At 57.3% G+C, this 56996-nt stretch carries 53 protein-coding genes, 1 tRNA gene, 1 pseudogene and 1 riboswitch (1 of these 56 running past the window's edge); of the genes and pseudogenes, 24 read left to right on the top strand and 31 right to left on the bottom strand.

The genetic code is table 11. The features are described 5' to 3' along the window. The 4 genes from ACR0JW_RS21490 to ACR0JW_RS21475 form a co-directional block, all read left to right on the top strand. Positions 1-16: the end of an alpha/beta fold hydrolase gene (locus ACR0JW_RS21490; RefSeq protein ID WP_170682615.1), read on the top strand. Its footprint begins 323 nt before the window's first position; the window shows 16 of its 339 coding nt (coding positions 324-339); its start codon lies off the left edge, out of view; its stop codon occupies positions 14-16. A gap of 388 nt (positions 17-404) precedes the next feature. Continuing rightward, a complete protein-coding gene (locus ACR0JW_RS21485) occupies positions 405-1358 on the top strand; it encodes an HlyD family secretion protein (protein ID WP_480714415.1) in 954 nt (317 codons plus the stop codon). Next, complete coding sequence (locus ACR0JW_RS21480) at positions 1355-2281, top strand: ABC transporter ATP-binding protein (protein ID WP_170682616.1); 927 nt, start codon at positions 1355-1357, stop codon at positions 2279-2281. The genes ACR0JW_RS21485 and ACR0JW_RS21480 overlap by 4 nt, the downstream gene beginning before the upstream one ends. A 62-nt stretch (positions 2282-2343) precedes the next feature. Then, complete coding sequence (locus ACR0JW_RS21475) at positions 2344-3423, top strand: ABC transporter permease (RefSeq protein ID WP_480714414.1); 1080 nt, start codon at positions 2344-2346, stop codon at positions 3421-3423. 111 nt (positions 3424-3534) lie between these two features. Here ACR0JW_RS21475 and ACR0JW_RS21470 read toward each other — a convergent pair whose 3' ends face one another. Beyond that, positions 3535-4413 carry a LysR substrate-binding domain-containing protein gene (locus ACR0JW_RS21470; protein WP_170682618.1) on the bottom strand — a complete coding sequence of 293 codons (879 nt, stop codon included), beginning with the start codon at positions 4411-4413 and terminating at the stop codon, positions 3535-3537. Between the two features lie 109 nt (positions 4414-4522). Between ACR0JW_RS21470 and ACR0JW_RS21465 the strand changes: the two genes are divergently transcribed. Both ACR0JW_RS21465 and ACR0JW_RS21460 read left to right on the top strand, forming a co-directional pair. Then, positions 4523-5272, top strand: coding sequence for an SDR family oxidoreductase (locus ACR0JW_RS21465; protein WP_170682619.1), 750 nt, complete (start codon positions 4523-4525; stop codon positions 5270-5272). A gap of 18 nt (positions 5273-5290) precedes the next feature. Beyond that, on the top strand, positions 5291-5680 hold the full coding sequence (locus ACR0JW_RS21460) for an ectoine synthase (RefSeq protein WP_170825282.1): 390 nt from the start codon (positions 5291-5293) through the stop codon (positions 5678-5680). A gap of 216 nt (positions 5681-5896) precedes the next feature. On the opposite strand, the gene ACR0JW_RS21455 is transcribed toward ACR0JW_RS21460, so the two are convergent. From ACR0JW_RS21455 to ACR0JW_RS21380, 16 genes are all read right to left on the bottom strand, one after another. After that, complete coding sequence (locus ACR0JW_RS21455; RefSeq protein WP_170682621.1) at positions 5897-6865, bottom strand: sugar-binding transcriptional regulator; 969 nt, start codon at positions 6863-6865, stop codon at positions 5897-5899. Next, on the bottom strand, positions 6862-7884 hold the full coding sequence (locus ACR0JW_RS21450) for an ABC transporter permease (RefSeq protein WP_170682622.1): 1023 nt from the start codon (positions 7882-7884) through the stop codon (positions 6862-6864). Before ACR0JW_RS21450 ends, ACR0JW_RS21455 begins: the two co-directional genes overlap by 4 nt. Beyond that, entirely contained in the window at positions 7884-8912 is a 1029-nt protein-coding gene (locus ACR0JW_RS21445; RefSeq protein ID WP_170682623.1) for an ABC transporter permease, read from the bottom strand. The genes ACR0JW_RS21450 and ACR0JW_RS21445 overlap by 1 nt, the downstream gene beginning before the upstream one ends. Beyond that, positions 8909-10417: a sugar ABC transporter ATP-binding protein gene (locus tag ACR0JW_RS21440; RefSeq protein WP_480714413.1), complete on the bottom strand. Its 1509-nt coding sequence runs from the start codon at positions 10415-10417 to the stop codon at positions 8909-8911. The genes ACR0JW_RS21445 and ACR0JW_RS21440 overlap by 4 nt, the downstream gene beginning before the upstream one ends. 215 nt (positions 10418-10632) lie before the next feature. Beyond that, positions 10633-11649 (bottom strand): substrate-binding domain-containing protein, encoded by a 1017-nt coding sequence (locus ACR0JW_RS21435; protein ID WP_170682625.1) that lies wholly within the window; start codon positions 11647-11649, stop codon positions 10633-10635. A 357-nt stretch (positions 11650-12006) separates the two neighbouring features. Continuing rightward, a complete protein-coding gene (locus tag ACR0JW_RS21430) occupies positions 12007-12291 on the bottom strand; it encodes a putative quinol monooxygenase (protein ID WP_170682626.1) in 285 nt (94 codons plus the stop codon). Positions 12292-12294: 3 nt separating this feature from the next. Beyond that, on the bottom strand, positions 12295-13908 hold the full coding sequence (locus tag ACR0JW_RS21425) for a GMC family oxidoreductase N-terminal domain-containing protein (RefSeq protein ID WP_170825283.1): 1614 nt from the start codon (positions 13906-13908) through the stop codon (positions 12295-12297). Between the two features lie 19 nt (positions 13909-13927). Next, a complete protein-coding gene (locus tag ACR0JW_RS21420; protein ID WP_480714412.1) occupies positions 13928-14938 on the bottom strand; it encodes a zinc-binding alcohol dehydrogenase family protein in 1011 nt (336 codons plus the stop codon). 4 nt (positions 14939-14942) lie between these two features. Further along, entirely contained in the window at positions 14943-16454 is a 1512-nt protein-coding gene (locus tag ACR0JW_RS21415) for an FGGY-family carbohydrate kinase (protein WP_170682629.1), read from the bottom strand. Further along, complete coding sequence (locus tag ACR0JW_RS21410) at positions 16447-17289, bottom strand: Cgl0159 family (beta/alpha)8-fold protein (RefSeq protein ID WP_170682630.1); 843 nt, start codon at positions 17287-17289, stop codon at positions 16447-16449. Before ACR0JW_RS21410 ends, ACR0JW_RS21415 begins: the two co-directional genes overlap by 8 nt. Beyond that, complete coding sequence (locus tag ACR0JW_RS21405; RefSeq protein ID WP_170682655.1) at positions 17280-19001, bottom strand: glycerol-3-phosphate dehydrogenase/oxidase; 1722 nt, start codon at positions 18999-19001, stop codon at positions 17280-17282. The genes ACR0JW_RS21410 and ACR0JW_RS21405 overlap by 10 nt, the downstream gene beginning before the upstream one ends. 33 nt (positions 19002-19034) lie before the next feature. Continuing rightward, positions 19035-20030 carry an aldo/keto reductase gene (locus ACR0JW_RS21400; protein WP_170682631.1) on the bottom strand — a complete coding sequence of 332 codons (996 nt, stop codon included), beginning with the start codon at positions 20028-20030 and terminating at the stop codon, positions 19035-19037. Next, a complete protein-coding gene (locus ACR0JW_RS21395; protein WP_170612494.1) occupies positions 20020-21000 on the bottom strand; it encodes a sugar-binding transcriptional regulator in 981 nt (326 codons plus the stop codon). The genes ACR0JW_RS21400 and ACR0JW_RS21395 overlap by 11 nt, the downstream gene beginning before the upstream one ends. Beyond that, entirely contained in the window at positions 21000-21995 is a 996-nt protein-coding gene (locus ACR0JW_RS21390; RefSeq protein ID WP_170612492.1) for an ABC transporter permease, read from the bottom strand. The genes ACR0JW_RS21395 and ACR0JW_RS21390 overlap by 1 nt, the downstream gene beginning before the upstream one ends. A 14-nt stretch (positions 21996-22009) precedes the next feature. After that, on the bottom strand, positions 22010-23524 hold the full coding sequence (locus ACR0JW_RS21385; protein ID WP_170619046.1) for a sugar ABC transporter ATP-binding protein: 1515 nt from the start codon (positions 23522-23524) through the stop codon (positions 22010-22012). A gap of 98 nt (positions 23525-23622) precedes the next feature. Further along, on the bottom strand, positions 23623-24639 hold the full coding sequence (locus tag ACR0JW_RS21380; protein WP_170612488.1) for a substrate-binding domain-containing protein: 1017 nt from the start codon (positions 24637-24639) through the stop codon (positions 23623-23625). 450 nt (positions 24640-25089) lie between these two features. Here ACR0JW_RS21380 and ACR0JW_RS21375 point away from each other — a divergent pair, with 450 nt between their 5' ends. The 5 genes from ACR0JW_RS21375 to ACR0JW_RS21355 all read left to right on the top strand — a co-directional run bounded on the left by ACR0JW_RS21375 (position 25090) and on the right by ACR0JW_RS21355 (position 32605). Then, a complete protein-coding gene (locus ACR0JW_RS21375; RefSeq protein ID WP_170682633.1) occupies positions 25090-25923 on the top strand; it encodes an arsenate reductase/protein-tyrosine-phosphatase family protein in 834 nt (277 codons plus the stop codon). Next, a complete protein-coding gene (locus ACR0JW_RS21370; protein ID WP_170612527.1) occupies positions 25920-26918 on the top strand; it encodes an ArsJ-associated glyceraldehyde-3-phosphate dehydrogenase in 999 nt (332 codons plus the stop codon). Before ACR0JW_RS21375 ends, ACR0JW_RS21370 begins: the two co-directional genes overlap by 4 nt. Then, the gene (gene arsJ, locus ACR0JW_RS21365) at positions 26915-28180 is read left to right on the top strand and encodes an organoarsenical effux MFS transporter ArsJ (protein ID WP_170682634.1); all 1266 of its coding nucleotides are present in this window, start codon (positions 26915-26917) and stop codon (positions 28178-28180) included. Before ACR0JW_RS21370 ends, arsJ begins: the two co-directional genes overlap by 4 nt. Then, the gene (gene arsB, locus ACR0JW_RS21360; RefSeq protein ID WP_170807192.1) at positions 28177-29199 is read left to right on the top strand and encodes an ACR3 family arsenite efflux transporter; all 1023 of its coding nucleotides are present in this window, start codon (positions 28177-28179) and stop codon (positions 29197-29199) included. Before arsJ ends, arsB begins: the two co-directional genes overlap by 4 nt. 307 nt (positions 29200-29506) lie before the next feature. Further along, positions 29507-32605: a matrixin family metalloprotease gene (locus ACR0JW_RS21355; protein WP_480714411.1), complete on the top strand. Its 3099-nt coding sequence runs from the start codon at positions 29507-29509 to the stop codon at positions 32603-32605. A gap of 114 nt (positions 32606-32719) precedes the next feature. Here ACR0JW_RS21355 and dxs read toward each other — a convergent pair whose 3' ends face one another. From dxs to ACR0JW_RS21325, 6 genes are all read right to left on the bottom strand, one after another. Then, positions 32720-34648, bottom strand: a complete 1929-nt coding sequence (dxs, locus tag ACR0JW_RS21350) for a 1-deoxy-D-xylulose-5-phosphate synthase (protein WP_480714410.1) — start codon at positions 34646-34648, stop codon at positions 32720-32722. A 16-nt stretch (positions 34649-34664) separates the two neighbouring features. Next, positions 34665-35531 carry a polyprenyl synthetase family protein gene (locus tag ACR0JW_RS21345; RefSeq protein ID WP_170682638.1) on the bottom strand — a complete coding sequence of 289 codons (867 nt, stop codon included), beginning with the start codon at positions 35529-35531 and terminating at the stop codon, positions 34665-34667. Further along, entirely contained in the window at positions 35532-35774 is a 243-nt protein-coding gene (locus ACR0JW_RS21340; RefSeq protein ID WP_170682639.1) for an exodeoxyribonuclease VII small subunit, read from the bottom strand. Then, on the bottom strand, positions 35771-36697 hold the full coding sequence (locus ACR0JW_RS21335; RefSeq protein ID WP_170825290.1) for a histone deacetylase family protein: 927 nt from the start codon (positions 36695-36697) through the stop codon (positions 35771-35773). Before ACR0JW_RS21335 ends, ACR0JW_RS21340 begins: the two co-directional genes overlap by 4 nt. Before the next feature lie 70 nt (positions 36698-36767). After that, on the bottom strand, positions 36768-37469 hold the full coding sequence (locus tag ACR0JW_RS21330) for a response regulator (RefSeq protein ID WP_170612542.1): 702 nt from the start codon (positions 37467-37469) through the stop codon (positions 36768-36770). After that, complete coding sequence (locus ACR0JW_RS21325; RefSeq protein ID WP_170682641.1) at positions 37466-37978, bottom strand: MarR family winged helix-turn-helix transcriptional regulator; 513 nt, start codon at positions 37976-37978, stop codon at positions 37466-37468. The genes ACR0JW_RS21330 and ACR0JW_RS21325 overlap by 4 nt, the downstream gene beginning before the upstream one ends. A gap of 157 nt (positions 37979-38135) precedes the next feature. Here ACR0JW_RS21325 and ACR0JW_RS21320 point away from each other — a divergent pair, with 157 nt between their 5' ends. From ACR0JW_RS21320 to ACR0JW_RS21305, 4 genes and pseudogenes are all read left to right on the top strand, one after another. Then, complete coding sequence (locus ACR0JW_RS21320) at positions 38136-39002, top strand: branched-chain amino acid aminotransferase (RefSeq protein WP_170682642.1); 867 nt, start codon at positions 38136-38138, stop codon at positions 39000-39002. Positions 39003-39127: 125 nt separating this feature from the next. Then, a pseudogene (locus ACR0JW_RS21315) lies at positions 39128-39663 on the top strand (cupin domain-containing protein); the annotation flags it as partial. Between the two features lie 186 nt (positions 39664-39849). Next, complete coding sequence (locus ACR0JW_RS21310) at positions 39850-40077, top strand: helix-turn-helix domain-containing protein (RefSeq protein WP_480714417.1); 228 nt, start codon at positions 39850-39852, stop codon at positions 40075-40077. A 108-nt stretch (positions 40078-40185) separates the two neighbouring features. Next, positions 40186-40551 (top strand): SPW repeat domain-containing protein, encoded by a 366-nt coding sequence (locus ACR0JW_RS21305; protein ID WP_170682644.1) that lies wholly within the window; start codon positions 40186-40188, stop codon positions 40549-40551. Positions 40552-40946: 395 nt separating this feature from the next. Here the strand turns inward: ACR0JW_RS21305 and cobO are convergent, their stop codons facing one another. The 5 genes from cobO to ACR0JW_RS21280 form a co-directional block, all read right to left on the bottom strand. Continuing rightward, entirely contained in the window at positions 40947-41546 is a 600-nt protein-coding gene (gene cobO / locus ACR0JW_RS21300; RefSeq protein ID WP_170682645.1) for a cob(I)yrinic acid a,c-diamide adenosyltransferase, read from the bottom strand. A 56-nt stretch (positions 41547-41602) separates the two neighbouring features. Continuing rightward, on the bottom strand, positions 41603-42538 hold the full coding sequence (locus tag ACR0JW_RS21295) for a DMT family transporter (RefSeq protein ID WP_170682646.1): 936 nt from the start codon (positions 42536-42538) through the stop codon (positions 41603-41605). 45 nt (positions 42539-42583) lie between these two features. Continuing rightward, the gene (locus ACR0JW_RS21290; RefSeq protein WP_170612555.1) at positions 42584-43246 is read right to left on the bottom strand and encodes an HD domain-containing protein; all 663 of its coding nucleotides are present in this window, start codon (positions 43244-43246) and stop codon (positions 42584-42586) included. Beyond that, positions 43230-44330 carry a chorismate synthase gene (gene aroC, locus ACR0JW_RS21285; RefSeq protein WP_170619049.1) on the bottom strand — a complete coding sequence of 367 codons (1101 nt, stop codon included), beginning with the start codon at positions 44328-44330 and terminating at the stop codon, positions 43230-43232. Before aroC ends, ACR0JW_RS21290 begins: the two co-directional genes overlap by 17 nt. A 126-nt stretch (positions 44331-44456) precedes the next feature. Then, positions 44457-44897, bottom strand: coding sequence for a 6,7-dimethyl-8-ribityllumazine synthase (locus ACR0JW_RS21280; protein WP_170682647.1), 441 nt, complete (start codon positions 44895-44897; stop codon positions 44457-44459). A gap of 128 nt (positions 44898-45025) precedes the next feature. Next, a riboswitch (FMN riboswitch) is annotated at positions 45026-45173 on the bottom strand. A gap of 53 nt (positions 45174-45226) precedes the next feature. Here ACR0JW_RS21280 and ACR0JW_RS21275 point away from each other — a divergent pair. Continuing rightward, positions 45227-45841, top strand: a complete 615-nt coding sequence (locus ACR0JW_RS21275; RefSeq protein WP_170682648.1) for an FMN-binding negative transcriptional regulator — start codon at positions 45227-45229, stop codon at positions 45839-45841. Positions 45842-45854: 13 nt separating this feature from the next. On the opposite strand, the gene ACR0JW_RS21270 is transcribed toward ACR0JW_RS21275, so the two are convergent. Further along, the gene (locus ACR0JW_RS21270; RefSeq protein ID WP_321250017.1) at positions 45855-46274 is read right to left on the bottom strand and encodes a cytochrome C; all 420 of its coding nucleotides are present in this window, start codon (positions 46272-46274) and stop codon (positions 45855-45857) included. Between the two features lie 511 nt (positions 46275-46785). On the opposite strand from ACR0JW_RS21270, the gene petA reads away from it, so the two are divergent. From petA to ACR0JW_RS21255, 3 genes are read left to right on the top strand one after another with little or no spacing between them, the layout of a single operon-like run. Further along, positions 46786-47370 (top strand): ubiquinol-cytochrome c reductase iron-sulfur subunit, encoded by a 585-nt coding sequence (gene petA, locus ACR0JW_RS21265; RefSeq protein WP_170612564.1) that lies wholly within the window; start codon positions 46786-46788, stop codon positions 47368-47370. Between the two features lie 11 nt (positions 47371-47381). Continuing rightward, positions 47382-48713 carry a cytochrome b gene (gene petB / locus ACR0JW_RS21260; protein WP_170682649.1) on the top strand — a complete coding sequence of 444 codons (1332 nt, stop codon included), beginning with the start codon at positions 47382-47384 and terminating at the stop codon, positions 48711-48713. 17 nt (positions 48714-48730) lie between these two features. Beyond that, the gene (locus ACR0JW_RS21255) at positions 48731-49516 is read left to right on the top strand and encodes a cytochrome c1 (protein ID WP_170682650.1); all 786 of its coding nucleotides are present in this window, start codon (positions 48731-48733) and stop codon (positions 49514-49516) included. Between the two features lie 142 nt (positions 49517-49658). Here ACR0JW_RS21255 and mtaB read toward each other — a convergent pair whose 3' ends face one another. Further along, positions 49659-50915: a tRNA (N(6)-L-threonylcarbamoyladenosine(37)-C(2))-methylthiotransferase MtaB gene (gene mtaB / locus ACR0JW_RS21250; protein WP_170682651.1), complete on the bottom strand. Its 1257-nt coding sequence runs from the start codon at positions 50913-50915 to the stop codon at positions 49659-49661. Beyond that, positions 50912-51754, bottom strand: coding sequence for a diaminopimelate epimerase (dapF, locus tag ACR0JW_RS21245; protein WP_170682652.1), 843 nt, complete (start codon positions 51752-51754; stop codon positions 50912-50914). Before dapF ends, mtaB begins: the two co-directional genes overlap by 4 nt. 209 nt (positions 51755-51963) lie before the next feature. Between dapF and ACR0JW_RS21240 the strand changes: the two genes are divergently transcribed. The 5 genes from ACR0JW_RS21240 (at position 51964) to ACR0JW_RS21220 (ending at position 56031) form a co-directional block, all read left to right on the top strand. Next, positions 51964-52039, top strand: a tRNA-Lys gene (locus ACR0JW_RS21240). 342 nt (positions 52040-52381) lie between these two features. Further along, positions 52382-52744 (top strand): DUF3768 domain-containing protein, encoded by a 363-nt coding sequence (locus ACR0JW_RS21235; RefSeq protein ID WP_480714409.1) that lies wholly within the window; start codon positions 52382-52384, stop codon positions 52742-52744. 359 nt (positions 52745-53103) lie between these two features. Next, the gene (locus ACR0JW_RS21230) at positions 53104-53421 is read left to right on the top strand and encodes a helix-turn-helix domain-containing protein (RefSeq protein ID WP_170682753.1); all 318 of its coding nucleotides are present in this window, start codon (positions 53104-53106) and stop codon (positions 53419-53421) included. Between the two features lie 579 nt (positions 53422-54000). Continuing rightward, on the top strand, positions 54001-54813 hold the full coding sequence (locus ACR0JW_RS21225) for a hypothetical protein (RefSeq protein WP_170682754.1): 813 nt from the start codon (positions 54001-54003) through the stop codon (positions 54811-54813). Between the two features lie 183 nt (positions 54814-54996). Continuing rightward, complete coding sequence (locus tag ACR0JW_RS21220; RefSeq protein WP_480714408.1) at positions 54997-56031, top strand: hypothetical protein; 1035 nt, start codon at positions 54997-54999, stop codon at positions 56029-56031. Positions 56032-56996 lie beyond the last annotated feature (965 nt).

Below are 56996 nucleotides of genomic sequence, written 5' to 3'. Positions count from 1 at the left end.
CGCGGGTCTTTCCTAGCGAAATCCCCATCGGCGGCACACAGGCGGATCTTCATGGCTTCGTCGATGTCTACAGCCACTGGCTGGTAGAAACCCCGGACCCCAATACCAACGTTCCACGCCACATCGGGAGGCACCATCGGGCCTGCCGAGGTCGCCTTTTGTCAGACCATCCGGAACCTGGAGGCGGTGGATTTTGGTGCAGGCATTCAATCCCTAAAGGAAGATAATCCGCACTTGATTGGGCAAAAGCTGGAGGAGTGGCTGTGGCACCTGCCTTCATGACCATGTTCGGCCGCGCGAGTCATTTGGGCCAAATATATACAAATTGGATTTGCTGACTGTATGATTCAACAACCACCGCAACGCGATAAGTGGACAATTACCGGAGGGAAGCCTTGCTGAATATGACGATCCCCATACCATTGATGCTGGCCGCCATATTGCCCGCCTTTCTGGACCGGTGCGCTGGTTCGGATACCAGCGTGGCGTTGGGTGTACTGGCCCGAGATCGGGTTGCCTTGACTGCGACGGCCAGTGAAATCGTAGTGGAACTGCCGGTTGCCGAAGGCACCGTCGTCAAGGCTGGGGATACGCTGGTTCAGCTTGATCCCACATTGCAAGCCGCAAAACTGAGCCTGGCGCAGGCGGAACTTGAGAAAGCGCAGGCAACGCTTCTGAAGCTGCAGGTTGGACCGCGCAAGGAAGAAATCGCGATTGCCGAGGCTAAGGTTGCCGGAGCTGTCGCGCGTCTTGCCGATGCCGAGGCAATCTACGAAAGAAATGCAAAACTGGTCGAAAACTCGGTCGTGACAGAAGCGCAGGTGGCAAACAATCTGGCCATAAGGGATTCCGCGCGGGCTGAATTGGCAAGCGCGAGGGAGTCCCTAAAGGAACTGCAAAACGGCACCCGCCCTGAAGACCTGGCGGTCGCCGAGGCCAATGTGCGTGCAGCGGAAGCGTCAGTCGAAGCCGAGCAGACCGTGTTGGATGACCTGACAGTCGTTGCCACACGCGATGGCGTGCTGGATTCCTTACCCTGGAACCTTGGCGAGCGAGTGACTTCTGGCAGCCCGGTTGCGGTGATGGTCACGGGACAGACGCCCTATGCGCGCGTCTATGTGCCAGAGCCTCATCGCGTCAATCTGAAACCCGGTGACACACTCGAAGTACGCATCGACGGGCTCGACGCTCCGCTGGACGGCGTCATCCGATGGATCAGCGACGATGCATCCTTCACGCCCTACTACGGGCTGAACAAGGATGACCGAGCCCGTCTGGTCTATCTGTCCGAGATTGATCTGCCCACGGCATCCCCGGACTTGCCTGCCGGAGTACCAGTGCAGGTCCCCATGCCATGAATGATGTCATCGTCTCGACGCAAGGTCTGACCAGGCGCTTCGGGGAGAACATTGCAGTCAATAATTTGGACCTCGAGATCAGAGCGAGGCAGATTTACGGGTTTCTTGGCCCAAACGGCTGCGGCAAGACCACGACAATGCGCATGCTGACCGGGTTGCTGACCCCGAGCAGTGGAGAGATTTCGGTTTTGGGTCGGTCGATGCCCGAGGCGGCAGAACCGCTGAAAAACGAGATCGGGTATATGACGCAGATTTTTTCCTATTATCGCGACCTGACCGTACTGGAGAACCTCAGATTCGCGGCGGACATCTACGGCATACCCTCGAAAACGGCCACGGATCGGATCGACGAGTTGCTGCACACTTACGATCTGACGGCAAATGTCCATCAGCTCAGCGGCAGTATGAGCGGCGGACAGCGGCAAAAGCTGGCCCTCGCGGCCACCGTCATGCATCGCCCGAAACTGCTGTTTCTGGACGAACCGACATCCGCCGTTGATCCGGAAACGCGTCGTACGTTTTGGGAGCAGCTGTTCGATCTGGTCGACCAAGGCGCAACGATGATCGTGTCCACCCATTTCATGGATGAGGCCGAACGGTGCCACCGGCTGGCGATCCTTCAGCACGGGGTTAAAAAGGCCGATGGGTCGCCGCGTCAACTTATGGACGATCTGCAGGCCGATGTTGTGGAGGTGGAAGGACCGGATCTGCGAAAGGTCAAACACGAGTTGGACGGCAAACCAAAGATATTGTCGACAGCACAAGTCGGCTCGCGGCTACGTGTTTTGGTGGACAAGTCCGAACCTGAACCCGTTGATATGCTGCGTAACCAGCTTAACGCATTTCCTGACCTGTCCCTGAAACCTCAACGGCCAAATCTGGAAGACGTTTTTGTCAGCGCTACGCTGGGGCCTGAACCGTGATCTCTCCTCGCCGCATTGCTGCCGTCCTGAAGAAAGAACTGCTCCAACTTCGGCGGGACCGGATGACTTTTGGGATGGTCATCATGATCCCATTGATCCAGCTGCTTCTGTTTGGTTACGCGATCAACACCAACCTGCGTCACCTGCCCGTCGCGCTTGTCGATCAGTCCCAAACCGAGCTGTCCCGAACGCTGGCGCAAGTTGTTCAGGCCACGCAGGTCGTCACAATAACCGAACAGCTTCCCACCCCGCAGGACGCCGAGCGTGCAATTACGGAAGCCCGCGTACGCGCCGCGCTGATCATACCGCCGGACGTAAGCCAGCGGCTTGCACGCAGTCCTTCGGTTGGGCTGGGCTTGTCCAATGCAACAGATCAGACGAGCAGCCGGCCGGTTGCCCATTGGATCGTCGACGGATCGGACACCATGGTTGCCAGCGCAATCAAGTCCCTGCGAACGATGCCTTTGTCCGAGTTGCTGAAACAGCCGGCAAACAGGCAGGTGCCCACGTTTGAGGTGACGCTCTACTTCAACCCCGAACAACGATCTGCGGTCAACATCGTACCGGGTCTGGTGGGTGTCATCCTCACCATGACGATGATCCTTTTCACTTCGGCGGCCATCGTTCGAGAGCGCGAGCGGGGCAACATGGAAATGCTGATCAACACTCCGATCAAATCGATCGAACTGATGGTCGGAAAGATCATTCCCTACATCTTCCTTGGCCTCATACAGGTTGCGATCATTCTGGGCCTTGGGCACGTGTTGTTTGATGTCCCGATCAATGGCGGATTGGGCACTTTGCTTGTGGTGACTTTGCTGTTCATCATCGCCAGCCTTTCCCTCGGGCTGGTCATCTCAACGCTCGCCCAGAACCAGCTTCAATCGATGCAGATGACCATCTTTGTTCTGCTGCCCTCGATCCTGATGTCCGGGTTTATGTTTCCCTTTGACGGCATGCCGCGACCGGTCCAGATCATCGCCCAGGTGTTGCCGGCGACGCACTTCATGGACATGATCCGCGGTGTCGTTTTGCGCGACGCGTCTCTCTATGAGTTGCGCTGGGAAGTTCTTTGGATGATTGGTTTTGCGATATTTGGGCTGGCCGCCGCTGCGCTGCGGTTCAAGAAACGGTTGGGATAGAGTCGACCCGGATGCCCGCAGTCATCGGGAGAAACCGAAATGCCGAGTGCTTTTGGTTCTGAAATATCGAAGGCCCAGCAGAATACTTGGCCAACGCAGTGCTTTTTGTAGTTACGGCGAGCCGATCTCAGTGAGCCAGGAGCGTAGCGTACTGACGGGAGGAGACCGTTGGTCTCCGTCCCGGCAAACGAAGCACAGGGCGTTCTCGTCTTCAACGCTGACACTATTGAGGTAGACCAGCCGACCTGCCGCGAGGTCATCAGCGACCAGAATCTGGCGCACAAGGATGGCACCCTGCCCATTGATGGCAGCTGCAATCAAAACGGCAGAATTTGGGAAAGCCGAACTTTTCGCTTGAACATCCGGGTGGCGTATTCCGGCTTGTGTCGCCCATGTGTCCCAGTGTGGATGAAACTGATCATGCAAAAGTGGAAGCTGAATTATGGTGTCAGGATCAACCGGACGTTCCGCCACCAAGGAAGGCGCGGCAACAACGACGAGGCGTTCCTTCCAAAGGCGATCGCAATAAAGCCCACTCGACGGATTGCCGCCATACCGCAGGGCCACATCGACTTCGCTGTCAAAGAAATCGATGATTTGATCATCGGTATCCAGACGAATGGAGATGCCCGGGTGGCGCTTGCGGAACTCCGGAAGCCTCGGCACAAGCCATTTGATCGCCAGGGAAGACGAAAGCGATACCGTGACCGAACGCCGTGTTTTCGAACGCTTAATCGCCCCAATCCCTTGTTGCAACGTTGCGAATGAGTCCTGTGTCGCCAGATGCAGACGTGACCCTGCATCCGTGAGTTCGACCCCGCCCGGCAGTCTTCGCAGCAACCGAACATCCAGGTATTGCTCAAGTTGCTTGATCTGGCGGCTTACCGCGCCATGCGTCACGCCAAGGTCATCGGCTGCTCTACTGATGTTCAAGCGTGATGCGGCCGCGTCGAAGGCTTGCAACGCCCGAAGATGTCTGATGATTGTCATGACTGTGATTTTATCTCACATCTATGTGTCGTAAAGTCGTTTTATTGTAGGCTAGATCCCGCATATCTTAGTCAGGTCAAGGCAGAATAATCATAGCGGAGAAAGTGAAATGACTGGTGTCAGAGTGGCCCTGATGACCGGAACTGGCCAGGGCATTGGAAAAGGGTGCGCCGTCGAGATGGCGAAAGCGGGCTACAAGGTCTCGCTGATGTCCCCATCGACCCGATCCAAAGACCTGGCAGAGGAATTGGGCGGGATTGGACGCCAGGGTTCGGTCCTCGACACCGATGATCTGCAAGCAATGGTGGACGCCACACTCGACAAGTACGGAAGGATCGATGCCGTCGTCAGTAACATGGGCCATGGTGGCGGCGTACCAGAGGCAATCAAGACGGTTGGCTTTGATCCGGACTTCGACGGGCCGTTGCTGGAATTGCCGGATGAGTTGTGGCACGAATGTCTCGACATGTATGTTCTGAACGTGGTCAAACTGGCGCGCATCGTGACTCCGATCATGATTGAGCAAGGCGGCGGTTCGTTCGTGAACATCTCGTCCATGAACACGGTTGAGCCGCGCGCGCCCTACCCGATGAGCATGCTGCGCGGTGCGCTGCATAGTTTCGCCAAGCTGTTCGGAGATCGGTATGCCCGCCACAACATCAACATGAACAACCTGATGCCTGGTTTTTGCGAGAACGTGAATCTGTCCGATCTGGCAAGACGGTCCATCCCCGCGCAACGCCCGGCAACATTCCCCGAGATCGGCCAAGCCTGTGTCTTCCTTGCCTCGGAAGGAGCGCGTTATATTAACGGGCAGAACATTCTGTCGGATGGTGGGATGAACCGCGCGGTTCGATGACATTGGGAAGGTAGAGGCATGATCGTAAGATCGCTCGAAGGTATTGTTGGTACAAATAGGGATGTTACCGGCCCGGGATGGAACAGCAGACGGCTTTTGCTCGCGTCCGATGGCATGGGATTTTCGATGACTGATACAATCATCGAAAAGGATGCGGTCCTCGAGCTTGAATACACCCATCACCTGGAAGCCTGCTACTGTATCGAAGGCAGAGGTCAGATCAGGCGATTTGACGAAGCGACATGGTACCCGCTGGAACCTTTCACGCTATACGCTTTGGATCAAAACGACAGACACCTGGTACAAGCTCTGGACGGTGACCTCCGGCTCGTCTGCGTCTTCAACCCGCCCCTCACCGGGAGGGAGGTTCATCGCGAAGACGGAAGCTATGCGCCAATTGAATCCTGATGCATTGTGACTTGTTTCCAAGAGTCAAAGTTCGGGGAAAGGGAACATTGCCGAATTTCCGCATTTGGCTCGGAGCACTCATTGTCTGAAGCGTACCCCACCGGGCCCGTGCGCAATGTAGACGATTCGAACAACAACTTGGCGCGAACTCAATCCGGCGGCCCAAATTTCGAAGCTGCCGATCCGGTCTATAGAAACGCGACAGCAGCGGAATTTCTATTTCTTCGCTGAACTATCCAAAACTGACTGAGCGGTTATGTCATCAACCACCAAGGTATTGACGTGTTCGCCATTCAATGCCGCCAGGATTGGCTCAACCTTTTCTTTTCCACTTGCCACGCCAATACGGATGGGAACCAACTTGGCATCTGAAAGCGGCAGGCTGACCAGTCTGGAATTTAGTTCACTGCTGCATAGCTCGCCTGCGGAATTGACCAGATGCCCCAGCAGCTCGGCCCTGACGCCGCTGTCATACAGCTGAATCCTGTCCTCTTCTGACAGGGGGTGAGCTTGGTAGTAGGTTGCATCCTCTCCGGTCACAGCACCCAATCCCAAAAGCGAGACATTTGCGTTTCGCGCCTGATTCAGCACATCCCGCACCGCTCGGACCGACATAAGCATGTCACGCTCTTCTTTGGTATCGGCGTGCAGGGGGATGTGTATGAGGGTAGCCAAACCGCCAAGCCCGTCCGCAATGCGCGTCGCAATATGGTTTACATCCGTATAGTGTTGCCCCTGAACGCCGCCGGTCATTGGAATGACCCTGTTTGATGTGGACCTCTTGGGCCGCAGGTGGTTGGCAACGACGCTCAGCGCCTTGCCGCCCGAGATTGCGATGACGTCGTCTTCTTGCACGATTTCCTGAAAGTATTGGGCCGCAGCCTTGCCGACCAGATCCAGTGTGGTGCCCGCATTCTCGGTGACCGTATCGACGACCAGAAATTCGACACCGGACCATCGCTGCTTAAGTTGGTTTTCCAGATCAAACAACCGTTGGAATGGGCTGTGGATCCGAAACTCGACCATACCCATCTCGCGGCCTTGCTTGATGAGTCGGTTCACCTTGGCGGTCGATAGCCTAAGGTTCTTCGCAATCTCGGCTTGCAGCTGACCTTCCTGAAAATGCAAGGTCAGGACGCGGGCAATCAGGCGCAGGGTATCGGGATCGGGTCCGCTGGCGTTCACCTCTCGTTGTCCTTTCTGCTCACCAAATGGTTCGACGCGGCCGCCAGCAACAACACGGTGCCCACGACCAGAGTTTGGAAATAGGCGGGCACAAGTGTCAACATGCCAACTGTCAGGGACATGATGATCAACGCGCCGATGAAGGATTTCAAAACGCGCCCCTCACCGCCGCTGAAGGCTGTACCACCCAACAGAACCACAAGTATAGCGGTTAATTCCATGCCGTCGCCTGACAGCGGATCACCCAGCGACATAAAGCTGGACCGGGCAATCCCGGCCAGTGCGGCGCAGATGCCGACCAGAACGTAAAGGATGATCACCGTGCGGGCCGTGTTGATGCCCGAGAGTTTCGCCGCCGTTGGGTTGCCTCCGGTTGCCGCCGCGTATTTACCCAGCTTCATCCGATCCTGCGCAATGATCATTGCAATCGTCACCAGAACGGCCACCCAGAAGGCCCAGGGCAGGCCAAACAGAACACCATCGCGCCCGTAGTCGTTGAACCAACTCGGCATTTTCAGCCCGCCGCCGGATTTGATGGCCGAGACGCCATCTTCGACCAGCAGCAGCGCAATGCCCTTATAGAGGCTCAGTGTGATCAGCGTTGCAATGACCGGTGTGATCTTCAGCCGGATTACCAGAAACCCGTTGATCGCGCCCAACAGAACCCCCACCAGAACCGTCGCAAGAAAGGCGGGCAGGAAGGGCACCCCGTTGATGGCCAGCAGGGCGTAGACGACCGCGCTCAGGCTCATGGCGCTGCCCACGGACAGGTCGATATAACCCGAGATCATCAGCAGCGTGAAAGCTCCTGCCAGTGTCAGGATCGGGGCCGAGATGCGCAGGATGTTGATGATATTTCGCTCGCTCAGGAAGTTGCCGCGCTCGAACAGCGGGAACTTGTCCAGGTTGGCGGTGCTCAGCAGCACGACGACGAGGATGAGGACCAGATAGATGTAGTAGTCTTTCAGGAACCGTTTCACACGGTCTCCGGCCTTGGGGTGTTGGGTAAGGTCGGTCATCACGCGTGCCTCCGCGCCAAAGCCCATGTCTGGGCCATGATTGCGATAAACACCGCGATGGCCTTGAGGGTGAACTGCCAGTCCGGTGACAGCACCAAACCCGTCGCAGCCGAGGTCACGGTGGCCAGAACGATCGCCCCAAAGAACATGCCGATAATCGACCCGAACCCGCCGGCAATCGCAACCCCGCCCAGAAGAGAGATGACAAGCGCGTCGAATTCCATCAGTGTGCCGCGGTTGGAAAAGCCCGATTTGAACTCGGATGCCAGCAGAATCCCCACGGCCCCGGCAACAAAGGCGCTGAACAGGTAGAGCTTCACCACATGCCGCGCGTTGTCGACGCCAGACAAACGTGAGGCCACCGGGTTCGCGCCGATCAGATAGGTCAGCCGTCCGAACACCGTCTTACGTTCAACAAAAACGGCCAGGAGGATCAGAATCACCATCAGCACCACCGGCAGTTTGATCGAGGTGCCGAACATGGTCATGTTCCCCAACGTTCCGAAATCCGAGGGCAGGTTGGTGTTGCGTTGCGAGCCTTGGGTGATCACCTGTGCAATTCCGCGCGCCAGCATCATGGTGCCCAACGTGACGATGATCGACGGCACGCGCAGCGCAACCACGAAGACCGCGTTGATGGCCCCGATCAGCATGGCCCCGATCAGCGCGCAGACCATCGCCAGCGATGTCGGCATCCCCCAGCCTGAAGAAAGTGCATTCGCCCCATCCGTAGACTGCGCGAACCACACCGCTAATACGCCCGAAAGCGCCACGATACCGCCCACCGACAGGTCGAAGTTTCCCGAAACCAGCAAGAACGTGACCCCAACGCCCAGCGAAATCACTGCCCAGTTATTGGTCACCAGATTCACGACGTTCTGAAACTGGAAGAAGTTGGGCACCAAAACGGAGGCGAGCGCGAAAAGTGCCATGGCGGCCCCCGCTACCAGAGAGGTGATGAACATCTCGTCACTCAAACTGTTGTCCCGCTCAGTCAGCCTTCGGCCCTGAATTGCCTGATCGGTCATGAGTTTTCACCGCCCCCACCGGTAACGACATTCAGGATACGCGGAATGTCGACCTCTGCCCCGTTTTTGATCTCGGCCTCGATGCGGCCGTCATACATCAGAAAGACCCGGTCGCAGATGCCCAGCACCTCTTCCAGTTCTGACGAAAAGATGCAGATCGCGCGGCCGTTGTTCGCCAGGTCGCGGATCAGATCGTAGATTTCGGATTTTGCGCCAACGTCGACGCCGCGCGTAGGTTCATCCAGCAACAACAGATCCGCATCAGCGAACAGGCATTTGGACAAAACAACCTTTTGCTGGTTTCCGCCCGATAATTTCTCGGCGTATTTCTCGATGGAATTCGTCGCGATCCCCAACTTGCCGACATACTCGCGAGCGACTTCTTTTTCGCGCTCATCCTGAAAGATGCCGAACCGGGCCAGCTTGCGGATGTTCATGATCGGAATATTGCGACGGATCGTAAGTTCGGTGAACAGGCCCTGCGTGCGCCGTTCCTCGGGAACCAGGGCGATCCCTGCCGCGATGGCTTCCTTGGGCGAGGCCGCGCGTCTGCGGTTCTTGAAATCTATCTGCCCTTCGGCCTTGTCAGCCCCATATATCGCCCGGGCGACCTCGGTCTTGCCTGCACCGACCAGACCGTAGAAGCCAACGATCTCTCCCTCATTTACATGAAAAGACACGTCTTTCAGCAGGTGATTGCTCAGACCTTTGACTGTCAGCAGCGGACTATCCGCAATTTCGCCGCGCGGCTCATAATCATGAGTGATCGCGCGTCCCACCATCATCTCAATCAGTTCAGGGCGGCCGTTTACCTCGGTCAGTGGTTTGGTGGCGATGTGTTTGCCATCGCGCATGACGGTGACATTGTCACCCAGTTCAAAAATCTCATCCAGCTTGTGCGAGATATAGATGACCGTCACGTCCGCGTCCCGCAGCCGCCTGATCACGCCGAACAGGCGCTCCACTTCACGCTCGGACAGCGCTGCAGTCGGTTCGTCCATGATGATGATGCTCGCACCCGAGGACGCGGCACGGGCGATCTCGACGATTTGTTTCTGCGCGACGCTCAGCGAGGACACACGCGCTTTGGGATCAATTGTCGGCTCAATCGCCGCTAGAGTTTTGATCACGCGGTCTTCAAGGTCTGACTTGACCAGAAAACCAAAGCGACTGGCTTCCATCCCCAGTGTCAGGTTTTCCTCGACGGTCAGTTGATCAACCACATGCAATTCCTGAAACAGCGTCCCTACACCGCTTTCACGGGCATCCTGGGTGCTGTTTGGCTCATAGGCCTGGCCCTGGATGGCCATCGACCCGCTGGTCGGGGCCAGTGCCCCGGTCAACATCTTCACGATCGTCGATTTTCCGGCACCGTTCTCTCCGACCAGGCAATGCACCGTGTTGCGATCAATGTCGAATGACACGGTGTCCACGGCCCTCACGCCGGGGTAGTCCTTGGTCAAATCCCTGACGGACAGCGCTTTTTCGGCAAAAGCAATCTGCACGATCATCCCCTTTTAATCCGCAAGCCACCGACCGGCGCAAAGGGCCGCGTCCTAGGATCAAGCTTATCCGAGTTTGGATGCGTTGCCACCAGCGCCGGAACCCCGTGCGGGTTTGAGGTGTTGGAGCAGGCAGCATTGCAAGAACCGGCTGGGCAGATCAGGCCCGTTGTCGACCAACGGACCTGTTTGCCAAAGCCTGGTTCAGTCAACGTCCATCAGCCACCGAACTGGTCCTTCAGCCACTGCTCGGCCTCTTCCTTCGGCATGGACCAGTAGGAAACAGTGTAGGCCTTGTAGAAAAACTCTTCCGCCGTGTCCGAGGTCCGTTCGATCTTACCGTCCAGCACATCCATGATCAGGTCAATCCGGCCCTGCGCGGTTTCCACAGGCGGCAGACCCATCGAAACTTTTAGGCTGGAAGCAGGATCATAAACCTGTTCGAACTCGACCGAGTCAAAGTCGACACTGGCCACAATCTCGGTCAACGGCTTGCCATTGTCGAACTTGCCGCGCCCCAACTGCGCCAGCCCGGCCATCGTTCCCACGGTCAGGTTCGATGCTTCGGAATAGATCAGGTTCACTTCGGGGCGCTGTGTCAGCAGGTCGACGATGATCTGCTTGGCCGCTTCCTGGCCCTTGCTGGAATCGAGCGCGCCCAGATTTTCGGCGTCGGGATCAACCGACAGGACACCTTCGGCAAATGGCGCGGTCCGGCCCGAGTTGACTTCGGTATGGTTTGGCCAACCCAGTTGCACCATGACGATAGGTTTATCGGGATGTGCCTCTTTCCAGGCCTTGGCCATTTGCGCGCCCATCTCGAACGACACGGCGGCTTCATCGCTGCGCGCGGTCGGAATGCCGGTATCCGTGATCGGGCTGAAGAACGAGGTCATGACGATATCATCTGCCAGCGCATCCTCGACACCGGGTGTGGCGGCCTCGGCATCCCAGATGTGCAGTGTGGCAGCATCGAATCCACCTGCTGCAATTTGGTCAACGTTCTGTGTCATGACGGCTGAATCCGCCCGGCCATCAAACACCACCACCTCAGCGCCGTACTTTTCTTTTGCGTAGCGCTCGGCCTCGGCGGCCTGAGACTGGTGAAACACGTTCGACAAGTCAGATACAAAGAACGCAATCCGCTTGCTATCATCGGCAAAAGCTCCGGCGCCTCCAACAAGCGTTAGTGTTGTTGCCAGCAGGCCGGCCTTGAGTACATTCCTCCGCTGCATTTTCTTCTCTTCCCTTTTGTTTTCTCCAGAGTGCGGTCGATCCGGGACAGAGCGCTCCGGAGCCGCGATCTCAGCCAATACCCCTCCTCAGGAATTGAAACTGAAATATATTGCAGTGATTGTTATTATTATCATTTTGAGGTGCGCAGTCAACGTTTTTGGCGGTTTTGCGGCTAAGATGCTCCATGAGATCGGCTAGTACATGTTTCACGTATCTTTTTGTTTTTATTGCATATTTTTGCCATCAATGTCTTGCATGCTCCCCATGCGAATTGCCCCTCTGTCACCAGAACTATGACAGAGAAAATAATATTGCGGAAACTCAGCAAAAAATCAGAAAAACGAATCCCTTGGCCCTTAGGTTTTGGCCAGTTTTTGAACCGAAATCTGGGCCTTTCCCTTTACGATTTCTTTGAACCTGGCCATGTGCGACGTGCGCCCGTGATTGGCAATCGCCTCGGCATCTGACCAGATTTCATGGATCAGAAACTCAGCCTGTTGATTGGCTGAAACAAACACGTCATAGCTTTTGTTTCCCGCCTCTTCGCGGCTGGCAACGGCCAGATCATCAATGGCAGCACGCAGCGTTTCCTTGTGGCCGTCTTCCGGCACGATCCGCGCGATGATCACGACTTCCGACACTTGTCAGACTCCCTTGCGGATCATATCCGCCGCCTTTTCCGCGATCATCACAACAGGTGACGCGGTGTTTCCCGAAACGATTTTCGGCATGATCGACGCGTCGACTACCCGCAATCCCTTCAGCCCATGCACCCTGAGATCCGCGCCCACCACGGCTGAGGCGTCCGACCCCATCTTGCAGGTACCGACGGGGTGGAAAATTGTGGTGGCGATATCCCCGACACCTTTTACCAAGTCATCTTCGGACTCCATCACCGGACCGGGCAGGATTTCCTGCGGCTGATAGGGTTTCAGAGCGTTCGCCGTCATGATCATCCGCGCCTGCCGCACGGATTTCACGGCGACCTGTTTGTCATTATCGGTCGACAGGTAGTTCAGGCGAATGTCAGGCTGCGCCTTGGTATCCGCCGCCTGAATATGGCAGGTGCCCGTGCTTTCAGGGCGCAGGTTGCAGACCGATACGGTGATCGCCGGGAACGGGTGCAACGGGTCGCCCAACTTGTCCGTGGACAGGGGCTGCACGTGGTATTCCAGATCTGGCGTGGCCAGATCCTGGTTGGATTTGGTGAACATGCCGAACTGGCTGGGAGCCATCGACATCGGCCCGGATTGCGTCAGACCATATTGCAGAACGATCTTCGCCTTTCCAACCAGGGAATTCGCCATCGTGTTCAGAGTTTTTGCGTTCTGGACTTTGAACACCGTCCGTATCTGCAAATGGTCCTGCAGGTTCTCGCCCACACCTTGGCTTTCGTGGTGCAGAGCGATGCCATGTTCAGCCAGCACATCACCCCGCCCGACACCCGACAGTTCCAGAATCTTGGGCGAGTTGACCGCTCCGGCCGCCAGCAACACCTCGGCCTGGGCAAAAGCTTCGCATCGCTCGCCTTTGTGCTGATAGCGCACGCCCGTTACCTGTTTGCCGTCGAACAACAGCGTCTCGGTCTCGGCGTGGGTTAAAACACGCAGGTTGGGGCGTTTCATCGCCGGGCGCAGAAAGCCTTTGGTCGTGTTCCAACGCACACCTTTTCGCTGATTGACCTCGAAAAAACCCGTACCTTCGTTATTGCCATCGTTGAAATCGGCGCGCGGCAGAATGCCGAACTCCTTGGCACCTTCCTGCACGGCCCTAAGGATGTCCCATTCCAAACGCTGTTTCGAGACCTTCCATTCACCGCCATGCCCATGCATGTCGGTCCGCCCGGCATGGTGATCCTCGGATTTCAGGAAATAGGGCAGCACGTCATCCCAACCCCAGCCAGTATTTCCCAGCTGCCGCCAGTGATCGTAGTCCGCGGCCTGGCCCCGCATGTAGATCATGCCGTTGACCGACGTGCATCCCCCCAGCACCTTACCGCGCGGATAGGCCAGAGAACGCCCGTTCAGCCCCGGTTCGGGCGCGGTTTTCATCATCCAGTCGGTACGTGGATTGCCGATGCAATAGAGATAGCCAACCGGAATATGCACCCAGTGGTAGTTGTCTGAACCGCCTGCCTCGAGCAGCAGAACTCGTGTTTTGGGGTCTTCGGTCAATCGGCTCGCCAGAACACATCCGGCCGTGCCTGCGCCGACGATGATATAGTCGTAGTCCCCATCAAGTTGCCCGGCGTCTGTCATGAATTTCTGGTCTTTCTGATTAATACGCAACAACAAGTTTGCCGATCATGCGGCCGGTTTCAATGATCCCATGAGCTTCTTTCAGCGTGCCCGCCGACAAGCCCCGCAGCGTTTTGGTTTCAGTTGTCCAAATGATCCCGTCATCAACAAGTCTGGCAACCCGCGCCAATATCTGCCCCTGACGCGCCATGTCTGCGGTGCCAAACAGAGATCGCGTGAACATCAGCTCCCACATCAACGCGGCGGATTTGCCTTGCAGGGCTGAGATGTCCAGCTTTTCATCCGTCTCGACGATGGTCCCGATCCGTCCCTGTGGCGCGATCAGTTCGCACATCGCGTCCCAATGCTGCGCGGTATCGGCGTATTGGGTGATGTAGTCGACAGTGTCATGCCCGACGGCCCGGAAATCGGCGACAAGTTCGCGGTGGTTCACCACCTGATGCGCACCCATTTCCTTGCACCACTCGGTGGTTTCCGGGCGCGAGGCGGTTGCGATCAGGTGCAGACCAGTCAGCTTGCGCGCCAGTTGCAAAGTGATCGATCCGACCCCTCCGGCCCCGCCTATGACCAGCAGACTGGCTGGCGTCTCATTGGCAGGCACTTGCAGACGGTCGAACAGCATTTCCCACGCGGTCAGCGACACCAGGGGAAGCGAAGCTGCTGCTTCGGGGCGGACCGAGGACGGTGCCACGGACGCAATCCGATGATCAACCGCCTGCAACTCGGCATATGAACCCGGACGATTGGCATCACCCGCGTACCAGACCCGGTCGCCTTTGGAAAAACCCGTGACCTCTGCGCCCATTTTGCGGACAATCCCAACCGCGTCATATCCAAGAATGAACGGCTCCGCATGATCCTGCTCGGCGGCTGTCCGGATGCGGCGTTTCGCATCTGCGGGGTTTACCGAGACCGCCTCGATTTCCACCAGAAGATCGTTTGGCAGCACGACCGGTTCCGGCAGGTCGACATCCAACAGGCTGTCCTGTGCTTCAATCGGCAGTGACTTCAGAAACCCTACAGCTTTCATTTTTCTACCTTTCAACTGTCGTTTGAGCGTCGTCCCAGAACCCGCGCATCGCTTCGATCAACGCGAGATACTTGGCGTACCGGGTGTCGTAATGGCGCTGCATCGCCGCATTCGGCTGGAACTCAGAGTCACGGCGGGTCATCTGACCAATCGCGTCTTCATATGTTTCATAAGTTCCGGTCGCCACCGCTACTCCGATGGCCGCGCCCAAAGCGCCCGTTTCCTGCGCCTCGGCCACATAGATCGGCACGCCAAGGCAATCCGCGAACATCTGCGGCCAGACCGGGCTGCGTGAGCCGCCGCCAGACAGAACCGCCTGGTCGAATCCGACGCCTGCGGTTTTCAGAACCTCGATATGGCGGCGATGCTCAAACAAGACGCCCTCGAACAGGGCCCGCAGCATGTGACCTTCGCCATGCCAGCCCGCGACACCATAAAACCCACCCCGGAAAGACGCCCCCTGTCCCGAGCCGTAGAGAAAGGGGTGAAAAAACGGATCGTCTGGCGCGGGATCAACCTCGGCCACTTTGGCATTGCAGTGTCCGAACGGGTCGTCATGATGACCCCCGCGTTCTACGAACTCGCGCACATACCATTCCAGATTGGCCGCCGACGTGGCACTGGCCTCGATATTCACGAACCGGTTCGGACCAAAACCCGACACCATGAACAAATCGTGATTGACCGCTGGCGCATCCGAGAAAACCTGATTGATGCTCCAGGTGCCCGCGATGATCGAAGCCTCTCCGGCGCGCACGACCCCCGAACCCATCGCGCTGGAGACCACATCGAAATAGCCGCCGATCACCGGTGTGCCTTCGGCCAGACCCGTTGCGACGGCGGCCTTTTGACTGACGGTTCCGGCAATATCCGCCGGATCGATCAGGCGCGGAAGCATCTGGCGCGCATCGCTCAGGCCATAAAATGCCAGCAGGCCGTCGTCATAGGTGCAATCCGGCATGCGGGTCAGGCCGCAACCTGACATGTCCGAAATCTCGCTGACCCGCTCACCGGTCAGCTTGTAGGTTATGAAATCCTTGCACAGCATAACCGTGCCGGTTCGCGCATAAAGCTCGGGTCGGTGCCGTTTGATCCAGGCCAGAAGAACCGGGGTCTGTGACGGCCACGGTTTTTGCAGGCACAACGCGTGCAAGGCGTCGCCGGCCGCCTCGGAAAGCTCCTGAGCCAGAGATGCGGCGCGCGTGTCCAGCGATTGGATGCCGATCAACGGCGCCCCCGCCTTGTCCAGCAGGTAAAGCCCGTTGCCATGCCCGGCACAGCCAACGCCGATGATCTGGTCAGGGGTTATCCCGGCCTTGTCGATACATCCGCCGATCACCTGCCGGGCATTTGCCCACAACTCGTTCAGGTCACGCTCGACATGCCCTGGCTGCGGCGTCGAGGACTGCCCGTCCAGCGCCTGCATCGCCACAGGGCGCCCCTGCAGGTCAAAAAGCACAGCCTTGATAACTGTATTTCCTGCATCCAGCCCTAGAATATACCCGTTCTTAGCCACTGTTATAGATATCCCACGCTTCTTCACCGCCTGCGCCATTGTGGATCATCGCCATCAGAGCGGCCACAACTGCCTTGGGGTTGTCATGCTGATAGATATTGCGGCCATAGACCATGCCCTGCGCGCCCTGTGCCATCAGCGCCGCCGACTTCATCAGAACGGTCTTAAGGTCTTCCTTGCCACCACCACGCACCAGAACCGGCACGCGGGCGGCCTCGATCACGCGGTGGAAATCCTCGGGGTTCCCGGTTGGGTCGGCCTTGATGATATCGGCCCCCATTTCCGAGGCCAGACGCACCAGTGTCACGATCTTCTCGGCATTGCCATCCACCTGGTAGCCTCCGCGCACATCGTTAGGCAGCATGACCAGTGGCTCGATCATCAGCGGCATCCCGTATTTGTGGCAGGCTGCGCGCACCTTGCTGATGTTCTCGACGCATTGGCGGAACAGTTCAGGCTCATCCGGCAGCATGAACAGGTTCACAACGACGGCTGCGGCGTCCATTTCCAGCGCGCCGATGATCGGCTCGTCTGCGTTTTGCAGCATCGACCACATCACCCGGTGGCGCTGATCGTTGTAAGGGTTGCCCATGTCGATCCGCATCACCAGCGCGGGCTTGTCCTTTTCGGGACGCGATTGCAGCAGATCGGCCTGCCCGTAGGCACATTGGATCGCGTCCGGCCTAGCCCCGATCAGCGTGTCCATCACACCCGCCATATCCTCCAGCCCGACCATAAAGCTGGGCTCGTTGCAAACGCCGTGGTCGATCGCCACATCCAGACATCCCCCGTTCGTGAACATCCGGTTCATCCGGGCCTTGGTGCTTACACGCATTCTGTTCTCCGTTCCTTGTTTCGTGCGGTCAGAGCCTCGGCGGACACGCCGTGAAACTCGGACAATTCGTGGATCAGGGCTTGGATCTGATTGGTAATCTCTTGTTGGCTGAGACCACGTTCATCGACAAAGATGCCGCCTAGCCGGTCCAACAGCATTTCGGAAATCTGACCTGTTATGGCCAGCGCGGTCCGGCGCAGGACAATGTCGGACAGGGTTTCGACAAATTCGGTGCGCATCAGCCAGATGATCTCGGCCCTGGTGTAAGAGCAGCCCGCCGCCAGAGGCGCGTCGTCAACCAACTGGCAGAACAGCGCAACATCATCCGCTTGACTGCCGTAGTGCCCGATCAGGTGTTGTGCGCGATCGGGTGTAACGTGGAATTCTTCTTCCAGCCGGCTTTCCAAGGTACGCGGATCGTCGGGGAACAGCGCGCCGCCGCCAATGGCGAGCCCCAGAGTCGAAGTTTGCCGGGGCTTGCCCAACTCGGCCAGAACCTCATCCCCGGTCTGTTCTCCAAAAGCGCGGAACGTGGTCCATTTGCCGCCGACCATGCAGAACTGGGGAACATCTCCGTCCAAACGTCGCGTGAAATGGCCCCGCGATATTCGACCGGTGAAATCGTGATCGCTGCGCGGCAACGGACGGATGCCGCTAAAGCTGAACACCACCTGGTCGGGCGTGACCTTGATCTTGGGAAAAACCAACCGAAGTGAGCCGAGGATGTAGTCGAGTTCCTCCGGCTCGCAGCGCACGCGCGCAGCTTTCTCGACGCGGATGTCAGTCGATCCGGCCAACACTTTGCCCTGATAGGGGAACACGATGCACACCCGCCCGTCCGTGTTCTCGAAATAGACCATATGACCACCAAGCGCCTGAAACAGAGCCGGGTTTTCGACGATCAGGTGCGAGCCCTTGGTGCCCGAGACCATATGCTCATCCAAGGTGCCACCCAGGACTTGCACGGTATCGTCCAGCCAAGCGCCGGTCGCGTTTACGATTACCCTTGGATCAAGTTGCAGGGTGTCGCCGCTGCGCCTGTCGATCACAGAATAGCCATCGCCATCTGTTGCCATCTCCGCGTAGTTGAGGGCAACGCATTCCGGGGCCGCCACCTGAACGTCGCGGATCATTTCAACGCATAGACGTTCGGGATGGGTGATCTGCGCGTCGTAGTACACCGCTGAACGTGTGGCTTTCGGTGTGAGCGCGGGCCAGTCCTTGCGTGTGCGACCAACGCTGTTGAAATGATGCCTGGGCAGAATTCGCCGCTTGCGCGTCACCCAGTCATAAAGCGACAGGCCAAGCTTGATCGGCACCGCCCCACGGCTGGAGGGTTTGCCATGCCGGCCGAAAAAGCTCGCCGCTGCATTGAACATTCCGGAAAAGACCGAGGTAATCGGGATCACCGTCGGCAAAGGCCGCACCATGTGTGGAGCATTCACCAAAAGCGCATCGCGTTCCTGAAGCGACTCCCGCACCAAATCGAACTCACCGTTTTCCAGATATCGCAGACCACCATGGATCATCCGGGATGGCGCGGCACTACAGCCCGAGGCAAAGTCGTTGCGTTCGACCAGCAGCACCCGAAGCCCCTGCAGGGCAAGATCGCGGTAGACACCGATCCCGTTCACGCCCCCGCCAATCACCACCACGTCAAACGCGGCGTTCTCACGCAGTTTTGTCAGGTGTTGTTGTCGTTGTTCTGACATCATGGTCCTGTTTTTCGCGAAGGCTTCGATGGTTCAGCTGTCCAGATCGCTCAGATGCGCGCGGGCTTGGGTGTCGATCTCGGCGATCTCGGCTTCGGTCAGGCGCAGCCGCCCTGCCTTCGCATTCTCGACTGCCTGTGCTGCATCCCGCGCACCGCAAAGTGAGAAGGTGATCCCCGGCTGCTGTACCGTCCATGCGATGACAGTCTGTGCCAGCGTCGCGTCATGTCCTTCGGCAATCGGTGCGATGGTCGCCATCAGGTCCGCCACTTTCTGTCGGTTCGCCATGGAAAAGCGCGGGTTGTCCTTGCGCTGATCATCGCCGGTAAACTCACGATCCGGACCGATCTTGCCGCTGAGCAACCCAAGTGCCAGCGAGGAATAGCTGAGCACGGATACGCCATTCTCACGGCACACCGGCAGCAAAGTGCCTTCGATGTCGCGCTTGACCATCGAGTATTCTTCCTGGATGGCGTCCAACTGCCCCGCGGCCACATAGACCCGTACCTCGTCGACCGAGGTATTGCTGGCCCCGATCGAGCGGATCTTGCCTTGCTGTTTCAGGGTTTCCAGCGCCTCCATCGTCTCGGCAATGGGTGTGGTCGGGTCCTGCCAGTGGGTGATGTAGTGGTCGATGTAGTCGGTGCCCAGGCGGGTCAGGCTCTGCTCGACCTCATGGATGATCGCGTCCTTGCCCAGATAGCGATGCACCGGCTTGCCGTCATAGTCGAAGAAGTGGTTGCCCTTTTGTGTATGCCAGACCAGCCCGCATTTCGTGGCCAGCACGACCTTGTCGCGCCGACCCTTAAGCGCCTTGCCAACAATGTCCTCAGCGACGCCCTGACCATAAGCGGGGGCCGTGTCGATCAGCGTCACCCCCGCATCGACCGAAGCCTGAATTGCCGCAATGGACTTCGCCTCGTCCGTGCCGCCCCACATCCAGCCACCGATGGCCCATGTGCCCAGCCCGATGACCGATGCTTCGATCCCAGACGTTCCGATTTCCCGTGTCAGCATCTCATGCGACATCCCGTGTTCCTTCCATTTCTTGTATGACTGCGGTCGCTGTATCTTCGTCCAGGATCAGCGAGTTGAGAAACTTTCCGTTCAGCACCGCCTTGATTGGCTGCACTTTCTGCGCCCCTGCACTGACCCCGATCACGCGCGAGCATTGCGCCAGATCGGATGGTGAAACCGACACCAATCGCGAGTTCAGTGCATAGTTCGACACAGACCCGTCGATATGGATGAGATGGGCCAGGAGCTCTCCGATCACGCCCATGCCCACCAGCATCTTGCGATCCGCCTCGGGCACAGGGTGCAGGTCGTAATAGCTGGAGCCTTCCGGCTCGATCGATCCGACCCCGACCAGAGCGACATCTGCCCGGCGGGCCAGGTCCAGTACCTCGCGGATCGAGGAGACCTGTTCCAGCATGTCGCGCTGTTCACGGCTTTCGGCGAACAGCGGTGCGTGCAACAGCATGGTTTTGCCGCCCAACCGGTCTGCCATCTGCGTCGCCAGATGGTTAACGTCCGTGTAGTACTTGCCCTGAATACCCCCCGTCAGCGGTACAACGGTCACGTCAAAATCACGCTCGGGTTCCAGCGCCTCGACTGTTGCACTGACGGCCTTGCCGCCGGTGATTGCGATGACATCCCCATCCCGCAGGGTTTCAACCAGATGATTGGCGGCAGCGCGGCCGACCTGCTGCAGGGTCGTCTCGGCGCTGCCGGCGACCGACGGGGTGACGATGGCGTCGCTCAGACCGGTCGACCGGGCCAGATCACGTTCGATATCCATCAACGTCTCGAACGGGCTTTCGATGTCAATCTTTACCATGCCCATATTGCGGCCCTGTGTGATCAGGCGATTGACCTTCGAGTTCGACAGGTTCAGCGTCCGGGCAATATCGGCCTGCTTCTGACCTTCCAGGTAATGCAGAACCAGAACGGTGTGGATCTGCCGGATCAGTTCGAAGTCTTTCTTCTTGCCCACCATCACCCGCGCCTCTTGTTCAAGTAGTGGTCGATGGTGACCGCCGCCAGCAGGATCGACCCACGGATGATGTCCTGCCAGTAGACCGACACGTCCAGCAGCGCCAGCGAACTGGACACCAGCGACAACAGGATGACGCCGAGGATTGCGCCAAGGATCGACCCCGAGCCGCCATTCAGACTGGCCCCGCCGATCACGGCAGCGGCGATGATGGTCAGTTCCAGCCCCAACCCGAACGTCGGCTGCGCCGAGCCGAACCGGGCCATGTAGATGATACCCGCCACGCCACAGAGCGTTGAACACAACGTGGTGGTCAGAAAGATCACCTTCTTCGTGCGGATGCCCGAATAGGCCGCGGCCTTTTCGTTGGAACCGGTATAGAACACCTTCCGGAACATGGTCGTGCGCCGCAGCATGAAATCAAAGGCGATCACGAAGACAAGGAAAATGATGATCACTATCGGGATCGGCCCGACCGATCCCTGTCCGATGAATTTGAATTCGGGCGGCAGAGTATACAGCCCCAGCGGCCGTCCACCCGTGAACAACAGGCAAGCCCCCCGCGCAATTACCATGATCGCCAACGATACGATGAAATGATGCAGCCCAACTCGGGTTACGAAGAACCCCATAAAGGCCCCGATGGCCGTACACAGCGCGATCGCCATGGCCGAGGCTACCCACGGGTTCACCCCGCTCAGGAAAAGCCACCCCGCGATCACCATGGCCAGCGCCGTGACCGAACCGACCGACAAGTCGATCCCCCCCGAGATCAGCAGGATTGTCATGCCGATCACCAGCAGTCCGTCCACCGCAAAGGCCATCGACATCGCCCGCATATTTGCCCAAGTCAGGAAATAGGGGGAGGCGAAGGACATGATCAAAAACAACGCCAGAATGATGACAATCAACCCCGTTTCGCGCATATGAAACAGGCGTTTCAGCGGCGGTATGCTTTCGGCGGTTCCCGCTTGGGTCAGGTTCACCGTGTTGTCCATATTCGTCCCTCCGCTCATGCGACCGAAGCCTGCACTTCCGCAATGGAAGCCAGATGCATGATGTTTTTTTCCGTCATTTTGTCGCCTGTGACCTGCCCGCTGATGCGCCCTTCACGCACAACCAGCACACGGTCGCAGACACCAATCAGTTCGGGCAGTTCCGAAGAAATCACGACGATCCCCACGCCCTCATTCGCGAGGTCACGCAGAATGCGGTGGATTTCAGACTTTGCGCCAACGTCGACACCGCGGGTCGGTTCATCCAGAAAAATCAGACGCGGGTTGACCGAAAGCATCTTGGCAAGCGCCACTTTTTGCTGATTTCCGCCCGAAAGCGAGGACACCGGGTCGCTCAACGATCCGCATTTCAGGTTCAGCGTGCGCCCGAGCGCTTCGGCCTGGGCCGTTTCCGCTGCGGGTTGGATCAGGCCAAGTCCGTTGGCCACCTGTTCAAGCTTCAGGGCCGAGACGTTGGCGGCGATTGGCAATTCAAGGAAAACCCCATCGCCTTTGCGGTCCTCGGACAGGTACACCATCCCCTTGGCGATACTGTCCTGATAGTTGCGCAACCTGAGTTCTTCGCCATTCAGCCAAACCTGTCCGGACGCATCCCCTTCCAGCTTGCAGATTGCCTTTGCGATCTCGCTGCGGCCTGCACCGATAAGTCCTGCAATGCCCAGGATTTCACCCTTGTTCAGGGTGAACGATATATCGCGGAACCGCGTCGCCTCGGTAAGGTTGCGCACGTCCAGGATCACCTCGTCTGACGGGGTGCCTTGTTTCTTGGGGTACAGGTCATCGATCACCCGTCCGACCATTGCATTCACCACGTCACCGGGTTGTATGTCGGCCACATTCCGCGTGACGATGTGCTGGCCATCCCGGAACACCGAAACCCGGTCGCAGTTGTCAAAGATCTCAACCATTCGATGCGAGATATAGATGATGGAAATCCCCTGATCCGCCAGATTGCGCATGATCCCGAACAGTGTCCGAGCCTCGGATTCCGTGAGTGCGGCTGTAGGCTCGTCAAGGATCAGAATGCGGCAATCCAGCGTCAGGGCCTTTGCAATCTCAACCAGTTGCTGGTTGGAGATCGAAAGGTTCTTAACCAGAACCGAAGGATCGATGTCGCTGAGTTGGCGGAACACATCGACCGCATCACGCTCCAGTTTCTTGTAATCCATCAGCCATGACCGGCTGATATTGGTTTTGGCCATGAAGATGTTCTCTGCCACCGACACATCCGGGCACAGAGCGATCTCCTGATGGACAAAGCCGATACCCAGTTGCTGCGCCATCGTGGGTGACGAGATTTTGACCGGCATGCCGTCGAGAACGATCTGGCCGCTGTCCGGTTGCAAAATCCCGTCAATGACGTTCATCAGTGTCGATTTTCCTGCACCGTTTTCCCCTGCAATCGCGTGGATTTCTCCTTTGCGGAGTTCAAAGTCGATCCCGCGCAGCGCTTTGACCGGGCCAAAGGACTTGCTGAGGTTCGATATCCGAAGGATCACATCGTCTTGCATTGCACCACCTGTTCGGGTGTCTCTTTTTTGATTGATGTCCTGAACCGCCCGCGAACTGATTTGGAACTGCGCGGGCGGCTCGTCGGGGAGCTCTCGGATCAGGCCGGATCACGACCTTCCATGTAGACGTTCAGGTCAAAGCTGTCCGCGTTGTCCTTAGTGATGACTGCAAAGCCATTGTCCACGAACGGTATCTGTACCGGGTTGAAACCGCTGGTCCGCCAATCGTTGAACGGATCGAAAATGTCCGACCGGTTTGCCAGATGCACCGCCATAAAGCCCATGAAGCCCTGTACACCCTGGTTTGGGTTCAGCGACATGTGGATGTTGCCCGCTCGGATGTGTTCCAACGTGGTGGGCGTCACATCCGCGTGCATGATCAGAAGGTCCGAGCCAGCTTCCAGCTTCGCCGCAACAGCACCTTCGGCAGAACCTGCTTCGGGAATCCAGATCGCCGCCACATTCGGATTGGCCTGAATGATCGAGGCTGTCGCGCGGTAGGCCGCATTGCTGTCCTGGTTCGTGGCCTGACGTCCGACCAGTTTCATGTTCGGATAATTGTCTTCCATGTATGCAATCAGCGACGTGACGCGCAGATCGTGGTTTGACTGTCCCGGATTCTCGAGAACCGCGTATTCGGCGCTGTCACCTACTTGTTTGACGATCTCTTCAGCCGCGAACTTCGCCTCGGCATGGTTGTCCGAGGTGATATAGCCGGTGCGCTTTGAGCTTGGGCTGTCGGCGGCAAAGGTGACGATCTCGGTGCCATTGTCGACAGCGCGATTGATCGGCTCGATAAATGGATCGGACTGCATCGGGTGCAACAGAACACCTGCAGGCTGCTTCACCAGATCCTGCTCGAACGAGGCGATCTGCTTGGTGATGTCGTAATCCGGCGTGCCTGAGAACACGGTTTTGCAACCAAACGCCTCGGCAGCCTGTTTGAAGCCCTGGTATACCGGCACCCAATAGGGATGACCCGAGACCATCACGTTCATGATGTATGTCTCATCGGGTTCGCACATGATGCTTTCGGCCTGCGCTGGCGCGGCAGAAGCCCCGGCAACCGCCAACGCGGCGGACGCAATAATACTGTTTGCCTTCTTGATGTTCATTGGTTTCCTCCCTGCAGAATGCTCCTGCGACTGCGGCGCATTGTTCGTTCAGCACCAACTGTGCAAGAAATTTCTGTATGTGATGTTTATTGCACACTCCCTGTCTAAGGGTGATGCATTGGTGGCGTCAATAATTTTTGACAAAAATTTTCTGTGGTGAAATTTATTTCGCCTGAGTGTCCTGGATAGCTAATATCGAATGGGCACGCGCGGATCGGTCGCTCTCGGCAGTCTTATACCCACTGCCATAGCTTTACTCCTGCGGAGCTGACGTGCTCGACTAAATTGAGAGTAAAACCAGACGAGCGAAGTCTTCCGGAAAACTGTCTGGAAGATCGGATCAGATCTGCTTCGCATACGCGGAACTGTAGTTTTCCTGTCCCTGAAGAATATCCAAAAACAGCCGCCGCCCGATTGACGCGCCACCTGTAATTCAATATTTCATGAAATATGATAGAAAGAATCACAGAACAGTTGTCAATCCTGGGACACCCGCAGCGGATAACCGTTTTCCGCATGTTGATGCGGCGGTTTCCCGATACTGTGCCCGCAGGAGAGCTGGCAACCGAACTGGGCATCAAGCCCAGCACGATGTCCAACTACCTCAACGCTCTGCAGCGGTCGGGCCTGGTGTCACAAACGCGGTCCGGAACCTCTTTGCTCTATTCGGTTGAAATGACGAACGTGCAGCGCATGCTTGACTTTCTGATCGTCGATTGCTGCCGTGGCCGGCCGGATATCTGCATGCCCTTCACAAAAGGAGATGGTGCCAAGACCGAGCGCAAGTACAACGTATTGTTTCTGTGTGTCGGCAATTCCGCCCGCTCGATATTTGCGGAGTCGTTGCTGCGGTCCCTTGGACCGGATCGTTTCAATGTCTATTCCGCAGGAACCCAGCCCACCTCTGAACTGAATCCGTTCGCCGTTCAGGTTCTGAAGGATAAGGGACATGACGTTTCGTTCCTGCGTTCCAAACATATGTCCGAGTTTTTCGAGGCCGACGCCCCGGAAATGGATTTTGTCTTTACCGTCTGCAATCAGGCAGCCAACGAGGAATGCCCGGCCTGGGAGGGCCAGCCGATCAGCGGCCATTGGGGCATGGTCGACCCTGTCAAGGCGCAGGGTACCGACGCGGAAAAAGCGCTGGCCTTTCAGAACGCTTACGGCGCGCTCAAACGGCGCATCGAAACCTTTATATCGTTGCCGGTCGAAAGCCTCGACCGGATCGCATTGCAATCTGCTGTCGATGACATCGGCAGGAATATCGCCGGGGACATGAAATGACGACATATGCTGTGAACGGCCTGGGCCGGATGGGAAAACTGGCGCTGAAGCCTTTGCTGGACAAGGGCGCCAGGATCGCCTGGATCAATGACGCAGTTGGCGACCCGGCGATGCATGCGCATCTGCTGGAGTTCGACACTGTGCACGGGCGCTGGGACGCAACATTTGCGCATGATGCGGACAGCGTCACGGTCAACGGGACGCGCCTGCCCTTCATCGGAACCAAAGACCTGAACGCCTTGCCACTGGACGGTGTCGATGTGGTGATCGACTGCACCGGCGTATTCAAAACCGAAGCCAAGCTGGCTCCGTATTTTGAGGCGGGCGTGAAGAAGGTCGTTGTTTCGGCCCCGGTCAAGGACGGCCCCACCGCCAATATCGTCATGGGCGTGAACGAAGACACCTATGACCCCGCCACGCATCACATCGTGACGGCGGCCTCCTGCACCACCAATTGTCTGGCGCCAGTTGTGAAGGTCATTCACGAAAACCTCGGCATCCGCCACGGTTCAATGACGACAATCCATGACGTGACCAACACACAGACCATTGTAGACCGCCCCGCCAAAGACCTGCGCCGCGCCCGGTCCGCGCTGAACTCGCTGATTCCGACCACCACCGGATCGGCCACGGCGATCACGCTGATCTATCCGGAACTGAAAGGGCGGTTGAATGGCCATGCAGTGCGGGTGCCGCTGCTGAACGCCTCGCTGACCGATTGCGTATTCGAAGTGGAACGTGAAACCACCGCCGAGGAGGTCAACGCATTCTTCAAATCTGCAGCCGAAGGTGAGCTGAAAGGTATTCTGGGTTATGAAACCCGGCCGCTGGTTTCGACCGACTACACCAATGACGAACGGTCTTCGATCATCGATGCGCCGTCGACCATGGTGGTGAACGGGACGCAGGTGAAGGTCTACGCGTGGTACGACAATGAAATGGGTTACGCACACCGTCTGGTGGACGTCGCAATGATGGTTGGAAACGCGCTGTGACCCAGCGGCCCGAAGGACTGTCGGCCTATATCGCGGTCACGGCGGCCTATTGGGCCTTTATGCTGACCGATGGAGCCTTGCGTATGCTGGTGTTGCTGCACTTTCATACCATGGGGTTCTCGCCGGTGCAGCTGGCATATCTGTTTGTCCTGTATGAAGTCGCCGGGATGGGCACGAACCTGGCGGCCGGCTGGATCGCGGCGCGGTTCGGGTTGGCATCAACGCTTTACGCGGGGCTTTGCTTGCAGGTCGCGGCGCTGCTTGCCCTGGCGCAGTTAGACCCTAACTGGGATATTTCGGCCAAAGTAGCCTTTGTGATGATCGTTCAGGGGGCGAGCGGGATCGCCAAGGATCTGGCCAAAATGTCTTCAAAATCCGCAGTGAAGCTGCTGGCGCCGGCCGAAGGCGACGGGCTGTTTCGTTGGGTCGCCATCCTCACCGGATCGAAGAATGCGGTGAAGGGGTTGGGTTTTCTGCTGGGGGCCGGGTTGCTGGCGACGCTGGGCTTTATGTGGGCCACGCTGGCCATGGCCATTGTGCTTGCATTCATTCTGATCGCAGTCTTCGTTCTGATGCCGCCCGGCCTGCCCAAAGGACGCAAAGGCGCAAAATTCTCCGAGGTCTTCTCGAAGTCCGCCAATGTGAACTGGCTGTCCTTGGCACGCGTCTTTCTTTTCGGCGCGCGGGACGTCTGGTTTGTGGTCGGTATCCCGATCTATTTCTATGCCGTTTTGTCGGACGGAACTGACGAAGGCAACCGCGCCGCGTTCTTCATGATCGGAACCTTCATGGCTGTGTGGGTGATCCTGTACGGGGCGGTACAGGCCAGTGCGCCGAAAGTCCTGCACGCGGCAGAGCGCAGCGAGGGCGACCTGATCCAGGCCGCACGCAATTGGGCCGCGACCCTGTTCTGTGTTCCTGCGGCTCTAACGCTGGCGGTTCTGCTGTCTTCGGGTCCCGAGACATGGCTGACCGCGACGCTGGTTCTGGGCTTGCTGGCGTTCGGCGCGATCTTCGCCGTCAATTCCGCATTGCACTCCTACCTCATCCTGGCCTTCACCCATTCGGAGCGGGTCACGATGGATGTGGGGTTTTATTACATGGCCAACGCGACGGGCCGCCTGATCGGCACCGTCCTGTCCGGCCTCACCTATCAGGTCGGGGGCCTGCCGCTTGTTCTGGGAACGGCGGCGGTGATGGTCGCCGCTGCTGCTCTGACATCCGGCAAACTCATCGACCAGACGTCCGAGGCCCTCTCATGACTGTTTTTGAACGCTTCCTGTCCGTCTGGGTTGCTATAGCCATGGTCGCAGGTGTTTTGATCGGGCTTGCCGCGCCTGGACTGGTCGGGCTGATTGCCTCGGCCGAGGTGGCCAGTGTCAACCTTGTGGTGGCTGTACTGATCTGGGCGATGGTTTATCCGATGATGGTCGGCGTCGATTTCGGCGCGGTGGCGGGCGTGGCACGCCAGCCCCGCGGACTGATCGTTACCCTGACGGTCAACTGGCTGATTAAACCCTTTACCATGGCGCTGCTGGCGGTCCTGTTCTTCGATTACGTTTTTGCCCCGTGGATCGAACCCGAGGATGCTGCCCAATACACAGCGGGCCTTATCTTGCTTGGCGCTGCGCCCTGCACGGCGATGGTGTTCGTCTGGTCTCAACTGACCCGGGGCGATGCGACCTATACGCTGGTTCAGGTGTCAGTGAATGACCTCATCATGGTCGTGGCTTTCGCGCCAATTGTTGCCTTTCTGCTGGGCGTAACGGACATCTCGGTGCCGTGGCAAACCCTGGTTCTGGCAACCGTGCTGTACGTGGTCCTGCCCCTGATTGCCGGGCTGATCACCCGTCGCAAATTGGGCTCGCAAGCGGCGATTGACGCCTTTTCAGCGCGTGTCAAGCCGTGGTCGGTCATGGGCCTGATCGCAACCGTCGTCATCCTTTTCGGCCTGCAAGGAGAGACAATCCTCTCGAAACCGCTTGTCATCTTGCTGATCGCTGTTCCAATCCTGATTCAGAGCTATGGTATCTTCGCGCTTGCCTATGGCGCGGCCTATGCGCTGAAAGTTCCGCATCGCATCGCCGCACCCTGCGCCATGATCGGAACCTCGAATTTTTTCGAACTGGCGGTTGCCGTCGCCATCAGCCTGTTCGGCCTCAATTCCGGTGCCGCTCTGGCGACTGTGGTCGGGGTTCTGGTCGAAGTTCCGGTGATGCTGTCACTGGTTGCTTTCGCCAACAGGACGCGCGTTTCGGTTCAACAGCGTGCAGAAAGTTGAAGTCGCTGTATTGAACAGGTGCGCAGAAAAAAGCGCCGGATGACAAAAAATATAAGCAGGCGTTTTTTTGGGGAGTTGCCGGATCCGCAAAGCCAATGAAAGATAAGTTTTTCTCCAAAAGTTGCATTTTTTGCGCTCTCTGAACTCACCTTCAGAATGGACCCTCGGCCCGCAATTTGCTTCAGACACTCTGGACTTAAGGAGTTGTTTAGATAATTTTTGTTCCGCAGACAGCTATTGCCATGAAACCGACAACTTAGCCGTGAATTGAGCTGGAAAACACAAGCACCGATTTCGAGGCCACCTGATGACCGTATATGTTCCCGGACCATCTTCTTCTTCTCCGCTGAGCGCCATTCAAGGCAACTGGGCCTATGGCGACGGCAATGATGCGACAGTGACAACCATCACTTACAGTTTTGACCAAAAAGCTGGTACTCAAGCATGGACTGAAGCCTATAAAACTGAGTTCAGAATGGCGCTTGCGGTCATCGAGTCCGTCGCAAACATCAAATTTGTTGAAACTGCCAATCCAAACACGGCGGACCTTGTCGAGTACATTGCCCCGAGCAGCTTCTTCGTTAACGAAGGGTTTTCCACCAACACGCTGGGCTATCACTATTCTCCGGGCAGCGGCCCGTCTGAAGGTGCATTCAGCACCGACTGGTGGACGGCAGGTTCAGGTGGTAACGCAGTACCGGGTGCCTATTTCTTCACAACCATCCTGCATGAAATTGGTCATGCATTGGGGTTGGGCCATCCGCACGACACAACCCTGGGTACCGACATTCTGCCCGGTGTGACTTCAGCATTCGATAGTTACGGAGCAAACAACCTGAACCAGGGCGTATATACCGTCATGTCATACAATGACGGCTGGACGCAGGTGAACGGCAATCTGTATTCCAATGCGCAATATGGCGGATCGACAGGGCTGGGCGCATTGGACATCGCAGCCCTTCAGGCCCTTTATGGTGCGAACACAACTTATGCGTCCGGCGACAGTGTTTACACTCTGCCTTCAAACAACATGGCCGGGGTCGGATATCAGTCGCTGTGGGATACGGGGGGCAACGATACGATCCAACATACTGGAGGGTCAAGCGCGGTAATCGACCTGCGTGGCGCGACAATTGACTACTCGGATACCGGCGGGGGGGTAGTCTCCTATGTTGTTGGTGTTCAGGGTGGATTTACCATTGCGCAAGGCACCGTAATCGAAAACGCATCAGGCGGATGGGGCGCCGACACCATCACCGGCAACGACGTGCAAAACGTGCTGCATGGGTACGGGGGCAACGATACTATCTATTCGGTTTCCGATGGTATCAACGACAACTGGCTATTCGGAGGAACTGGTGACGATACGATATTTGTCGCTTCCGGAACCGGGGCCGATACCGTAGATGGCGGTAGCGGCAACGACATCGTAGTCGTAACCAGCAACGCCGGGTCGTTTTCAGGTGGTTTGGCCAGTGACGTTGCCCGTTTTACGGGCGCGACCAACAGTTACCTGTATATTTTCAACGGTACGGCTCTGGAATTCACGAATGTCGCAACCGGGGTCACGTTTACGGTTGCCACCGACGTTGAGCTTGTTCAGTTCTCCAATGGAGCGGAAACCCTGAACTGGGCCGGGCTCAACTCGGTAATGGGTATCGTGAATGTTGAAACGAACGGCACGGTCCTCCAACACGCAAATCATGGCATCTACGTGTTGGATGGGGGGGCATCGAATATCGCGCTGACCAGTAACGGGCAGGCCGTTGGCCAAAATACCTATGCAGGTTGGCAGGCCATTCACGCGGAAGCAAGCGCTGGTGGCTACCGCGTACTTTGGCAGAACATTGACGGCAGCTATGCCGAATGGACCACCAACGGTCAGGGTCAGTTTCTCAGCGGAGCGACCGTCAACAATATCGTGAGTCTTGAGACCGTCTATGGCGTTGATTTCAACAACGACAACCTGATTGGGCATGACTCGACCACAGTCGAGAGCGATGGTCTCGTAAACCTGGTTGCTTCCACACAAAACGGCTATGTCATTGGCGGAACTGCAACTGTGACACTAAATGGGGCAACGGTGATTCCGGGAACGCTGGGCGGCTGGTCTGCGATCCAAGCCGAAGCGTCAGGTGGCGGGTATCGGATCCTGTGGCAGAACTCGGACGGAAGCTATGCCGAATGGACGCTGGACGGGACGGGTGCGTTTATCAACGGAACAGCAATAGCCAACGTCATTGACGTCGAAAGCTTTTATGGAGCCGATATCAACAATGACGGCACTACCGGACATGTGGTGACGCCTATTGAGAGTAACGGGTCCACAAGCCTGTCCTCCTCGACCCAGGGTTCTTACCTTATCAATGGCAGTATCCCGGTATCCCTGAACGGCACGACAATTGCACCCGGCGGTCTGGCTGGATGGGATGCCGTTCAGGTCGAAGCCTCTGGTGGCGGGTATCGTTTGCTGTGGAAGAATAGCGACGGCAGTTATGCCGAATGGACCCTGAACAGCGCAGGTCAGTACAGCGGCGGCGGTGCCGTTGGCAACGTCGTTGATCTTGAGATCTTCTATGGGGCTGACATCAACGGTGATGGCACCACGGGGCACACGATAAACTCCATCGAAACTGCCGGATCGACGGATTTGGGTGCTTCGACACAAGGTATGTACATGATCAACGGGACCATTGCGGTTACATTGAACGGCGCAAACATCGGCCCCGGCAGTGTGAGCGGATGGAACGCCATTCATGTCGAAGCCTCTGGTGGCGGGTATCGTTTGCTGTGGAAGAATAGCGACGGCAGTTATGCCGAATGGACCCTGAACAGCGCAGGTCAGTACAGCGGCGGCGGTGCCGTTGGCAACGTCGTTGATCTTGAGATCTTCTATGGGGCTGACATCAACGGTGATGGCACCACGGGGCACACGATAAACTCCATCGAAACTGCCGGATCGACGGATTTGGGTGCTTCGACACAAGGTATGTACATGATCAACGGGACCATTGCGGTTACATTGAACGGCGCAAACATCGGCCCCGGCAGTGTGAGCGGATGGAACGCCATTCATGTCGAAGCCTCTGGTGGCGGTTACAGGCTTTTGTGGAAAAACACCGATGGCAGCTATGCAGAATGGACATTGAATGGCGCTGGCCAGTTTATCAGCGGTGCCGCGGTTCCTGATGTTGTCGCCGTCGATGAGGAAGATACGGACAATCTGATCTTCATCGCGGAACTGGAAGACGCCGAAGAAACGGAGCCTTTCTTCGAAACAGATGGCGAACTGGCCGCACGAAACATTTCGGAAATTCAGCCAGAGGACAGTGATAGCCTCGAACACCATTCGGAGGATGAGCTGGAAGTCTTTGACCCTCTGGAAGAAGATGCATTCCTGATCTGATCAGAGATCTGATTGCAAAACAAAAGAGAATGGCCGCCGTCAAACAGATGACTGCGGCCATTTTGCAGAAAGCGTAAGAAACCCGGGATCTGGCCTAAAAACCGCCCACTGAAATCAGGCGCGTTTTTCGCCGATTGTCGCGATACCCAGCACATCCAGTACTTTTGCTTCGATATGCTCGGCATTCATTCCGGCCTCGGCATACATATCCGCCGGGTTGGCCTGATCGATGAACGTGTCAGGCAAAACCATCGAGCGATACCTGAGGCCGTGGTCGAACACCCCTTCGTCCGAAAGCAGTTGCGCAACGTGGCTGCCGAACCCGCCCAGAGCACCTTCTTCGATGGTTATCAGGGCCTCGTGATCCTCAGCCAGCGACAGGATCAGGTCCCGATCCAGCGGTTTGGCAAAGCGGGCATCGGCAATGGTCGGCGAAATCCCCTTGGCTGTCAGGGATTCTGCAGCCTTCTCCACCTCGGCCAGGCGCGTGCCAAATGACAGCAACGCCACGCGCGCGCCCTTCCGGATCATGCGTCCCTTGCCGATTTCCAGAATTTCACCGCGTTCCGGAAGTTCAACGCCAACACCTTCGCCACGCGGATAGCGGAACGCGATAGGGCCGTCGTCATGGGCTGCGGCAGTCGCAACCATATGCATCAGTTCTGCCTCGTCAGCGGCGGCCATCACCACCATGCCCGGCAGATTGGCCAGGTACGCGATGTCAAACGAACCGGCATGCGTCGCGCCATCCGCGCCCACCAGCCCGGCGCGATCGATTGCAAATCGCACCGGCAACCGCTGGATGGCAACATCATGAACAACCTGATCATACCCACGCTGCAAAAAGGTCGAGTACATCGCGCAGAACGGTTTCATCCCGCCTGCAGCCAGTGCGGCGGCAAATGTTACCCCGTGCTGTTCGGCAATCGCCACGTCAAAACAGCGCGATGGGTAGCGTTCGGCAAACAGGTTCAGGCCCGTACCATCCGGCATTGCGGCTGTGACCGCGACGATCTTGTCGTCACGCGCAGCCTCTTCCACAAGCGTTTTGCCGAAAACCGAAGTGTAGGACGGCGCGTTGGATGGTGCCTTTTTTTGTTCGCCCGTCACCACGTCGAATTTCGCCGTCGCGTGCCCCCTGTCGCGGGCCTGTTCGGCCGGGGCGAAACCTTTGCCCTTCTTGGTCAACACATGGATCAGGATCGGCCCGGTTGCCCGCGCCTTGACGGTGCGCAGCACCGGCAGCAACTGGTCCATGTCATGCCCGTCGATCGGTCCCACATAGGAAAAGCCCAGTTCTTCGAACAGCGTGCCCCCTACGGCCATCCCCTTCAGCATCTCCTTGGCGCGCTTTGCGCCTTCACGGAACGGTTCCGGCAGCAGCGAGACCGCGCCTTTGGCGGCAGCTTTCAGATCATGGAAAGGTTCTTCGGCGTAAATTCGCGACAGATAGTTGGAGAGCGCACCAACCGGTGGCGCAATGCTCATCTCATTGTCGTTCAGAATGACGATCAGGCGTTTCTTCAGATGGCCGGCGTTGTTCATCGCCTCAAAGGCCATGCCCGCCGACATCGACCCGTCGCCGATCACGGCAATCGCGTCACCCAGACCTTCGGGTGTTACCCCGCCCAGATCGCGCGCCACGGCAAAGCCCAGCGCTGCACTGATCGATGTACTGGAATGCGCCGCGCCAAAGGGGTCATATGGGCTTTCGCTGCGCTTGGTGAACCCGCTCAGGCCATCTTTCTGGCGCAGGGTCCGGATTCGGTCGCGGCGTTCGGTCAAAATCTTGTGCGGATAGCACTGATGGCCGACGTCCCAGATGATCTTGTCGCGCGGTGTTTCGAAAACCGCATGCAACGCCGTGGTTAGTTCGACCACGCCCAATCCCGCACCTAGATGCCCGCCGGTGACGGAAACCGCCGAAATCGTCTCGGCCCGCAGCTCCTGCGCCACCTGATGCAACTGCGCGTCCGAGAACCGCCTGAGGTCCGCAGGGCGGTTCACAAGGTCCAGCAGGGGCGTATTCGGGCGGTCAGACATTTGGCGCGTTCCTGGCTTAGCTGTCCCGGGCAATAACGAAGCGGGCGGCGTCCTTCAAGGTTTCTGCCTGCGGACCATACCCATCCAGCGCGGCACAGGCCTGATTTGCCAGGTCCACGGCACGAGCCTTGGCCGCGTCCAGACCCAGCAGCGAGACAAAGGTCGCCTTTCCGGCCGCCGCATCCTTTTGCAGGCGCTTACCGGCTTTTTCGGCGTCACCTTCTACATCCAAGATGTCATCAGCAATCTGGAAGGCAAGTCCAAGGGCACGGGCATATTGGCGCATCGGCTCTGGGTCGATCTGCGCCAGGCGCGCACCCGCACAGGCGGACCATTCGATCAGTGCGCCGGTTTTGCCCGCCTGCAGGCGCGTGATTTCATCCAGTGTCAGCGGCGTTTCCGCCGTTTCCGCCGCAATATCCATTGCCTGACCCAGCACCATCCCCTGCGCCCCACTCGCTTTGGCCAATGTCACGGCCAGTTCCGCGCGCACTTCGGCGGTTCCGACCTCGGGTAGGGAGCACAACTCAAATGCCAGCGTCTGCAAGGCATCGCCGGTCAAAAGGGCGATGCCTTCGTTCCATTTCACGTGCACTGTCGGGCGACCTCGGCGCATATCATCGTCGTCCATACAGGGCAGATCGTCATGGACGAGTGAATAAGCGTGCAACGCCTCGATCCCCGTTGCGGGCCAGATCGCCTGCGCGGCGTCAACTCCATGTAACCGCGCGCTTTCCAGAACCAGGAACCCGCGCAGGCACTTTCCGCCCTCGGTGGCATAGGCCATCGCCCGGGTCACATCCAGATCGTCCAGCGCCCCCAGCACCAGATCGAACTGGTGCTGAATCCGCGCGGCATCCTGCGCCAGAATGTCCTGAAACATCTACAGACCTTCGACAGGGGTCGTCCCGGTCGGCTGCCCGTCGGCGTCCAGAGTGATCGCAGCCACCTTTTCCTCGGCCCGCTTCAGCTCGTCCTCGCAGCGCTTCTTCAGCTGCGCGCCACGCTCATACAGCGCGATGGATTGGTCCAGCGCCACGTCGCCGCGCTCCAGCTGGCCGACCACGGCCTCAAGCTCTTTCATCGCCTGTTCGAAAGTCATCTGCTCAACTGGGGTATCGGTCATCGTGCTGCCTTCATCAGTTCTTCCACATGGGCGCGTGTCGCCTCGGCCAGTGCGTTCAGATCATATCCGCCTTCCAGAGTCGAGACGATGCGGCCGCCGCAAACCTCATCGGCGATCCTGCACAGTTCGGCCGTGATCCAGGCGAAGTCGCCGGTCGACCAATTGAGATTGGCCAGGGGATCGTTCTGATGCGCGTCGAACCCGGCCGAGATAATGATCAGTTCCGGCTTGAATGCACGCAAACGCGGAAAGGCCTGCGTTTCGTAGGCCCTGCGCATTTCAGGGCCACCCGTACCGGGCGCCAGCGGAATATTCAGGATTGTCTCGAAGGCGCCGGTCTCATCCGGACGACCCGATCCGGGCCACAATGGCATCTGTTGGCTGGTGATCAGCAACGCGCGCCGCTCGTCCCAAAGCAAATCCTGCGTACCGTTGCCGTGATGTACATCAAAATCCACCACCGCCACCCGGCCAAGACCATGATGGTCCAGCGCATGTTTGGCCGCCAGCGCAGCGTTGCCGAACAGGCAGAACCCCATGGCCGTGTCAGTTTCGGCATGATGCCCGGGAGGTCGGATGGCGCAGAAGGCATTGCCGGCGTCTCCCGCCAAAACCATGTCCACGGCCCGAACAACCGCACCGGCGGCGCGATAGGCAGCGTCGATCGAACCCGGAGACAGAAACGTGTCCCCGTCAATCTGGGCAAACCCGTCGACGGGGCGCATTTTGCGCAGGTCGCTGATGTAGCTTTGCGGGTGTATGCGCAAAAGATCGTCATCCGCCGCCAAGGGGGCGGTCACCCGATTCAGGTCCAGGGGTTCAAGCGCATGCAGAATATGCTCCAGCCGTGCGACACGTTCGGGGTGCCCGTCGGGTGTTACATGCCCAAGGCAATCCGCGTGGGTCAAAAGGGCTGTTTTCATGGGGATCCCTTCTTCATCTGGCTAAAAATATCCTCGCCGAAGGCTTGAAGTCGCCGCGCAGCGGCACCTCTCAGTCCGGCGCCAGCATGTACCCGGCCCCGCGCACTGTCTGAAGATAGCGCGGTTGTTTCGGGTCCTGTTCGATCTTGCGGCGCAGTCGGGTGATCTGCACATCCACCGCCCGCTCCTGTGCCTGACCTTTGTCCCGGCCCAAATCCTCGACAAGTTTGGCGCGGCTGATCGGTTCACCCGGCTGGGCCGAAAAAATCTTCATCAACTGGCTTTCCGTCGCCGTCAGGCGTACCGGGTTCTCGCCCTGCCACATCTCTCCGCGCTCAATATCGTACCGAATGGGTCCAAGTTGCAAAATCTTGGCTGCGCTGTCCTGTGCAGGCGTGTCTGGCATCCGCCTCAGGATCGCATTGATCCGCAGCAGCAGTTCCTTGGGCTCAAATGGTTTGGACAGGTAGTCGTCCGCACCCGCTTCCAGCCCGGAAATCCGATGCTCGGTCTCACCCTTTGCCGTCAACAGCAGGATCGGTGTCGCATGAGTTTCGCGCAGGGACCGTGTCAGGCTGACGCCGTCCTCGCCGGGCATCATCACATCCAGAACGATCAGGTCAAAGTCCAGTCCGGACAGCACCCGCCGGGCGTGCGCCGCATCCCGGGCCGCTGTGACCAGAAATCCGTTACGCATCAAGAATTTCTTGAGGAGATCACGAATGCGCTCGTCATCATCGACGATCAGCAGATGGGCGTCCATTTCGCTCATGAAGTCGTATCCCGCAATTTCGTATATGCATGACGCATATCAGCATCCATCATCGCTTCAAGCACTTTGCGAAAGCCCGAGACCGCCTCGGGTCCGGCTTCCTTGTAAGCCGCGCGCATCCGAACGCGCTGCGCCTCAGACAGCGTCGCCTCCAGTGCCCTGCCATTCTCTGTCAGAAATAGGTGTCGTTCCCGTTTGTCCACTGTTCCGACCCGGCTTTCCACCAAACCGTCTTCGATCAAAGTGCGTAAGACCCTGTTCAGAGACTGTTTTGTCACCCCCAGAATGGCCAGCAGATTATTGACCGTTGTCCCCGGCGCGCGGTTGATGAAATGGATGGCCCTGTGATGCGCACGGCCATAGGCCATCTGCGCCAGAATGCGATCCGGATCGGCGGTAAAGCCGCGATACGCAAAGAACATCGCCTCGATCCCCTGCCGCAACTGCTCGTCAGTCAGAAACAGCAGGCTTTCTCCACCAAAGACCTGAGCCGGGCGGGTGTCGGACATATTGCGCCTCATTCGTTACTCGGGTTGACTTTATGTCAGTGATATTGACATTCCAAGTGCACACAGGAATCGATTCCCAGTTTTTGCGCAATTTCATGTCCATTTCAGGCAGAATTTGCGCAACAATCGGAAATAATTACCGGCTCAGGAGGTTCGCATGGCGGGATATGACGATCGTGACGGTGTCATCTGGTTGGATGGCAAACTTGTACCCTGGCGCGAGGCCAATGTGCATATTCTGACCCACGCAATGCATTATGCCTCGTCCGTATTCGAAGGCGAACGGGCGTATAACGGCAAAATTTTCAAAAGCCGCGAGCATTCCGAGCGTCTGATCGCCTCGGCCGAGGCGCTGGACATGCCCATGCCTTATGACGTCGATCAGATCGAAACCGCCAAGGAAGAGGCGCTGAAAGCCAGCGGTCTTCTGGATGCCTATGTACGCGCACTGGTCTGGCGCGGTTCGGGTGATGATATGGGCGTGGCTTCGGCCAGAAACCCGGTGCGGATGGCTGTCGCGGTCTGGCCCTGGGGCGCATATTATGGTGACGCCAAGATGCAGGGTGCCAAGCTGGACATCGCCGAATGGAAGCGGCCCAGCCCGGAAACCATTCCGGTTCACGCCAAGGCGGCGGGCCTCTACATGATCTGCACGATCTCGAAACACAAGGCCGAAGCGAAAGGCTGCTCGGACGCCCTGTTCATGGATTGGCGTGGGTTTGTGGCCGAGGCAACCGGCGCCAACGTGTTCTTCGTCAAGGATGGCGAGGTCCACACACCGTTGGCCGACTGCTTCCTGAACGGCATCACCCGCCAAACGGTCATTCAGATGCTGAAGGACAAAGGCATTACCGTGCATGAGCGACGGATCAAACCGGAAGAAATGGCCGATTTCGAGCAATGCTGGCTGACCGGCACCGCTGCCGAAGTCACCCCGGTTGGGCAGATCGGCGACTATACGTTCGAAGTTGGCGATCTGACCCGCGAAATCGCGGCAGACTACGAAGCCCTCGTCCGCGCCTAATCCCGAGCCCGAGAACCATTGAAACCCTCGCTTTTGGCGGGGGTTTTTCTTTGCAGGTTGTCCGGATTTCCTTGCTGAACGTTCAGCCGGATGGACGATTGCGCAAGGATGTGTAGATTGCAGTCATGTTGGACCTGCTCAGCGATATCCTCACGCGCCTGTCCCTGCGCGGGACGTTCTATTTCCGTACATCCTTTACGCCCCCTTTGGCATTCAGGTTCCGGCCTTTGAAAACGTGGCCCGGTTTCACTTCGTCCAACGCGGGGAATTGAAGGTTCATGTGTCTTCAACCGGAGACACATTGCGTCTCAAACAAGGAGATCTGATCCTTGTCCCGCATGGGGCGGCCCATGCTTTGTTGTGCAACGAGGTCAGACCATTCGATGCGCTGCCACTGGAGCAGGTGCTGCAGCAGTCCGGCTATCAGGGTGACGGTGTTCTGGTCTATGGGGGCGAGGACAAGGATCGCGACACCCAGCTGATTTGCGGGCATTTCTCTTTCACCGGGCCACCGGGGCGACGCGGAACAGGACACATGCTGATCGATCGCTTGCCGCCCTACATTCTGATCGAAAATTACGGCGAAGAGGCGGGCGCCTGGATCGAGGCTACCCTGCGCATGATCGGCTCGGAAGTGAGCGGGGCCCGGATCGGGGGCGACCTGATCGCGCTGAAACTGTCCGAGGTCCTGTTTGCACAGGCAATCCGTGCCTATCTCGAACACCTAAGCCCCAGTAACGCCGCCCTGGCGGGATTTGCCGACCAGCGGGTTTCGCGCGCGCTTACCGCGTTTCACCGCGCCCCCGCACAGGAGTGGAGTGTGGAGACACTGGCCCGCGAGGCAGGAATGTCGCGCACGGCATTCGCACAGTTGTTTGCCGAGAAGATGGGGACGACACCCATGCAGTATCTGAACAACTGGCGCATGCAGATTGCCTGCCACGGCCTGACAGAAAGCCGCTGGAACGTCGCTGATGCCGCCGCCGAAGTGGGTTATGCCTCGGAGGCTGCGTTTTCCCGCGTTTTCAAAAAACAGATCGGATTGTCTCCCGCGGCTTATCGGGCGATGAACTAATACCTCGATCTGTTGAACGATCTGCAAAGAACTGCGAACGGCAAGAGCTAATGCGTCCAGACTTGCGCCCTTATCTTGGGGCTACTCCAAGCAAGGAAAGGAAACATCATGTTTCTTCGTTTCGTAACGCGCACCGTGCACGCCTATCTTGATTACCCGGTCGCCCTGGCCCTTATGATCCTGCCTTTTGTTCTGGGATTGGGTCAATCAAACCCGATGGCCTTGTGGCTGTCCGTCACAACGGGCGTCGCCGCATTTGTCCTGACCGTCCTGACCGATCATCACCTTGGGATCTGGCGGGTCCTGCCCTACAAGCTCCATCTCACGGTGGACCTGATTGTCGGGATCACATTTCTGCTGGCACCCAGCCTTTTTGGTTTCACCGGGCTGGACGCGGTCTTTTACTGGCTGAACGGTGCGGCCGTGGTTGTTGTCATTTCACTCAGCGCGCCCGAGCAAGGCGTCACCGCCTGAGTGCAAATTCAGACTTGAGTATTCCGACTAAAAAAGTCAGATTATCAAGAGGGGCCGGATGCATCTGTTTCGGCATCAGGTTTCGGGGCGGTTTGCGAGCTTAGCGCAGCACAAGGTGACGGCACGCCACCGCCCCGAAAACGACTATGAGAGGTTTGGGATGTGTCGCCCGTTTGATGAACTCATGTCCAAACACGAGGCCGCGACCTCCTGCGGGTGTGGCTGCAATGAAGATTTTGCCGCCTATCTCGATCAGAACGGGACAATCAGTAAAGATACAGACACCCGAGTTTCCGAAGAAGAGTCAGCCCGTCTACGCGAGTCAGTGCGCCGTGTGTTTGAAGCCCGAGCCGCGCGAAGCGGCCCAGCGAATGATTGACCAAACCGACCCGATATCAGAAATCGACACCGCGCTGGGCTTTGATACCGGCCTGAAACGGGTGTTTTTCCACGTTCATTTCGGTGACCAGATCGGCATAGTCCCGCAGCGCTTGAGGCGCGTCGCGACCTGTCAGAAAGACGCTGGTACGCGCTGACCGGTTCTTCAGCCCGTCGATCACCTGTTCGATCGAAAGGTACTCGTAGCGCAATGCGATGTTGATCTCGTCCAGCACGACCAGATCATAGTCTCCGCTGCTCATCAGCTTGCACGCTTTGTCGAAAGCGGCGTTTGCGGCGGCGATATCGCGTTCCTTGTCCTGTGTATCCCAGGTAAAACCTTCGCCCATGGTGTGCCACGTCACCAGATCGCGCTCTTCGAAAAAGCGCCGTTCACCGGTTTTCCATTTGCCCTTGATGAACTGTACGACGGCAACCTGCTGACCCCAGCCCAGCGCCCTGATCACGACACCAAATGCGGCCGAGGATTTGCCTTTGCCTTTGCCTGTGTTGATCAGAACCAGGCCGCGTTCGGGATCGACCGCCTCGGAAACCTTCTTACGGTGCTCAGCCTGCACCTTTTGCATCTTTTCCTTGTGGTCCTGTGCGTCACTCATCGGGAAACCTCGTTGTTTGTCGCGCCCAAACTAGGGAAAGATGGCGAAAGGTAAAGTCACGCTTTGGGGTCCGTGACAGATCTGGCCTTGCCGCGCTCCAGCCCCAGCTGATGCTCGCGCCAGATCACCACCGCATTGCCGGCGATGACCAGAACTGCCCCAAGCAGAATGGCCAGCGTTGGCAGCTCATCGAACCAGACATAGCCGATGCCGATGGCAAACAACATGGTGGTATAGTCATATGGGGCCAGCATCGAGGCCTGTCCAAACCGGTACGAGGACGTCACCAGGATTTGCGCGACCCCCCCGGTCAGTCCCATCGCAATCAGTATCGCCAGCTGCTCCCATGTCGGCACAGCCCAGCCCCAGAATACCGTCAGCCCGGACAGGGCGGTCGCCGTAACCGAAAAGTAGAAAACGATCGCAGCCGGATGGTCGACCTGAACCAATTGCCGGATGTGAATCTGCACAAAGGCCCGCGCGATTGTTGCGCCCAGCACGCAAAGCGCACCAATTGTGGCTGCCAGTTCCAGTTCGGTGCTGCCAAGCCGCGGCCACAGCATGATCAGAACACCCAAAAGGCCCAGAACGACGGCACCAATACGGATCAAACGGATACGTTCGCCCAACATGACCGCTGCGAGAACGAGGGTGAAGATCGGGGTCGCGTAGCCAATGGCAGTCACTTCGGGCAGCGGCAGCAGGCTGAGCCCGGTGAAAGTCAAACCCATTGCGGTCGTGCCCAGAACACCGCGCCAGAAATGACCCATCGGCTTTTTGACCACGAAGCCCTGCGCCAGTTCCCCACGCGATACCAGCCAGATGATGATGACCGGAATGGCAAAGAGCGACCGAAAAAAAACCAGCTCACCCGGAGGAAAATCTTCGGACAATGCCTTGACCAGCGCCGACATCGAGGTGAACAGAAAAAGGGCGCTGAGTTTCAGCGCCACGGCCAGTACGGGTCGATGCGATGTTAAGGGTTTTGCCATCGGCGCGACCCTGCGCCTTTGCGGCGCAAAGATCAACGGCTGGAATCAGCGGTCTGTCCAGCTTGGCGGCAAGGTACTGCCGATCTCTTCCGCGAATTCTTCAAGAAAACGGATCATCCGGCCGATCCGCTGCTGCGCGATCTGTTTTCCGGTCTCGGTCAGCATGTCATTCGGCAGGCTGAGAAGCTTGACTTTCCAATGGTCGACCGAGAAGTGCAGGTCATCCAGAGGCCGGTGTTCTGCAAACGGGTCGGCCGGATCATAAAGCGACCGCCCCAATGCGCCGGAAACAGAAAAGTTGCGGGCTACGCCGATCGCGCCCAACGCATCCAGCCGGTCGGCATCCCGCAGAATACGGGCCTCATCCGTTTCAGGCGTGATGTTGGCCGAAAAGCTGTGGGATTCAATTGCGTGCTGAATGGCGCGGATCTGATCCGGGCGATAGCCCAATTCCCTCAGAACAGTCTCTGATTCCGTCGCGGACCGGCGCGAGGCCAGATGCCGGCAAGGGTCATCTTTTGGCAGGTTCACCAGATCATGCAGATAGCTTGCGGCCAGAAGCACGGCCATATCCGTTTCGCGATCCGCGATGGCCTGCGCATTCACCCAGACCCGGTCTAGGTGGGCCAGATCATGGGCAGGGTCGGTCTCCATCCGCTGGGCAACGATGCCGCGCAGGCGTGTCCGCAGATCAGCCGATCCGTCCACGGTTCTCTCCGATCTGGCCGCGGTGCAGCAGCAGGTGGTCTAGGATCACGCAAGCCATCATCGCCTCGCCTACCGGGACAGCGCGAATGCCGACGCAGGGGTCATGGCGGCCTTTTGTGATGATTTCGGTCTCTTCCCCGGATTTGGTGATCGTTTTGCGAGTGGTCAGGATGGACGAGGTCGGCTTGACCGCGAAACGGACCACAATGTCCTGTCCGGTCGAGATCCCGCCGAGAATACCGCCCGCGTGGTTCGAACTGTATTGCGGGCCGTTCTGGCCCATGAAGATCTCATCTGCATTGGCCTCTCCGGTCAGTTCCGCCGCGGCCATACCCTCGCCGATCTCGACGCCCTTGACCGCATTGATCGACATCATCGCGGCGGCCAGATCAGTGTCTAATTTGGCATAAACCGGCGCACCAAGACCGGCAGGAACGCCGCGCGCCACCACTTCGACCACGGCACCAACCGAGTTTCCGGATTTGCGCAGATCGTCCAGAAAAGCCGCCCAACCCTCGGCCGCGTGCGCATCCGGGGTCCAAAACGGATTTTGTTCGATCTGGGACCAGTCGAAATTGTCGCGATTAATCTTGTGGGGTCCGATCTGCGTCATGTAACCGGTGATCTGAACATTGGGGGCAATCTGTTTGATCGCCTCACGCGCTAGACCTCCGGCCGCAACACGAGAGGCCGTTTCGCGGGCCGAACTGCGCCCGCCACCGCGATAATCGCGGATGCCGTATTTCTGCCAGTAGGTGATATCGGCGTGGCCCGGGCGGAACTTGTCCATGATGTCGCCGTAATCTTTCGAGCGCTGATCGGTGTTTTCGATCATCAGCTGCACGGGGGTCCCGGTGGTCTGGCCTTCGAACACACCCGAGAGGATTTTCACCTGATCCGGTTCACGCCGCTGGGTGGTGAACTTGTTCTGCCCCGGTTTGCGCTTGTCCAGCCAGTGCTGGATCATTCCCTCGTCGATCGCGACGCCCGGCGGGCAGCCATCGACGGTCGCACCCAAAGCGGGTCCGTGGCTTTCACCCCAGGTGGTGACGCGGAAAAGATGGCCAAAGCTGTTCATCGACATGAGGCGTGCTCCTTTGCGCGATGTGATTAGCGGTCGCGGGGCCCGGCCTCAAGCGGATTTGCTGATTGGTCCGGGGGGCGCTGCCCGATGGGCAGCGCGTTTTGAGTATTTTTGAAAAGATGAAGTTCAGGCGACTTGCGCAATCTCTGCACGGGATTCGGTGATCTTGAGAGCGGCCTGTGCGGCTTCGCGCCCTTTTTGAACGAAATGCGCACGATAGATGGCGTTGTGGTGGTCGGTTTCCTGATACTGGTGCGGCGTGAGCGAGACCGACAGGACCGGAACGCCCGTGTCCATTCCGGCGCGCATCAGCCCGTCGACCACGGCCTGTGCCACGAAATCATGCCGGTAGATGCCGCCATCCACGACAAAGGCGGCGCAGGCAACAGCGGCGTAGCGCCCGGTTTGGGCCAGATCGCGGGCCAGCAGAGGCATCTCGAACGCGCCCGGCACGTCGAAAACATCGACCTGATAGGCAGGGATCAGTTCCAGAAAACCATCGAGCGCACGGTCAACGATGTCCGAATGCCAGTTGGCTTTGACGAATGCATAGCGGGTGTGTGTCATCAAGATCTCCTTTCGGTTTGGTTGCCAACTGGCTGTCGCGAGAACCGGTTCCCACTTTTCGCTGCCAGCCCGGCATGACACGTCACCCAAGGCGATCACGAGCCGCCGCGCCGTTTGGCGGCGCGCCAGCACGTTCTCTTTCATCCGGACTGTAACCGTCGGCTCTGGCCTCTCACCAGATCTGCTGACACCCCGGTCGCCGGGGCCGCTCGCGGGCTTGCGGGTCGTGGCCCGCATACCGCCGGTGGGGAATTCCGCCCCGCCCTGAGAACGCGCGGACCTTGCCAAGGTGCGGGCGGTTCTGCAAGAGATTTCGCAGGAGGATAGACATGCACCCGAACCCTGCCTTCCGCGCTGAAGACACCGCGCGCCATATCGCCTTAGCCCGAGAACGGGCGTTCGGGGTTCTGGCCCTTTCCACGGAGCAGGCGCCGTTGCTCAGCCATGTGCCTTTCTTAATCAGCGAAGATGGGGCCGTTGCCGACCTGCATCTGGTGCGATCGAACCCGATTGTGCACGCACTGAAACAGCCGCGTGTTGCCCGGATCGCCGTGTCCGGGCCGGACGGGTACATCTCACCCGATTGGTATGGGGCCGAGGACCAGGTGCCAACATGGAACTATGTCGCCGTGCACCTGACAGGCCGGATCAGGGTACTGCCACATTCTGAATTGCGGGATTTGCTGGATCGCCAATCCGCTTTCTACGAAGAACGCCTGCGGCCCAAGCCGCCATGGACCGCCGAAAAGATGAACTCGGACGCGTTGGAGCGCATGATGCGGATGATTGTCCCGTGCAGAATACAGGTGGACGACATTCAGGGCACCTGGAAGCTGAATCAGAACAAAGCCGACAAGATGCGGCGGGCTGCGGCAGATTACGTTGAAGCGGATGGTTTTGGCAGCGAGACTGGATTGCTGGCCACATTGATGCGGGGAACGTGACCAGCCGGATCGGTCATTCGCTGAAGGTTGCCAGGTAGGCCGCGATATCGTCGGCGCCCTTTTTCAGCCTGACGCTCATGTTCGGACGCGCGGTTTCGTCATTGAGATATTCCCTGATAAAGCCAATCGGATCTTGGGAGTAGGCAGAAATGTTCTCTTCGGTCCAGACCAGCCCTTCTTCGCCCGCCCGGATCATGTCGTCGGTAAACATGCCGATCGGCAGACGCTCGCTGCCATAGCGATAGTCATTTTCGGCTCCGGCAACGCGACCGACGACACCAAAGAGATTCGGACCGGTTATGCCGCCTTTGACCAAAACCTCGCCATCTTTGATGATTGCGTGGCAAGAAGAACAGCGGTTGTAGAGTTTTTCGCCTTTTTCCGGATCGCCGGCGGCCGTGGCCTGAGATGCAGCGGCCAGCGCCAGGGTCACGACGGTTGCAAAGAGCTTTGACATAGAGAACGTCCTGTTGCGGGTGAGGTTTCCCCTGCCATTCCGGGATTCCCGTTAAAAGTGCAATCAAAAACAGCCACAACTATGTTATTGAAAAATATGTATTTTCAACTCAAAATATACGAAACGGTGAAGACCCTTAAAGTGGAAATTTGTGCGGCGAAATCTGGTCAGGAGTATGCAGACCGGGAACCGTTTGGCACGTCCGGTGCAAACATCGGGACAGGTTCCCCGTTTCGATTTGTGACCCCGAATCACGTTGCGTCCGATCTGCGGTGATCGGCAAATTTCCCCGCTTAACCCCACCGCTATCTTGAAAAAATGCCCCTTCGTTGTGACATGAATGCCCAGATGCGGCGTAGTGCGCGCCTATGACCGCTGGACGAACCGTTTTCTCCCGGATAGATAGCCGCGATGAGACGCCGTATTTGATGCGGTGCTGATGCATGTTTGCCCGGTCCACCCGGGCGTCGGAATCGGAGAAAACCTCGTGTCCCACGCAGAAGACCACGAAGGCACCCGCAGAGATTTCCTCTACTACGTCGCTGGCGGCGCAGGTGTCGTTGCAACGGGGGCGGCCGTCTGGCCCCTGGTCAACCAAATGAACCCATCGGCAGACGTTCAGGCGCTGTCCTCGATCCGCGTGGATGTCAGCGGGGTTGAGCCGGGTACGCAGCTGACAGTCAAGTGGCTGGGCAAGCCCGTGTTCATCCGTCACCGCACCGGTGCCGAGATCCAGGAAGCGCAGGAGCAGGACGCCGAAGGCGTTGACGCACTGCCGGATCCGCTGGCCCGCAACTTCAACCTGAACGCTGATGCGCCGGCAACCGACGCCAACCGCGTTATGCCTTCGCCTGAAGGCGAAGCACCGGGCGCATGGATCGTTCAGATGGGCGTCTGCACCCATCTGGGTTGCGTGCCTTTGGGTGATGCCGGCGATTTTGGCGGCTGGTTCTGCCCCTGCCACGGTTCGCACTATGACCTTGCCGGTCGTATCCGCAAAGGCCCCGCGCCTGAAAACCTGCCCGTTCCGCCTGCGGAGTGGACGGATAACTCCACCATCAGACTCGGCTAAGGGAGACCCAGATGTCCGGAATTCCCCACGATCACTATGAGCCGAAGACAAACGGCGAAAAGTGGCTGAACAGCCGCCTTCCCATCGTCGGCCTGCTGTATGACACCCTCATGATCCCGACCCCCAAGAACCTGAACTGGTGGTGGATCTGGGGCATCGTTCTGGCGTTCTGCCTGGCGCTGCAAATCGTCACCGGCATCATCCTGGTGATGCACTATACTCCTCATGTCGATCTGGCCTTTGCCAGCGTCGAACACATCATGCGCAACGTGAATGGCGGCTACTTTATCCGCTATCTGCACATGAACGGCGCGTCGCTGTTCTTTGTTGCGGTCTACATTCACATGTTCCGCGGCCTGTTCTATGGCTCGTACAAAGCCCCGCGTGAGATCACGTGGATCATCGGTATGCTGATCTACCTGATGATGATGGGCACTGCCTTCATGGGCTACGTTCTGCCCTGGGGTCAGATGTCCTTCTGGGGTGCAACCGTGATCACCGGCCTGTTTGGCGCGATCCCGTTCGTTGGCGATGCGATCCAGACCTGGCTGCTGGGCGGACCCGCCGTGGACAACGCCACGCTGAACCGCTTCTTCTCGCTGCACTACCTGCTGCCATTCATCATCGCGGCGCTGGTCATCGTGCACATCTGGGCCTTCCACACCACCGGAAACAACAACCCCACGGGTGTTGAGGTGCGTCGTGGCTCGAAGGCCGAGGCAGAGAAAGACACGCTGCCGTTCTGGCCCTACTTCGTGATCAAGGACCTGTTTGCGCTGGCCGTGATCCTGGTAATCTTCTGGGCGATTGTCGGTTTCATGCCGAACTACCTGGGCCACCCGGACAACTACATCGAAGCCAACCCGCTGGTTACGCCTGCGCACATCGTTCCCGAATGGTACTTCCTGCCGTTCTACGCGATCCTGCGTGCTTTCACTGGTGAGGTCTGGGTTGTTCAGTTCGCCAGCTTCATCACAGGCGGTATCGTCGACGCCAAGTTCTTTGGTGTGATTGCGATGTTCGGTGCGATCCTGGCAATGGCTCTGGCACCCTGGCTGGACACGTCGACCGTGCGTTCGGGCAAGTACCGCCCGATGTTCAAATGGTGGTTCTACCTGCTGATCATCGACTTCTTCGCCCTGATGTGGCTGGGTGCGATGCCCGCGGAAGAGCCTTACGCAACCTTCTCGCTGATCGCGTCCGCCTATTGGTTCGCCTATTTCTTCGTGATCCTGCCGATCCTGGGTGTTATCGAAAAACCCGAGGCGCAGCCGGAAACCATCGAAGAAGACTTCAACGCGCATTATGGCAAGGCTGACGCCGACGCCACGCCGGCCGAGTAAGAAGAGGGACCGGAAACATGTTCAAGAAACTTGCAATCGGTGCCGCGTTTGCCATCGCCCTTACCCCTGCTGCGTCCTTCGCGGCAGGTGGCGGCGAGCAGCACATCGAAGACTTCGACTTCTCGTTCGAAGGCCCCTTTGGCACCTGGGATCAAAACCAGCTGCAGCGTGGTCTTCAGGTCTACACTGAAGTCTGTGCGGCCTGCCATGGCCTGAGATACGTACCCCTTCGCGATCTTGAGGCGCTGGGATATTCGGAAGAAGAAGTCATCGCCTATGCGGCTGGCAACTTTGAAGTGTTCGATCCCGAGCTTGACGATTTCCGCCCGGCGATCCCGACGGATCACTTCCCGGCCAATGACGGCGTTGGCGCACCGGACCTGAGCCTGATGGCCAAGGCCCGTGCCGGCTTCCACGGCCCTTACGGGTTGGGCATCAACCAGCTGGTCAAAGGCATGGGTGGTGCGGAATACATCGCCTCGCTGCTGGATGGCTATACCGGTAAGGAAAAGGAAGAGGCAGGTGCGGTTCTGTACGAAAACACCGCCTTCCCGGGTGGCTGGATTTCGATGGCACCGCCGCTGGCCGAAGATCAGGTGGAGTTCGCCGATGGCCACCCTGCTACTGTCGAAGCCATGTCCGAGGACATCGCCGCCTTCCTGATGTGGACCGCCGAGCCCAAGATGATGGATCGCAAGAATGCCGGTTTCGTTGGCGTTCTGTTCCTGTCGGTCCTGTCGGTTCTGCTGTATCTGGTCAACAAGCGCCTTTGGGCTCCCCACAAAGGCAAGAAGCTACACTAAGCACTGACCCGCAAAGAACGAAGAAACCCCCGCGCCATTGGCAGCGGGGGTTTTTTTGTTGTGACCGGAGGGAAGGGGCCAGCCCCTTCTTGGCCTGCGGCCAATTCAACCCCGGGATATTTCTGGCCAGATGAAAAGCGGATCAGGCTGTCAGTTGAGTGTCCGTTTTGCCCCTAATGGTGGCGGTCACGATCTTGCCTTCGGTTTGCGGTGATGAAAACGTCACCTCGGTGAACTGCTCGGTCCGGCCCATGTTCGGGTTCTCCATCAGGATGTGATGGGTTCCGCCGATCTGGGCAGTCAGGTGTTTGGCGACCTGAACCGCTCCTGCCGCGCGCAAACGGGCGGCGCGGTCTTTGATGACATTGCCGTTGATCTGCTGCGGAATACGGGCCGCCGGAGTGCCCTCGCGTTTGGAATACGGGAAGACGTGCAGCCAGGTCAGGCCGCAGTCGGTCACCAGCGTCATCGAGTTCTCGAAATGCGCTTCGGTTTCGGTTGGGAAGCCCGCGATGATATCGGCGCCGAAGGTCATATCGGGGCGCAGTTTGCGAGCCTCTTCCGTGAAGCGAATTGCATCATCGCGCAGGTGGCGGCGTTTCATGCGTTTGAGAATCAGATCGTCGCCATGCTGCAACGACAGGTGCAGATGTGGCATCAGGCGCGGCTCGGTCGCTATGGCTTGCATCAGGTTCTCATCCACTTCGATGGAATCAATCGAACTGATCCGCAGGCGTGGCAGGTCCGGTACCAGCTTCAGGATGCGCATCACCAGATTGCCCAGCTTGGGCTGCGCGGGCAGGTCTGCTCCCCAAGAAGTCAGGTCAACACCCGTCAATACAACTTCGTTATACCCCCGCTCCACCAGCCGTTTGATCTGATCGACCACGACGCCTGCCGGCACGCTACGCGAATTGCCACGGCCATAAGGGATGATGCAGAAAGTGCACCGATGGTCACAGCCATTCTGGACCTGCACATAAGCGCGCGAGCGCGTGCCGAACCCGTCGATCAGATGCCCCGCGGTTTCGGTCACTGACATGATGTCGTCGACCTGCACGGATTCGGTCTCGCCGATGAAGTCGGCAGCCATGCTTTTCCATGTCGCGGGCTGCATTTTTTCGGTATTCCCGATCACCGCGTCGACCTCGTCCATACTGGCAAATGTCTCGGGCTCGGTCTGGGCCGCACAACCGGTGACAATCAGACGCGCATTGGGGTTTTCCCGCCGAAGCTTGCGGATTTCCTGCCGGGCCTTGCGCACCGCCTCGGCCGTGACAGCACATGTGTTCACGACAACAGCATCTGTCAGCCCCGCCTCCCGCGACAGTTCTTTCATCGCCTCGGTTTCATAGGCGTTCAGGCGGCAGCCCAGTGTGGTGAACTTGGGCGGGTTCATCCCAGTGACCCCAGGAATTCAGGCGTCAGCGTACCCGAGAAGACATGGCAGGTCGGCCCGGTCATCCAGACACCATCCTCGCGCCAGTCGATCCAGATTGTTCCGCCGTCCAGTTCGATCTGAACCTTGCGCCCCGTAAGGCCCCGGCGCGCAGCCGAAACCGCCGTCGCGCAGGAGGACGAGCCCGAAGCCAAGGTAATGCCCACGCCACGCTCCCACACGCGCATACGCAGGTGATCCGGACCGATGACCTGCACCACCTGTACATTGGTGCGTTCGGGGTAAAGGGGGTGATGCTCGTATCGCGCGCCGAATTCCGTCAGGGGAATCGCCTCGGCGTCCTCGACAAAGAAGGTGCAATGCGGGTTGCCCATACCGGTGGCGCTCGGGCTGCCCTCGATCGGCAGTTCCAGCGTATCGACCTCTTCTGCGAGCGGAATCTCATGCCAGTCCAATTGCGGAGGCCCCATGTTCACTGCAGTCAGCCCGTCGCCCACATCCCGCGCAACAAGCGTACCGCGTTCGGTTGTCAGGCTCAGGTTGGATTTTCCGGTCTCCTCCATCAGAAACCGGGCAATGCAGCGGGTGGCATTCCCGCAAGCCGCAGACGTCGACCCATCTGCATTGTAAAATACCAGATGCGCGTCTTCTTCACCTTGCTGAATGACGGCAAGCTGGTCGAAACCCACACCCATCTGACGATGCCCGATTCCCCGCGCCAGGGCGGGCGTCATCTCCACCGACGCCGCACGTGCGTCGAGAATGACGAAGTCATTTCCCAGCCCGTGCATCTTCATGAAGGGCAATCCGGTATCGAGTCTCAGCTGCATGGCGCGCATATAACCCTGCGCAGGACATGAATCCAGTCTGACAGGGAGATTCGTAAAAAAAGGGGTTGACCCCCCTGCGCCACCTGCCTAATTAGGCCGCCTATCGGGTCGCCTGAAACACTGATTTTTCAAGCGGAACGAGGTGCAAAAAAGGTCTTGAACCCAACCGGGAACTTGCCTTAAAGAGCGCCACGGATCGACGAGATCCAAAAAAGAGTGGGCCGTTAGCTCAGTTGGTAGAGCAACTGACTTTTAATCAGTGGGTCGCAGGTTCGAATCCTGCACGGCTCACCACTTTTTTCAAAGGGTTAGCAAGAATAGGCGAGATTTTCTCAAGCCTACAGCAACCACCTAGCAACCACGCGGCGTAGATTGGCGTAGAAACGTGTAGAAAACCGTTTTGTTGAGCGTGCGGATTATCTCTTTTGGTGAGTCCGTAAGTCATTGTTATTTTGATGCTTTTTGACATTTGAAAGAGTTTTTGGTACACTGACTATGTACAGAGCGGCAATTGACTGTCGCGTGCAACTTCCAAAAGAGCACAGAAAACTAGAACGGCTACGCCCAAAAAGCGAAGCTGTGCCTGCCTGTACGTCATCACAACAATCAAAATCTCAAATAGCACTGGAGCTTTCCATGACGGACAGCAAAATCCCTTCGCATGTCAAATTGACCGCCGACATGTCTCCCACTCAGAAGAACCAAGTTTTGAACGATCACTTCCGAAAAACTGGGGAAGGTGGCGTTGTCATGATCTCCATGGGGATACATCTTCTTGGAAGAGCCACCGTTGACGCGATCATGAAACAACTCGCCGGGGATGCGGGCGACAAAAGCGTAGAAGCTGGCGGCGAACATGATGTGGGTTCAATAAAGGTGAACAATCGAACGGTGGATTGGGAGATCAACTACTACAACAAAGACCTTGATGATGAATCCCCAGAATCGACTGACCCTCAACAGACAACAAGGCATATGGCAGTTTTGCTGTCCACGTAATATTGACCATACGAGCCAGCTCTCACTAGAGAGTTGGCTTTTTTGTTTGCCGGACGAGCACAGATGCTTTCATCCCGGGCTTTAGAACACTAGCGCTCTAGGTTTAGGCAAAACTCGCCGCATAAGACGATGCAGTCGAGACGACTGCAATCAAGCTTGTCATGAATTGTTATTGATATGTTGGGTGTGAAACGGAAATCTACGTAAGACTTTCATAACATCTTCTATGTAGCTGTAGTCAAACATAGACCGACAAAAACTCTGATTGTTCCAGATACGAAATCGAGCACTGTTGGTTGGAAGGCTTAAGGTCTCAAGGAAAAGACCGCACTAGCCTGCAATCATTGCTGGAGAAAGTTATGACCCAAGCAAAGGGGTTGGTAGAGGTTTGCCAAATCAAACCCAAAGGAGCACTTGCACCCGCGTTTCTGTCTGAAAAGCAAACCGCATCCTATCTCAACATGTCAGTGCAGTGGCTAAGAAAGTGCCGATCAAACGGGAGTGGTCCCAAATGGAAGAAATTTGGTCAAGCTATCCGTTATCCCATCGCCGATCTTCAAAACTACATCTCGCAATCGACCCGCCAGTTTACCGGGCAGGATGTCAACAGGGCTGAGCAGCGTGTCACCACATCAAGGGATTGGAAATCTAGCTCTGGAACCAAGGTACGGTTCTAACGCCTGATCCGTTTAGCTTGTAAAGCTTGCAAACAGCAAAGTTGTAGAAGCGTCGGCGAGAGGCCGGCCAGAGCATTGACTAAGTCCTTTGCTCTGGTCGGTTGCCACCAAATCAAACAGTCCAGCCTCAGCGCAGAAATAAAACGGTTGCCTTTGTAACCGATGGCTCAGGCGTGGCTGCAATTCAAAGAGGCATCCAAAGATGCGACCTGAGAAACGAAAAAGAAACTCTAAATCTGATCCCACGCGGACAGCAAAGAAGCAGCGCGAGAAGCAGAAAAACGCGACAATGCTTGTAAGTGCACGAGTAACAATAAGAAACAATCCAAATATGGGGATACACGCTTTAAATCAGGGAGTTCACTACAGGATATTAGTACTTCCCACCCTAAACTCAGCCTAAAAAATAAAGTTACACGCTTCGACGATGACAGGGCTCACAGCAAAGAAATCCACCGTGAAATCTGTGACGAGTACAGTGAAACTGTTCATCGTTCTTACAAAAAACGTCGGTTTGTAAATACCAATATCTCGGACTTTGATGCGCTACTGGGCCGCAACGGCCTGTACGCAGATCACATGCCAGCTAGTGACTTTGAGCTTCGGAAAAAGTTTGGAGAATTGACGATTGATCAACTCCACCAACTTTATCTCCGAGCCAAGAAAGATCCACTCCTGAAGGTGTATTGGATAACCTTCGTTGATGAAGCCAACATGGTCAACGAGAGGCGCGGCACGTTTCACGTATCTAAATTTAAGCAAAAGGTTCAGTCGGCAATCCGCAACTACACTTCTATGCACGCCCTTGGCATTCTCGAAGTTCAGGCAATGATAAACTATCCCAAAGATCAGAAAGGGAAATTCTTTTCTCTACACGCTCACGTTCTCTGCTGGGGATATGAAAAATGTGATCCCAAGGCACTCATGGATCATGCTAAAGGCTTCAAAAGCAACATCTCCAAATTGCCGATACTCTCCAAAACGGCAACCATTCTTGAAGGCAGTCTTAGCAAACTTGGACGGTACATGACTAAGCCTCCATACCTTGGGAAAGAGGTTGATTACCGCAAATTTGGAACGGGTGAACCTTGTCTGTTCACTGGGAGGGGCCTGAACAAACACCATGATTTTCGGCTGTTTGAGTATTGTGCAAAGTTGCCGATGGAGCAGACGATCTTCGGCGTGCGTGACGGCTCCAAGCTCAGAAACAAAATTGTCTCCGGCCTGAAGAAATGGCAGTCACAAAGAGAAGGCACCGAAGTCAAACTTGGACACTGGATCAACACTGTGTTCAAGCGCTTCTTCGCAGATAATAGGAGGTTTAAGAACTACCGGCCGTTTAAGGTTAAGTGGTCCAAACCTCCGAAGCGCAAGAGGTTTAGAAAACGATAGTGGTACTGGTTGCGGGAGCATTCCTGTCAAAAGTTACGAGCTTTGAAGCGGTATGAAAATGTAGTTTGGTCAACGGCTTGCATCGCCAGTGAACTCTGCTTTACTTCAATTCGTATGCTAACGAACAACAAGTATTATTGAACTGACTTCGCGATGATTAGCTTCCCATACAAAGGTGCCTTAATGAACTCATACTGCGCCAACTCTGGTGCGGGGCGACCGACGTTCCAACCAAATTTCCTTCCTCTAATTGCTCGCCATCGCAAGCTGACAAAGAAGCAAACTCGAGAAGCAGATCGTCTTCGCAAGGCGAAAGATCGGATGCCGCCAGCCGATGCTGAATCTCCTGATAGTGACAAGTGGCGAATTTTTGTACTGCAACTCCTCAACCACGTGGCAGATTGTATGGATCGGCCGGATGTTGCGAATTTCGGTTACACTGAGATTGAAGCTTTTGTCGATTCGTTCCTCAAAAAATATGAATTAAACTTCGACGAATTTGCGAAATGGTGCGGCGGACCAACATCATTACTGTTGGGTGTAGGGGCCAGTCGCTTCGCTGCTCAGGCAACGGGTTCAGAAAAGTCTCATGCGATGTTTGGATCATTCATGGAGGCTTTTACAGAACCGGAAAGGATGTGCGTAGCGTTGGAGCAAGGCAATATTCCAAACACTGCAATCGTTAAGACCTTTCTATACCGGTTGCCAGAAGGAACTTCTCTTCAAAGGTGGGCACAACTTTCAAACAGTTTTGATGCAGAGCGTATGGGGCGGATGGCTGCACTGACCGGCCTGACTTGGCAACTCGCACTACTTGCAGCTTCGTTGTTTCAAAGCAGAACGGAAGTGCCAACGCCTAACTTGGCGCCTCTGCCAACTGAAAAAGGTGGACAACGTTGGTCCAGCGGACCGGCCTGGATCTTGTGCCTGGCAGAATTCGAAAACAAATACCATGGCACTCAAAGAACTGGTAAGCGTGGGCCCGAAAGTGTAGCGCGTAAGATTCACTCCCTCATCGCGAAAAGCAGAGAAGGTGCAAACGGAAGTGAATACAAAATTCGAAAACTAAATAGAATTTTGTCCGGCCAAGAACCTCTAACCTTTAAAGTGGTCGAGGATATCTGCCGAGCAGTTGAAGGAGCAATGGTTTCGGAACCAGACGGATCATTGCGAAGCGCATTGGCCGAAAATAGGGAAACGTCTTGGAAAACCAGCTAATGCGCCTACGAATCCAAGGCCATATTGCTGGGTTTCTGAGGTACATCGAGCGCGTTTGGGAGTACGCAAGTGGTGAGCTTGACCAACCGTTGTTGCTGCAAGACTTGCATGACATTTGGCAGGACTGGCCTCTCATTTTTAACAGTGCTTTAGACGATCATCGCAATCGCCTTGCCGAGCTTGGCCAATGAGCCAAGCTCGGCAAGGCACTGTATAGGTTTTGCAACTAGGGTCGGTGCGTTGGTTTCACCGCTCGAATACGGATAACTGCTTTCTCCGCACGTTGGACAAATCCTCTGTCAGTCGTCTTGCTATCTTTGATCCGCTTGGCATCGCAAGGAGTCATTGGCCTCCGAGATCCACCGCTAGACTTAGGAGGATTATTTTCGCGGTTCTTACCTGACTTCATGCCAAGTTTTTTTGATGGAAACCCAGCGGTATGTTTCTTTTTTGCGCTCATGACACACTCCTTTGATATCGAACACCAATTGGATCGCATAGTTTGAGCCCAAAACCTTGTCGCACTGCGGGACAAAACGAAGCTGTCCTGGAGATATGCTCAGAGTTTCAAAAATTGTTACTCTGAACCGCGGTGCTGCCGCGTATTTTGGCGAACTGCCATGACGCCAATTAGCCTAATGCCAAGCAAGTGCTCGCGGTTACTATGTGCTGAGCAGCGCTGTAGGCGCGGAGCATGCTCACTTAGCCTTGCCATGTAATCACTTGTGACATTGGCACGATTCAGAGCGTCGGTGCCCCGCTTTGGTACTGTCTGCGCTTTTGAACGTTACAACTCGTAACTTTGCCTGCGTCGTTACGAAGGCTGATCAAACGGGGCGCTGCAGAAGGCAGCTACTGCTCGAACCGATCTAACTGAGCAGCCTCATCTGACTGGTCCAATTTGATTGTTAGTGCATTGTTGGCCTCTGATCCATGTGGATGATGGTTTCCGGGGCTGGTGGGCG

This window comes from Ruegeria sp. BG6 (genome assembly GCF_056538465.1).
Note: the sequence above shows the minus strand (reverse complement) of the source record. Positions and strands in the feature narration are given on the sequence as shown.

What these genes read in the sequence shown, in the direction of transcription:
- ACR0JW_RS21375 (WP_170682633.1), top strand. Translation starts at nt 25,090, where the DNA reads ATGATAGAAAGAATCACAGAACAGTTGTCAATCCTGGGACACCCGCAG.
- arsB (WP_170807192.1), top strand. Translation starts at nt 28,177, where the DNA reads ATGACTGTTTTTGAACGCTTCCTGTCCGTCTGGGTTGCTATAGCCATG.
- ACR0JW_RS21235 (WP_480714409.1), top strand. Translation starts at nt 52,382, where the DNA reads ATGACGGACAGCAAAATCCCTTCGCATGTCAAATTGACCGCCGACATG.
- ACR0JW_RS21255 (WP_170682650.1), top strand. Translation starts at nt 48,731, where the DNA reads ATGTTCAAGAAACTTGCAATCGGTGCCGCGTTTGCCATCGCCCTTACC.
- ACR0JW_RS21335 (WP_170825290.1), bottom strand. Translation starts at nt 36,697, where the DNA reads ATGAAAACAGCCCTTTTGACCCACGCGGATTGCCTTGGGCATGTAACA.
- ACR0JW_RS21275 (WP_170682648.1), top strand. Translation starts at nt 45,227, where the DNA reads ATGCACCCGAACCCTGCCTTCCGCGCTGAAGACACCGCGCGCCATATC.
- ACR0JW_RS21345 (WP_170682638.1), bottom strand. Translation starts at nt 35,531, where the DNA reads ATGTTTCAGGACATTCTGGCGCAGGATGCCGCGCGGATTCAGCACCAG.
- ACR0JW_RS21395 (WP_170612494.1), bottom strand. Translation starts at nt 21,000, where the DNA reads ATGGTGGGCAAGAAGAAAGACTTCGAACTGATCCGGCAGATCCACACC.
- ACR0JW_RS21480 (WP_170682616.1), top strand. Translation starts at nt 1,355, where the DNA reads ATGAATGATGTCATCGTCTCGACGCAAGGTCTGACCAGGCGCTTCGGG.
- ACR0JW_RS21385 (WP_170619046.1), bottom strand. Translation starts at nt 23,524, where the DNA reads ATGCAAGACGATGTGATCCTTCGGATATCGAACCTCAGCAAGTCCTTT.
- ACR0JW_RS21320 (WP_170682642.1), top strand. Translation starts at nt 38,136, where the DNA reads ATGGCGGGATATGACGATCGTGACGGTGTCATCTGGTTGGATGGCAAA.
- ACR0JW_RS21380 (WP_170612488.1), bottom strand. Translation starts at nt 24,639, where the DNA reads ATGAACATCAAGAAGGCAAACAGTATTATTGCGTCCGCCGCGTTGGCG.
- ACR0JW_RS21220 (WP_480714408.1), top strand. Translation starts at nt 54,997, where the DNA reads ATGAACTCATACTGCGCCAACTCTGGTGCGGGGCGACCGACGTTCCAA.
- ACR0JW_RS21340 (WP_170682639.1), bottom strand. Translation starts at nt 35,774, where the DNA reads ATGACCGATACCCCAGTTGAGCAGATGACTTTCGAACAGGCGATGAAA.
- ACR0JW_RS21305 (WP_170682644.1), top strand. Translation starts at nt 40,186, where the DNA reads ATGTTTCTTCGTTTCGTAACGCGCACCGTGCACGCCTATCTTGATTAC.
- ACR0JW_RS21420 (WP_480714412.1), bottom strand. Translation starts at nt 14,938, where the DNA reads ATGAAAGCTGTAGGGTTTCTGAAGTCACTGCCGATTGAAGCACAGGAC.
- ACR0JW_RS21390 (WP_170612492.1), bottom strand. Translation starts at nt 21,995, where the DNA reads ATGGACAACACGGTGAACCTGACCCAAGCGGGAACCGCCGAAAGCATA.
- ACR0JW_RS21295 (WP_170682646.1), bottom strand. Translation starts at nt 42,538, where the DNA reads ATGGCAAAACCCTTAACATCGCATCGACCCGTACTGGCCGTGGCGCTG.
- ACR0JW_RS21405 (WP_170682655.1), bottom strand. Translation starts at nt 19,001, where the DNA reads ATGTCAGAACAACGACAACAACACCTGACAAAACTGCGTGAGAACGCC.
- petB (WP_170682649.1), top strand. Translation starts at nt 47,382, where the DNA reads ATGTCCGGAATTCCCCACGATCACTATGAGCCGAAGACAAACGGCGAA.
- dxs (WP_480714410.1), bottom strand. Translation starts at nt 34,648, where the DNA reads ATGTCTGACCGCCCGAATACGCCCCTGCTGGACCTTGTGAACCGCCCT.
- cobO (WP_170682645.1), bottom strand. Translation starts at nt 41,546, where the DNA reads ATGAGTGACGCACAGGACCACAAGGAAAAGATGCAAAAGGTGCAGGCT.
- ACR0JW_RS21280 (WP_170682647.1), bottom strand. Translation starts at nt 44,897, where the DNA reads ATGACACACACCCGCTATGCATTCGTCAAAGCCAACTGGCATTCGGAC.
- ACR0JW_RS21470 (WP_170682618.1), bottom strand. Translation starts at nt 4,413, where the DNA reads ATGACAATCATCAGACATCTTCGGGCGTTGCAAGCCTTCGACGCGGCC.
- ACR0JW_RS21330 (WP_170612542.1), bottom strand. Translation starts at nt 37,469, where the DNA reads ATGAGCGAAATGGACGCCCATCTGCTGATCGTCGATGATGACGAGCGC.
- ACR0JW_RS21370 (WP_170612527.1), top strand. Translation starts at nt 25,920, where the DNA reads ATGACGACATATGCTGTGAACGGCCTGGGCCGGATGGGAAAACTGGCG.
- ACR0JW_RS21450 (WP_170682622.1), bottom strand. Translation starts at nt 7,884, where the DNA reads ATGACCGACCTTACCCAACACCCCAAGGCCGGAGACCGTGTGAAACGG.
- ACR0JW_RS21310 (WP_480714417.1), top strand. Translation starts at nt 39,850, where the DNA reads ATGTCGCGCACGGCATTCGCACAGTTGTTTGCCGAGAAGATGGGGACG.
- ACR0JW_RS21460 (WP_170825282.1), top strand. Translation starts at nt 5,291, where the DNA reads ATGATCGTAAGATCGCTCGAAGGTATTGTTGGTACAAATAGGGATGTT.
- ACR0JW_RS21410 (WP_170682630.1), bottom strand. Translation starts at nt 17,289, where the DNA reads ATGCGTGTAAGCACCAAGGCCCGGATGAACCGGATGTTCACGAACGGG.
- ACR0JW_RS21475 (WP_480714414.1), top strand. Translation starts at nt 2,344, where the DNA reads ATGACTTTTGGGATGGTCATCATGATCCCATTGATCCAGCTGCTTCTG.
- ACR0JW_RS21355 (WP_480714411.1), top strand. Translation starts at nt 29,507, where the DNA reads ATGACCGTATATGTTCCCGGACCATCTTCTTCTTCTCCGCTGAGCGCC.
- ACR0JW_RS21230 (WP_170682753.1), top strand. Translation starts at nt 53,104, where the DNA reads ATGACCCAAGCAAAGGGGTTGGTAGAGGTTTGCCAAATCAAACCCAAA.
- ACR0JW_RS21465 (WP_170682619.1), top strand. Translation starts at nt 4,523, where the DNA reads ATGACTGGTGTCAGAGTGGCCCTGATGACCGGAACTGGCCAGGGCATT.
- ACR0JW_RS21435 (WP_170682625.1), bottom strand. Translation starts at nt 11,649, where the DNA reads ATGCAGCGGAGGAATGTACTCAAGGCCGGCCTGCTGGCAACAACACTA.
- aroC (WP_170619049.1), bottom strand. Translation starts at nt 44,330, where the DNA reads ATGTCGATGAACAGCTTTGGCCATCTTTTCCGCGTCACCACCTGGGGT.
- ACR0JW_RS21325 (WP_170682641.1), bottom strand. Translation starts at nt 37,978, where the DNA reads ATGTCCGACACCCGCCCGGCTCAGGTCTTTGGTGGAGAAAGCCTGCTG.
- ACR0JW_RS21445 (WP_170682623.1), bottom strand. Translation starts at nt 8,912, where the DNA reads ATGACCGATCAGGCAATTCAGGGCCGAAGGCTGACTGAGCGGGACAAC.
- ACR0JW_RS21400 (WP_170682631.1), bottom strand. Translation starts at nt 20,030, where the DNA reads ATGTCGCATGAGATGCTGACACGGGAAATCGGAACGTCTGGGATCGAA.
- ACR0JW_RS21225 (WP_170682754.1), top strand. Translation starts at nt 54,001, where the DNA reads ATGCCAGCTAGTGACTTTGAGCTTCGGAAAAAGTTTGGAGAATTGACG.
- ACR0JW_RS21485 (WP_480714415.1), top strand. Translation starts at nt 405, where the DNA reads ATGACGATCCCCATACCATTGATGCTGGCCGCCATATTGCCCGCCTTT.
- dapF (WP_170682652.1), bottom strand. Translation starts at nt 51,754, where the DNA reads ATGCGCGCCATGCAGCTGAGACTCGATACCGGATTGCCCTTCATGAAG.
- ACR0JW_RS21425 (WP_170825283.1), bottom strand. Translation starts at nt 13,908, where the DNA reads ATGACAGACGCCGGGCAACTTGATGGGGACTACGACTATATCATCGTC.
- mtaB (WP_170682651.1), bottom strand. Translation starts at nt 50,915, where the DNA reads ATGAACCCGCCCAAGTTCACCACACTGGGCTGCCGCCTGAACGCCTAT.